Source organism: Rhodococcus sp. AH-ZY2 (assembly GCF_030916465.1).
Classification (GTDB): Bacteria; Actinomycetota; Actinomycetes; order Mycobacteriales; family Mycobacteriaceae; genus Rhodococcus; species Rhodococcus ruber.
Genome location: NZ_CP126458.1, coordinates 1,130,625 through 1,187,130 on the forward strand (window position 1 = coordinate 1,130,625; position 56,506 = coordinate 1,187,130).

Genomic DNA, 56,506 nt, shown 5'->3' on the forward strand with positions numbered 1-56,506 from the left:
CGGTGCCCGGCGGCGGCCCGCCCCGCCGCTGTGCCCCTACGTGCGCAGTTACGACGGGTACCGGCTGACGGGATTCGCCCCCGGTACCCACCTCGGTCTGCCGTCCCCGGACCTGACCGTCGTGCTCACGATCGGTGCCCCTGTCGAACTCGCGCGGGCCGCGGCACCGGGTCAGGGCCCCGGCCGGTTCGGTGCGCTCGCGAGCGGCCTGGCCACCACCGCCGTCACCATCGCCCACGACGGCAACCAGCACGGAATCCAGCTCGCGCTCACCCCGGCGGGAGCCCGGGTGTTGCTGGGGGTGCCCGCCGGTGCACTCGGCGCGTGGGTCGTCGATCTCGAGGACGTGCTCGGCGCCGCCGCCCGGGAACTCGGCGAGCGGATCGCCGCCGCTGCGGGGTGGGAAAGCCGATTCCGGGTCCTCGACGAGGTGCTCGCCCGGCGGCTCGCCGCCGAGCACGGCGAGATCGATCCACACCTGCGTCACGTGTGGCGCAGGCTGCAGGATCCCCGCACCCCCGGTGTGCGGATCGCCGACCTGGCCGACGAGATCGGTTGGAGTCGAAGGTATCTGAACGCACGATTCACCGCCGAGTTCGGGGTGGGGCCCAAGGAGGCGGCGCGGGTGGTCCGGTTCGACCGGTCCCGTCGGCTGCTGCGCCGGCCCGGACCGCACGTGCTCGCCGACGTGGCCGCCCGGTCCGGGTTCTACGATCAGGCCCACCTCGCACGGGAATGGCGCGCGATCGCCGGGGTTCCGCCGTCGCACTGGCTGCGCGACGAGCAGTTCCCAATCGTCCAAGACGGCGACCCGGCTGCCGACGAACACTGGCAACCATGACTACGACAGCACTCACCACACCCGTCTGGCCCTGCCTCTCCTACACCGATGCCCGGGCGGCGATCCGCTTCCTCGTCGACGCGTTCGGTTTCACCGAGAACGCCGTCTACGGCGACGGCGGGCGCGTCGACCACGCCGAGCTGCGCTGGCCGCACGGCGGCGGCGTCATGCTCGGCTCGGCCGGCCGGGGCGGCCCGATCGAGATACCCGCCGGCACCGGCTGCATCTACCTCGTCCTCCCCGACGCCCCCGCGGTCGACGCGCTGCACGCCCGCGCTGTGGCCGCCGGTGCCACGGTCGTCCTCGGCCTGCACGACACCGACTACGGATCGCACGACTTCACGTGCCGGGACCCGCAGGGGGTGTACTGGAGTTTCGGAACGTACGCGGGCGCGTGAGTCGGACTCAGGCCGGCACCGCCTCCTGCGCCCGCGGCGGGGGCGGCGGCGTGCCGTCCCCGAACGGCGTGCCGCCCAGCTCTTCCCGGCCGTGCGGGGTCAGCCATCCGCTCGGGTCGGGGCCCTTCGGCACGATCTGCGTCGGATTGATGTCGGTGTGCACGATGTAGTAGTGCTGCTTGATCTGCCCGAAGTCGATGGTGTCGCCGAAACCGGGCGTCTGGAACAGGTCCCGGGCGTACCCCCACAACGCCGGCATGGACGCCAGCAGATTCCGGTTGCACTTGAAATGCCCGTGGTAGACGGCGTCGAAGCGGGCCAGCGTGGTGAACAGCCGCACGTCCGCCTCGGTGATCGTCTCGCCCACCAGGTACCGACGGGAGCCGAGCCGTTCCTCGAGCCAGTCCAGCCGCGCGAACAGCCGGTCGAAGGCACGGTCGTACGCGCGCTGGGACCCGGCGAACCCGCACCGGTACACGCCGTTGTTGACGTCCTGGTAGACGAGCTCGGCGACCTCGTCGATCTCGTCGCGCAGCGGTTCCGGGTAGAGGTCGGGGGCGCCGTCGCGGTGCAGTGCCGTCCACTCCGTGGCGAAGTCCAGGGTGATCTGCGGGTAGTCGTTGGTGACCACGCGGCCGGTAGGCACGTCGACGACGGCGGGCACCGTGATCCCCCGGGAGTACTCGGGGTCCCGCGCGAAGTACGCGTCCTGCAACCGCGGGATCTGCAGCACCGGATCCACCCCGCCCGGGTCCAGATCGAACGTCCAGCTGCGCTCGTCGTGCGTGGGGCCGCACAACCCCAGCGACAGCGCGTCCTCGAGCCCCAGCAGCCGCCGCACGATGAGCGCGCGGTTCGCCCACGGGCAGGCGCGGGCCGCGATCAGCCGGTACCGGCCGGCCTCCACCGGGTACCCGTCGCGCCCGTCGGCTGTGATGCGCGTGGTGATGTAGTGCGTGTCACGGCTGTACTCGGCGCCGGGCGTGACGTACCCGTCCCCGTCGCCTCCCGAGTGCTCGTTCACTGGGCTCCCCTCACTCGTTACGTTCCTGCGGCTCGTTACGTTCCTGCGGCGGCCGGTACTGCCACCGAGATGTGGGTTCCCAGTTCGGTGTACCCCAACACCGCGGCCAGGCCACGGCCCGCGGTGTTGTCGCGCCGGGCCCGCCACTGGGGGACGAGTCCGGCGTCGAGCGCATCGTGCGTCGCCAGGGTCGCGACGGTCGCCGCCAGGCCGATCCGCCGGTGCTCCGGCACGGTCAGCGCCGTCACGTCCGCCAGGATCGACTGCACTTCGGTGTACACCGCACCCGACAGCGGCCGGTGGTCGTCGTCGAGCAGCACGAACGACGACGCCTCCCCGGTCACGTTCTCGAGCCCCGCCTCGGTCACGTTCTCGAGGCCCGCCTCGGTCACTATCTCGAGGCCCGCCTCGGTCACGTTCTCGAGGCCCGCCTCGGTCACGTTCTCGAGGCCCGCCTCGGTCGCGTCGTCGGGTGGGCAGCGCCGCAACAGCTCCGCCAGGTCGTCGACCTCGTGGGAGATCAGCGGATCGCGGACCCGTGTCGCGTCGACCCAGTCGGCGCAGTAGCTCAGCGCGTGGCTGCGCACCGCGTGCCCGCGCGTCAGGTCGAGCAGCGCCGACGCGTCCAGCTCCGCGTCGGGCACCGTCGCGACGGCGTCGACCACCCAGCCCGGGCCCACCACCGCGCTGACGTCGCCGAGTCGTAGCACCCGGACCAGGGCGGATGCGTCGTCCACCCGCGTCACCCGGCCCGGGGTGGCGAGCGCTGCGTCGTCGAGCCCGAGTTCGCGGCACCAGGCCAGCCGCACGATGTCCAGGAGATGTCCGTCCACGGCGCTACCGTAGACGCCTACGAGCGGAGGGCGTGCGGGTGGAGACCGAGACAAGTCCGTGGCCGGCGCTGTGGGCGCTGTGCCTCGGGTTCTTCATGATCCTGGTGGACAGCACCATCGTGGCGGTCGCCAACCCGGCGATCATGCGGGCGCTCGACACCGACATCAACAACGTCGTGTGGGTCACCAGCGCCTACCTGCTGGCGTACGCGGTGCCGCTGTTGGTCACCGGCCGCCTCGGGGACCGGTTCGGCCCGAAGCGGGTCTACCTGGCGGGGCTGGTGGTGTTCACCGCGGCGTCGCTGTGGTGCGGGTTGTCCGGCACCGTCGCCGCCCTCGTCGTCGCCCGGGTCTTCCAGGGCCTCGGCGCGGCGCTGATGACCCCCCAGACCATGGCGATCATCACCCGCACCTTCCCGCCGGACCGGCGGGGCACCGCCATGGGACTGTGGGGCGCGGTGGCCGGTGTGGCCACCCTCGTGGGTCCGCTGGCCGGCGGTGTCCTCGTCGACCACCTCGGCTGGGAGTGGATCTTCTTCGTCAACGTGCCGGTCGGGATCGTCGGGTTCGTCCTGGCGGCGCGCCTGGTCCCGGCGCTGCCCACCCATCCGCACCGGTTCGACCTCCTCGGCGTGCTGCTCAGCGGCGCGGGCATGTTCTGCCTCGTGTTCGGTATCCAGGAGGGCAACTCCTACGACTGGTCCACGCCCGTGTGGGTGCTGATCGCCGCCGGAGTGGCGCTGCTGGCGGTGTTCGTGTGGTACCAGTCCCGCGGGCGCGGAGAGCCGCTCGTCCCGCTCGGCTTGTTCCGCGACCGCAACTTCTCGCTGGCCAACATCGGCATCGCCGCGATGGGCTTCTCGGTCACCGCGATGGTCCTGCCGTTGATGTTCTACGCCCAGGGCGTGCGCGGCTGGACACCCACGGAGTCGGCGCTGCTGATGGCCCCGATGGCGGTCCTGACCGGCGTGCTCGCCCCGATGGTCGGCCGGCTCGTGGACCGGACCCATCCGCGCTACATCGCCGGCACCGGCTTCGCGCTGCTCGCGGTGGCGCTGGCGTGGCTGGCGGCACTGATGACACCCGACTCGCCGGTGTGGCAGCTGCTGCTGCCGATCGCCCTCATGGGTGCCGCGATGGCCGGCATCTGGTCGCCGCTGGCCGCCACCGCGACACACGGCCTGCCGCCACACCAGGCGGGGGCCGGGTCGGGTGTCTACAACACCACCCGTCAGGTCGGTGCCGTCCTGGGCAGCGCCGCGGTGGGCGCGCTCATCACCTCGCGCCTCGCCGTGCACGGGTTGACCGGGGGCGGGTCCGCCGAGTCGGCCGGGGGCGGGGCGACGGTCCTGCCGGAGCCGGTGCGCGAGCCGTTCGCCGCCGCCATGGCCGAGTCGACGCTGCTGCCTGCCGCAGTCCTGCTCGTCGGCTTCGCCGCCGCGCTGTTCTTCGCGCGGCCCGACCGGGTCGAGCCGGCGCCGCGCCCGTCCCTCGAGGAACGCAGCACACTCGCCTAGTGTGGCGCGCATGACGCAGATCACCCATCCCACCCGCCTCGAGCGCCACACCACCGCGGCCGGCGCCGAGGTCGCCGTGCTGACCGTCGCGCACGGCAAGCTGAACCTGTTCGACCGGGCCCTGTTCGACGCCGTGATCGCCGACGTCGCCGCGCTCGCGGCGGCGCCGCCACGCGCGGTGTTGATCCGCGCGGAGGGCAAGGTCGTCTCCGGCGGTGTGGACGTCCACCTGTTCGAGGGACTCGACGCCGGCCAGGGTGCGCAGCTGTGGCAGGACCTGTTCGCGCTGATCATCCATCCGCTCGAGGCCCTGCCGTGCCCCGTGGTGTTCGCCGCGCACGGGCTCACCCTCACCGCGGCGTTCGAGATCTCGCTCGCCTGCGACATCGTCCTCGCGGCACCGGGCGCGAAGTTCGGGCTGGTGGAGACCGTCGTCGGCCTGACGCCGTCGATGGGCGGGCCGCAGCGGCTGGCGGAGCGGGCCGGCTCCGGCCGTGCGCGTGAGCTGGTGATGACCGGCGACCTCTACGACGCCGAGACGCTGCGGTCGTGGGGGGTGGTCAACGCGGTCCACGACGACGTCGACGCCGCGGCACGCGCCCTGACGGACCGGCTCGCCGACGGTCCCACCCGCGCCCACGACGCCACCAAGCGCATCATCGGCGCGTGGCGGTCCGGCGGCGTCGCCCACGCCGATTCGGAGACCCCGGAGGTCTCCGGTGCGCTGTTCGGCACCGACGACCTGCAAGGCGCGGTGCGCAGCTTCCTCGTCGACGGGCCGGGGAAGGCGTCGTACACCGGAAGGTGAGCCGATCCAGCCCCCAACTGTGACCCGCGCCATATAGTGCAGGCACACGACGAGGCGGAGGTGACGATGTCGGTGGCGCTGGTCCGGGTTTCGTGTGCAGCCGGGTGGTTCCGTGACGAACGCGTCAGCCGCCGCTTGGACGGTGTCCTGCGGTACGAGGACCTCGAGCCGTGCCTGGCCGAGTTGCTCGACCGCAGCGCGCTGCGGCATTCCGCCCGCGTCGCCGCCGTGGACCGGGCCGGAAACGCCCTCACCTACGGGCAGATGTGGTCGGCGGCGGCCCGGGTGGCCGGCGGCCTGCTCGATCAGGGCGTGGGCCCGGCCGACCGCGTCGTCGTCCACTGTCCGAACGGATTCCGCTGGCTGTACGCGTTCCTGGGGGTGGTCCTCGCCGGTGGCGTGCCGGTGCTGCCGGATCCGACCTGCAGCGACCCGGAGCTCGAGTGGATCGCCGAGGACAGCGGCGCCGTCCTCACCCTCGACGGACAGCTGCCCGACGGGGTGGCGTTCCTCGACGAGGGCGCCGCGCCGGACGAGCTCGCGGTGTTGTACTACGTGCGCAAACGCGGCGGGGGACTGCACGGGGTGGAGCTCACCAACGAGAACATCCTCTCCACGATCGAGGCCGTGGTGCACGCGATGGACCTGACCGCGGAGGGGGCGCGCACGGTGCTCACCGCACCGCTGTCCACGGCAGCGGGCAGCGCCGTGCAACTGCTGCCGACCCTGGCGGCCGGCGGCACCGTCGTCGCCGCCGGGGCGCGGGGGGTGCGCGTGCCGTGGCGGCACCTGCGTGCGTCGTTCCCCGCGGCGAGATGCGTGCGCGGCTGGGGGGTGGCCGAGACCGGCGGCATCGGGTTGCTGCTGCCCACCGATCAGCGGGCCGCGCACCCGCGCAGCGTGGGGGTTCCGTTCGGCGGGATGGAGGTCGCCCTCCTCGGCCCGGCGGCCGATCGAGGCGAGGGCGAACTGCTGTGCCGCGGCCCCAGTGTCGCTCGCCGCTACTGGAACGACCCGGAGGCGACCGCCGAGACCTTCGACGACGGCTGGTTCCACACCGGCGACCAGGTGCACATCGACGCGGACGGTTTCGTCACGCCCGTCGCCGTCCGCGTGTCGTGACACGGCGGTCCGCTGTCGTCGGGTTCGGTTGCGGTATAAGCGAACGGACCGCGGAACGCGCGGTCGGCAACCGAACCCCGGTGAAAGGTGTGCGCGCATGTCCGACGAGGTCCTGCTCGAGCGTCGCGGTCGAATTCTGGTGATCACCATCAACCGTCCCGAGGCCCGCAACGCCGTGAATGCGGCCGTCAGTCACGGCCTCGCGGCCGCCGTCGACGAACTCGACGCCGACCCCGACCTGTCCGTGGGTGTGCTCACCGGTGCCGGCGGCACCTTCTGCGCCGGTATGGATCTCAAGGCCTTCGTCGCCGGGGAGAAGGTCGCGGTGCCGGGTAAGGGTCTCGGCTTCACCGAGGCGCCGCCGCGCAAACCGATCATCGCCGCCGTCGAGGGCTTCGCGCTGGCCGGCGGCACCGAACTCGTCCTCGCCACCGACCTCGTGGTCGCCGCCACGGACGCGAAGTTCGGCATCCCGGAGGTCAAGCGCGGACTCGTCGCCGCGGGCGGTGGCCTGCTGCGCCTGCCCACCCGGATTCCGTATCAGAAGGCGATGGAACTGGCGCTCACCGGCGACGCGTTCACCGCCGAGGAGGCCCACGGCTACGGTTTCGTCAACGTTCTCACCGAGCCGGGCGGTGCGCTGGCGGGCGCCCTGGCTCTCGCCGAACGGATCACGGCCAACGGCCCGCTCGCCGTGGCGGCCACCAAGGAGGTCATCGCCAAGGCCGCCGACTGGCCGGCGGACGAGGCCTTCGACCGCCAGCGCGAGATCGTCGGCCCGGTGTTCGTGTCCGAGGACGCCCGCGAGGGTGCGACGGCGTTCGCGCAGAAGCGTCCGCCGGTCTGGAAGGGCCGCTGACGACCCGCGCCGACGAAGGAGATCGATCGTGCTCGCCGAACTGCACGTCCACATCGAGGGCACCCTCGAACCGGAGCTGATCTTCGCTCTCGCCGAGCGCAACCGCGTCTCGCTCCCGTATGCCGACCTCGACGAGCTGCGCGGCCGGTACGAGTTCACCGACCTGCAGTCGTTCCTCGACCTGTACTACGCGAACATGCAGGTGCTGAGGACCGCCGAGGACTTCACCGATCTCGCGACGGCGTACCTGCGCCGGGCGGCGCAGGCCGGGGTGACGCGGGCCGAGTTCTTCTTCGACCCGCAGGCGCACACGAGCCGCGGCGTGCCGCTGGCCGAGGTGGTCGAGGGCCTCGCCGCCGCCGTCGCGGCGGGCCGGCGGGAGTTCGGCGTCGACGCGGCGATGATCGCGTCCGTCGTGCGGGACCGGCCCGTGCACGAGGCCGAGGAGGTGTTCGGGGAACTGCTGCGCCTGTCGGCTCCGATCAGCGGGCTGGGCCTGGACTCCGCGGAGGTGGGTTATCCGCCGTCGCTGTTCGAGGACGTCTTCGCCCGCGCCCGCGCCGAGGGCCTGCACGCGGTCGCCCATGCGGGGGAGGAGGGGCCGCCCGAATACGTCTGGCAGGCACTGGATCTGCTCGGGGCCGAACGCATCGACCACGGAATCCGCTCCCTCGAGGACCCGCTTCTCGTCGCGCGCCTCGTCGACGAGCAGATTCCGCTCACCGTCTGTCCTTTGTCGAATGTCCGCCTGCGCGTGGTGGATTCGATCGAGCAGCATCCGCTGCCGCGCATGCTCGAGGCGGGTTTGCTGGTGACCGTGAACTCCGACGATCCGGCGTACTTCGGCGGGTACGTCGACGACACGTTCGCGGCGCTGCGCGACCGGCTCGGGCTCACCGACGAGCAGCGGGAGACGTTGGCGCGCAATTCGATCACGGCATCGTTCGGATAGGACGTGCGGTCCGGGCGCGAGCTACGGGCCGAGCACGCGGTCCAGGTACGGGTTGGCGAACGTGCGCTGCGGGTCGACGCGGTCGCGGACGGCGAGGAAGTCGTCGAATCGCGGATACGTCGCGCGCAGGTCGGCCGCGGTGCGGCCGTGCATCTTGCCCCAGTGCGGCCGGCCGTCCACGGCGCGGGCGATCGCCTCGACCGCATCGAAGTACGGCCGGTGTTCGCGACGGTGGTACTGGTGCACCGCGAGATAGGCACTGTCGCGGCCGTGGGCCGTCGACAGCCACACGTCGTCGGCGGCGGCGAAGCGTACCTCCACCGGAAATGCGACGTGGAAGTCGCTGCGGGAGAGCCACGTATCGATCTCGGTGAGCACCTCGGTCGCGGATTCGACGGGGACGGCGTACTCCATCTCCCGGAACCGGACCCGGCGCGGGGAGGCGAAGACGCGGTAGCTGCGATCGACGAACTCCCGGGGGGACAGGGTCCGCGCGGCGAACCCGTTGAGCTTGGGGACGAGGGCCGGCGCGCGGGTTGCGAGGCGCTGGACGACCTCGAACATGCCGTTGGCGAGCACCTCGTCGTCGAGGAAGCCGCGCAGCCGTCCCACCGGGGCGCCCGGTGCGTCGTCGGGCAGCCGGGTGTTGCGCTTGGTGAGTACCCGGTCGGTGTGCGGAAACCAGTAGAACTCGAAGTGGTCGACGCCGAGCCGGTCGCGCTCGAGCACGGCCAGGGTGTCGTCGAGCGTCCCGGGTGCTTCCGCCGCATGCAGTGCGAACGCGGGCACACACTCCAGGGTGATCGTGGCGAGGATGCCGACGGCGCCGAGGCCGAGCCGGGCGGCCTCGAAGAGTTCCGGCTCGGCCTCGGGGGAGCAGCGCACGACCGAGCCGTCCGCAAGGACGAGGGTGGCCGCGCGCGCGACGGTGGCCAGGCCCCCGAACCGGGCGCCGGTGCCGTGGGTGCCGGTGGACATCGCGCCGGCGAGCGACTGCACGTCGATGTCCCCGAGGTTCGGCACCGCCAGACCGTGCTCCCACAGGAGCCGGTTGAGATCCCGCAGCCGGGTGCCGGCCCGCACCGTGACGAACGCACCCGCAGGGGTGGGACGGACCTCCTCGATGCCGGTGAACCGGTCGAGGGAGACGAGCACGCCGTCGGTGACGGCGACGCCGGTGAAGGAGTGGCCGGCCCCGACCGCCTTGACGCGCAGCCCGCGTCCGGATGCGTGTGCGACGACGGCGACGATCTCCTCCAGGGTTTCCGGGGTCTCGTACGCGTGCGGCGTCGCGGATTCGGTGTGGGCCCAGTTGTGCCAGGTGGCGACGGGGCGGTCGGTGGCCATGCGCCAATCATCGACTTGGACGACCGTCCAGGTCAATAGGTGCCGACGGATCCGGGCCGGGTTCTACGATCGGAGGCATGCTGAACCGGTTGCCGGCGGACCAACGTCGAGCCCAACTCGTCGAATCCGCTCTCGCGCTGGCAGAGGGCGGGGGTCTCGGGGCCGTCACCGTGCGGGCGGTCGCCGAGCATGCCGGCGTCTCTCTCGGGGTGGTGCACTACTGCTTCGAGAGCAAGGAGGCCCTCGTCGCCGCGATGGGGGAGGCGCTGGTGCTCCAGCTCAGCCAGGCGCTGCGCACCGCCTTCACCCTCCCGCAGGACGGACCCGACCCGCAGGGTCTGCGCGGTTTGCGGCAGCTGCTCTACGTGGGGATCAACGCGATGTGGCCGACGATCGAGAAGACGCCCGACCGGCAGCTGCTCACCTACGAGATCACGGCGTACTCGCTGCGTCACCGCGACGCCGGCGAACCCCTCGGCGGCAACATCGCCACCGATCAGTACCGCATCATGGACGTCGAGGCACGGACGTTCCTCGAGGAGTGCGCCGCCCGCACCGGCACCGAGTGGATCGAGCCCGTCTCGACCGTCGCCCGGCTCGCGCTGGCCATGCTCGACGGACTTGTCCTGCGATGGCTGGTCGATCGGGACGGCGACGCCATCGTCACCGAACTCGACGACATCGCCGCGATCGTCGCCGGACGGGCCGTGGAAACGACCTGAACCTGGACACAGGTCCAACTCGGTGCTTGACTGGCCGCGACCCCCGACCTGCCGTGGATTGGACCCCGCCGTGACCCACCCCCTCGACCGGCTCCACGACGCGACGGCCGACCTGGACCCCCCGCTCGCGGCCGTCGATCTCCCCACGCTCCGGAGCAACGCCGCCGACCTCGTCCGCCGCGCCGGGGGTACCCCCGTGCGAGTGGCGAGCAAGTCCGTCCGGTGCCGCGCCGTCCTCGAGGAGGTGCTCGGCACCGGCCTCACCGCCAGGGCCGGATTCCGTGGGATCATGGCGTACTCGCTGCGCGAAGCGCTCTGGCTGGTCGAGCGCGGCGCCCGCGACGTGCTTCTCGGCTATCCGACCGTCGACCGAGCCGCGCTCGCCGAACTGGCCGGCCGGCCGCAGGCGCTCGACGCCGTCACCCTCATGGTCGACTCCGCCGCCCAGCTCGGCATCGTCCGCGACGCCCTCGGCACCGCCCGCGTGCGTCCCCGCGTGTGCCTCGACGTGGACGCGTCACTGCGGCTCGGGCCGGTGCATCTCGGTGTGCGGCGCTCGCCGCTGCGCACCCCCGACGAGGTGGCGCAGCTTGCGCGCTGCGCGACGACCGCCGGTTTCGCCGTCGTCGGCGTGATGTTCTACGAGGCGCAGATCGCCGGTCTGCCCGACACCTCGCCGGCGGTCCGGTGGGTCAAACGCCGCTCGGCCGCCGAGCTGTCCACCCGGCGCGGCGCCGTCGCCGGGGCCGTCCGTGCTGTCGTCGGCGACCTCGAGATCGTCAACAGCGGCGGCACCGGCTCGCTCGAGGTCAGCTCCGCCGACCCGGTCGTCACCGAGGTCACCGCCGGCTCCGGTCTGTACGTGCCCACGCTGTTCGATCGCTACCGGGCCTTCACCCCGCGCCCTGCGCTGTATTTCGCACTGCCCACGGTGCGCAGGCCCGGCCCCACCGTCGCCACCCTCTTCGGGGGCGGCTACATCGCCTCCGGCCCGGCGGGTCCCTCGCGGGTGCCGCGTCCGGTCCGTCCCGCCGGCCTGCGGCTGCTGCGCGCCGAGGGAGCCGGTGAGGTGCAGACCCCCGTCACCGGCCGTGCCGCAGCGGATCTGCCCGTCGGCGGGCGCGTATGGTTGCGGCACGCCAAGGCGGGGGAGCTGTGCGAGCGGTTCGCGGAACTGCACCTCGTCGACGCCGACGGCACCCGCACCACCGTCCCCACCTACCGCGGCGAGGGGCGCTGCTGGTGACCTACGGCCCCTTGTCGCACAGCGCCCGCCAGTCCTGCTCCGTGCGATCGGCGTAGGCGGCCGACCACCGCGCGACCGCCTCGTCGAAGACCGTCCCGCGGCCGAGGTACCCGGCGACGAACGCGCCGACCGGGCTCTGGCTGTGGGCACGGGCGAGCAGCGCCCCGCACAACCGGCCGTACCGCTCCGACTGTGCGGCACTCAACCGATCCCACTGCACCGATCCCTTCATGTCACGGAACTGCCGGACGTAGAAGTCCCGTCGCACGCCGTCCGGACCGGGCACGCCGGTGATCCAGCCGAGGAGCGGATCCGAGTGGGCCTGCAGGATTCGCTGCGCACCCACGACCCGGGCGCCCTGGCCGTGCGTGATGAGTTCGGACGCGACGCGGTGGGGAGTCTCGCGGATCCCGCCGTGCGTCTCCAGCACCGACTGTCCGGCCTCCTTGACCTGGAGGAACAGCGGCTCGTCGGCCGGCCCGAGCAGCAGGACGACGAAGCACCGGGTGCCCACACTGCCCACTCCCACGATCCGCATCGCGAAATCCACGACGCGGTACTGGGAGAGCAGCAGCAGGACGTCCGCCCGCACCGTCGCCCGGTAGGACGCGACGATCCCGTCGATGGCTTCGAGCGACCCGATGTCGAGGTGCCGGACGATCGGGGGTTGGTCGACGATGCGCGGTGCGCCGTCGGCCGTGGTAACCGTCAGCTTCCTCAGGACCTGTTCGGAGGTGCGGCCCCGTGCCTTCTGCACGACGGCGCGTATCGCCTCCGGATTCCGCGACGCCTGCTCGATCTCGTCCGCGTCGACCTGGAAGTAGAACCGCTCGGTGGCCGTCAGGTCGGACAGGAAGCGGATCGTCTCGCGGTACGAGCGCACCGTCGTGAGGGTCGCGTCCCGGCACTGCTGCTCGGTGCGCCCGGTCTGACGGCCGGCCAACCACACCGACGCGGCCAGCCGTTTGACGTCCCATTCCCACGGCGCCGGATACGCTTCGTCGAAGTCGTTGAGGTCGAACAGGACTCGGCGCTCCGGCGAGGCGTACAGGCCGAAATTCGCCAGATGTGCATCGCCCGACGCCACCACGTGGGGCCCCGTCACCGGCTCGGTGGACAGGTCCCCCGCCATCGCGGCGGCGCTGCCGCGGTAGTAGGCGAACGGCGACTCCGTCATCCGTTCGTACCGGATCGGCACCAGTTCCGGCAGTCGGGTGCGGTTCTGCTGTTCGAAGATCGCGACCGGATCCCGTTCGGGACAACGAATTTCGCCGTGCGCACTGCGGGGCATGCGGGTGCGGGCGGCGCGCCCCTCGGCTCGGCTGCGCTCGACGGCGGTGGTCGGTGTCATCCCGCGATTGTGCACCGGCGCACAATGGCCGCATGCCCTTTTTCGACGGCAGCACCGGCCGCGTCCACTACCGGCACTGGTCCGTCGACGGCGCGACGGCCGCCGTCGTCTTCGCCCACGGGATGCGTCAGCACACCGGTCACTACCATCGCTTCGCCGCGGGTCTGGCGCCGCACGGCATCGCGGTGTGGGGCCTCGATCTCGCCGGGCACGGCCTGTCCGAGGGCAACCCCGGTGAACCGGGCGCCGTCGACGACCTGGCGGCCGACCTGCTGTGCGTCGCCGAGCTGGCCGAGCGCGCGGAGCCGGGGATGCCGTTGGTGGTGATGGGGCACTCGCTCGGCGCGGGAACCGCCCTCACGGTGCTGCGCACCGACGCCGGCCGATTCCGCGGCGCCGTGCTGTGCGGGACGCCTCGATCGGCGGCCGTGCCCGCGACGGCCGAGATCCTCGCGCAGGCGCGCATACCGCTGCTCGCGGTGCACGGCGTCGACGACCGGCTGGCCCCGATCGAGCCCGTCCGGGCCTGGTCCCGGACGATCCCGGCGTTGGAGCTGCGCGAGTACCCGGACGCAGGCCACGACCTGCTGCACGAGCCGGTGCACCGCACGGTGACCCGCGACGTCGCCGAGTTCGTCCTGGCCGTGACCGACGTGCCGGCCCACCGACGCGAGTGAGCGAATGCATCCCTCGCCGCGGAGGTGGAGGATGCATTCGCTCAGCCGGGGCATGGCCCTACGAGTAGATGGCCCTACGAGTAGATGGCCTCGATCGCCGTGCCGTGCGCCTCGTGGATGACGTTGCGCTTGAGCTTGAGCGTCGGGGTCAGCTCGCCGGTCTCGATGGTGAAGTCCACCTCGAGGATCCGGTACTTCTTGATCTGCTCGGGGTTGGAGACCTTCTTGTTGCCCTCGGCGACCGCGGCGTCGATCTCCGCGATCAGGTCGGGATGCCCGAGCAGCTCGGAGACCGGAGCGTCGGCGGCGATGCCGTGGCGTTCCTTCCAGCCGGGCAGGGCCTCGGGATCGAGGGTGATCAGCGCGCCGATGAACGGCTTCGCGTCGCCGACGACGATGACCTGGCTGATCAGCGGGTGTGCCCGGAGCGCGTCCTCGAGCACGGCCGGGGCGACGTTCTTGCCGCCGGCGGTGACGATGAGCTCCTTCTTGCGGCCGGTGATGTGGACGAACCCGTCCTCGTCGATCCTGCCGATGTCACCGGTGTGGAACCAGCCGTCGACGATCGCTTCGGCGGTGGCCTTCTCGTTCTTCCAGTAGCCGCCGAACACCGCGGGGCCCTTGAGCAGCAGCTCGCCGTCCTCGGCGATGCGTGCGGCGTGCCCGTTGACCGGCCGGCCGACGCTGCCCACCCGCTGGTGCTCGGGGGTGTTGAGGGTGACGCCACCCGTGGTCTCGGTCAGGCCGTAGCCCTCGTAGATGGGAATGCCGACGCCGCGGAAGAAGTGGCCCAGGCGCGCGCCGAGGGCGGCGCCGCCGGAGACCGCCTGCTCGCACTCGCCGCCGAGGGCCGCGCGCAGCTTGCTGTACACCAGCTTGTCGAAGACGAAGTGCTTGATCTTCAGGCCGAGGCCGGCCCCGCCCTTGTCCAGCGCCTCGCTGTACGCGATGGCGGTGTCGGAGGCCTTCTCGAAGATCTTGCCCTTGCCGCCGTCGTACGCCTTCTGCTTGGCCGAGTTGTAGACCTTCTCGAACACGCGCGGGACCGACAGGATGAAGTTCGGCTTGAACTCGCCGAGCTGGTCGAGCAGCGTGGTCAGGTCGGAGGTGTGCGCGACGGTCACGCCGTGCTCGAAGGCGCCGAACGAGATCTCGCGGGCGAACACGTGGGCGAGGGGCAGGAACAGCAGGGTCCGCTTGCCGCTCACCATGGAGTTCGGGAGGGCGAGCTTGACGGCGGCGGCCTCGGCCCACAGGTTGCTGTGGGTCAGCTGCACGCCCTTGGGGCGGCCGGTGGTGCCCGAGGTGTAGATCAGTGTGGCGGGGGACTCGGCCCGCACCTGGTGGCGCCGCTCCTCGAGCTGTGCGTCGGTGATCGCCGCACCCCGGGCGATCAGCTCGTCGACGGCGCTCTTGGCGCCCGGTGCGCCCTCGATCTGCAGGACCTCGCGCAGGGCCGGCGCGGCCTCGGCCACCGTCGCAACCGTTCGGGCGTGGCCGTCGTTCTCGACGACGAGCAGCGAGGTCCCCGAATCCTCGAGGATCCACTGGGCCTGGTCGGCCGAGGAGGTCTCGTAGATGGCGACGGTGCAGCCACCGGCCGCCCAGATCGCGTAGTCGATCAGGACCCACTCGTAGCGCGTGCTCGACAGGATCGCGACCCGGTCACCGAGCTCGATCCCGGACGCCATCAGGCCCTTGGCCACCCCGCGGACCTGGGCGGCGAACTCGGCGGCGGTGACGCTGACCCACCGGCCGTCGATCCGGCGCTCGAACGGCACCCAGGTCGGCGACTCCTTTTCGTGCCGGAAGACGGCCTCCGCCATCGATGCGTCCTCGGGGATCGAGAACGACTGTGGCACGGCAAACTCTTTCACGGTGACCCCTCCATCAATTTTCCACTTGTGGATGTGCATTGCATCACACGAGGCTGGAAAATGCAGCAGCGGGGGTGCCCGATTTGTAGCCTTTTCGCGCTGACCTGTAGATATAACTGTGAATTCTGGACACGGATACCGGTCGGCGCGGCAGGTGCTCAGGCGGATTCGAGCAGGCGGGCGGCCTCGTCGTCGGAGAGCTGATGGAAGTCGTCGTACGCGGCCCCGACGCTGCCCAGGTCGGCAGGCGTGAACGGGCACACCACCTCGTCGGCCACCGCTCGGACGCGTCGCGCCGCCTCCGGGGAGGCCACGGGAACCGCCAGCACCACCCGCTCGGCCCCGGACTCCCGCGCGGCCAGGCAGGCGACGGCGGCGGTCGCGCCGGTGGCCATGCCGTCGTCGACGAGGACGACCGTGCGTCCCGACAGCGACGTGCGCTCCTTGCCGCCGCGCAGCAGCCGGGCGCGACGGTCGAGTTCGGTGCGTTCGCGGGCCTCGATCCGTTCGATCGAGTCCTCGGCCACCCGGCCGATACGGATGACGTCCTCGTTGAGCACGCGGAAGCCGCCCTCGGCGATGGCGCCCATCGCCAGTTCCGGTTGCCACGGCACCCCCAGTTTGCGCACGACGAGTACGTCGAGCGGGGCGTCGAGCGCGTGTGCCACCTCCCGTGCGACGGGGATCCCGCCGCGGGGGAGCGCCAGGATCACAGGGTTCGCGTCGCGCAGGTGGGCAACCGAGCGGGCCAGCCGCCGCCCGGCCTCCGGACGGCCGGAATAACGCATGCGTCGAGTATGCGCCCGGCCGACGGGTGGCCGGGCGGGTTTGCCGCGGCCCGCGGGGGTCGGTCAGGCGACGCCGGACAGGGCCCGGGCCGGGCGCAGGGCGTCGAGGAGCGGCTGCCAGACGGCGGGGTCGCCCCCGGCCCGCTGCCACTCGTCGGCGAGGGTCGTGTCGTCCGTGCCGGCGAGGTCGTCCACCGAGTCGACGCCGTGCCGGTGCAGGACATCGGCGGCCAGTTCGACGGTGTCGGCGGCGATGGGCGCGTCCTCGGGGCTGTAGCGACGACGGTAGTGCCCGACCTTGCCGGCCCACTGGGCGCTGCCGCCGGTCTCCTCGAAGGTACGCAGAAGCGCGCGGATCCCGTCGTGGCCGGCGTCCGCGCCCTGCGCCGCCCGGTAGGCCCGGTAGCGATCGGTGACGATCCCAGGGTCTATCCCTCGGGTGCGGTGCACTGCGTCGAGCAGGCGCAGGGCCAGGTTGTCGGCTGCGTCGGGCATCGGGGCCTCCCGGTGGTGACATCGCGCGATGAAGCGGTTCCACAGGTGTATCGCCGATGACCGGCAGTGTGTTGCATCACAGCGTTCTTCGGCGTGTCTTCCCCCCGATCACAGGGGGAAGACACGCCGGCAGCGCTATCCGAGCTGCTATCCGAGCTCGCCGTGCAGGTAGGCGGCGTAGGCTGGCAGGTCGAGCTGCCCGTGCCCCGACAGCCCGATCACGATCACCTCGGGTTCGGTCACGGTCCGCGCGTACTCGGCGGCCGCCGCGATCGCGTGGGCCGACTCGGGGGCCGGCACGATGCCCTCGGTGCGGGCGAACTCGACCGCCGCCGCGAAGGCGTCGGTCTGCGCCACGGCTGTGCCCTGCACGTATCCCAGTTCGACGGTGTGACTCAGCAGTGGCGCCATGCCGTGATAGCGCAGCCCACCGGCGTGGATGGGATCGGGAATGAAATCCTGACCGAGGGTGTGCATCTTGAGCAGCGGGGTCAGGCCCACGATGTCGCCGTGGTCGTAGCGGTACTCGCCGCGCGTGATGGACGGGCACGCGGCGGGCTCGGCCGCCACCACCCGGGTGGTGGCACGGCCGTGCAGCACCTCGCGCAGGAACGGGAACGACAGGCCCGCGAGGTTGGAGCCGCCGCCGGCGCACCCGAACACGACGTCGGCCTGCTCCTCGCCGGCGGCACGCAGTTGCTCCACGGCCTCGAGGCCGATCACGGTCTGGTGCAGCACGACGTGGTTGAGCACGCTGCCGAGCGCATACCGGGCGGCGGGATCGCCGGCGGCGACCTCGACAGCCTCGGACACGGCGATGCCCAGCGAGCCGGGGGTGTCCGGCTGCTCGTCGAGGACCTTGCGGCCGGACGCGGTGAGGTCCGACGGGCTCGAGTGCACGGTGCCGCCGTACACCTCGATGAGGTGCCTGCGGTACGGCTTGGACTCGTACGAGGCGCGCACCTGCCACACCTCGAGGTCGATGCCGAACTTGGCGCATGCGAACGACAGGGCGCTGCCCCACTGGCCGGCGCCGGTCTCGGTGGTGAGCTTCTTCACGCCGTCGACGGAGTTGTAGTACGCCTGCGCGAGAGCCGAATTCGTCTTGTGGCTGCCCACCGGGCTCACGCCCTCGTACTTGACGTAGATGCGGGCGGCGGTGCCGAGCGCCCGCTCGAAGGACCGGGCCCGCAGCAGCGGCGTGGTGCGGTAGGTCGCGTACGCCTCCCGGACGGGCTCGGGGATCGCGATGTCGGTCTCGGTGGAGAGCTCCTGCTCGATCAGCCCCGCGGCGAACAGCGGTTCGAGATCGGCGGCCGTGACCGGCTCCCTCGTGCCGGGATGCAGGTGCGGCGGCGGGGCGTCGGGCAGATCTCCCGCGATGTTGTACCAGTGGGTGGGAATGCTGACGGGCTCCGACACCGGACGGTCCTTTCGTCTTACGAGAGTGGAACGGGTTCAGTGTGCCTTCCGTCGCATGCGGGCTGCCGCGCCAGGTCCGTCGGCATCGACAGAAATATGTAGACCGGTCTATTGTTTAGGGGTGACCACCAAGGGCGCGCGCACGAAGGCGCGCATGATCGACACCACGCTGGATCTGATCCAGTCCCGCGGCTACCACGGCACCGGGCTGGGCCGCATCACCGATGCCTCCGGGGCGCCGCGCGGCTCGGTGTACTTCCACTTCCCCGGCGGCAAGGACGAACTCGTCGTGGCGGCCCTGGACCGGGTGGGCGCGGAGTTCACCGGCCTGCTCGAGGAGCTGCTGGCCGAGGGGCGGACCGCCGCCGAGATCGTCGCCGCGGTGTTCGACGACCTCGCGGCCCGGCTCGAGGGGTCCGGGTTCGCGGCCGGCTGCGCCGTGGTCGCCGTCGCCGTCGACGCCGCCGCCGACAACCCTGTGCTGCAGCAGAGCTGCGCCCGCGTCTACGAATCGTGGCGCGTGATCCTCGAGCGCGTGCTCGCCCGCGACGGGGTACCCGATGCCGCCCGGCTCGCCGGGGTGATCGTCAGCCTCGTCGAGGGCGCCACCACCGTCGCCCGTGCCCGGCACGACGTGGCCCCCCTCGCGGACGCCCGCGCGGTCGCACTCGACCTCGTCGGAGCCGGACGATGAGCGCCGCGGTGGTCTTCGGGGCGACGGGGTTCCTCGGCCGCGGACTGCTGCGGGACCTGCTCACCGGCCCCGACGGGGACGTCCTCGTCGTCGCCGCGGTGCGTTCGGCGGAGTCCGGGGCACGCCTGCGCGACCGGCTCGCCGCCGACGGGGTGCCGCTCGACCGGCTCTCGGTCCACGTGTTCGACCCGGACGCCGCCGAGCTCGCCCTCGATCCCGCGCCGGCGGACGTGCGTGACGTCTACAACCTGGCCGCCGCGTTCGCCTTCGGGATGACCGCGCACGCGGCGCGGGAGGTGAACGTCGTTCTGGCGGCGAAGATCACCCGATTCGCGGCGGTGGCGGACGCGCGCCGGCTCGTGCACGTCAGCGGCTACCGGGTCGCGGCGTACCCGGCCGTGCCGGCGCCGTGGCCCCGGCGGCACCGGCGGCGCACCTACCGCAGGTTCGGCGCGTACGAGGCGTCGAAGATCGAAGCCGACGCGGTGGTGCGTGCACTCGCCGCCGAACTCGGGGTTCCCCTCACGGTCGTCAATCCCGGGACGGTGATCGGCGACTCCCGCACCGGGGCGGCCGATCAGTACCTCGGTCTCGCGGAGCTGGTCGTGCAACTCGCCCGCGGGCAGCTGCGCGCCGTGCCCGGCTCCCGGCGCACCGTGCTGCCCGTCGTCACCGTCGACCATCTGGCCCGGTTCCTGGCGCTGGTGCCGCGCGATCCGGAGACGGTGGGGCAGGCCTACTGGGTCCTCGACGAGGCCACCCCTCCGCTGCCCGAACTCGTCGCCCTGCTCGCCGACGAACTCGGCGTCCCCGCACCACGCCGGCGGATACCCGTGGCGGTGCTGCGGGCGCTGCCGTCCCGCGTGACCGGTGCGGAGAAGGAGACCCTGAGCTTTCTCAGCGCCGACACCTACCCGACGGCGTCCACCGCCGCCCTCGCCCGCCGGCACGGACTCGAGTACCCGCCGGTGCGGCCGGCGCTGCGGCTGTGGGCCCGCCATCTGGCGGCGACGGCGCCGGGTTCGGCGGGCGGATAGGGTGGTCGGGGACCCCCGTCCGGGCGCTGTGGAGGGGTCATGGCCGTCCATCCGATAAACTGCAGGTCAAATGAGTGATACTGTGCAAGACCCCGAAGCCGACACCGCCACCCCCACGTTCGCCGATCTCGACATCGACGCCCGTGTGCTGCAGGCGCTTTCGGATGTGGGCTACGAGAACCCGTCGCCGATCCAGGCGGCCACCATCCCGCCGCTGCTGGAGGGGCGCGACGTCGTCGGTCTCGCGCAGACCGGTACCGGCAAGACCGCCGCGTTCGCGGTGCCGATCCTGTCGCGGATCGACACCGCGGTGAAACGGCCCCAGGCGCTGATCCTGGCGCCCACCCGCGAGCTCGCCCTGCAGGTCGCCGAGGCTTTCGGCAAGTATTCGGCGCACATCCCGGGTCTGCACGTGCTGCCCATCTACGGCGGCCAGAGCTACGGCGTGCAGCTGTCCGGGCTGCGCCGGGGCGCGCAGGTCATCGTGGGCACGCCCGGACGTGTGATCGATCACCTCGCCAAGGGCACCCTCGACATCTCCGAGCTCGAGTTCCTCGTGCTCGACGAGGCCGACGAGATGCTCACCATGGGCTTCCAAGAGGACGTCGAGCGGATCCTCGCCGACACCCCCGAGAGCAAGCAGGTCGCGCTGTTCTCGGCGACCATGCCGGGCGCCATCCGCCGGTTGTCCAAGCAGTATCTGCACGACCCGGTCGAGATCACGGTCAAGTCGAAGACGACGACGTCGGCGAACATCTCCCAGCGCTGGGTGCTCGTGTCGCACCAGCGCAAGCTCGACGCCCTGACCCGGATTCTCGAGGTCGAGCAGTTCGAGGCGATGATCATCTTCGTCCGGACGAAGCAGGCCACCGAGGACCTCGCGGAGCGGCTGCGGGCCCGGGGCTTCTCGGCCGCCGCGATCAACGGCGACATCGTCCAGGCCCAGCGCGAACGCACCATCGGGCAGCTCAAGAGCGGCGCGCTGGACATCCTCGTCGCGACGGACGTCGCGGCCCGCGGCCTGGACGTCGACCGCATCAGCCACGTCGTGAACTACGACATCCCGCACGACACCGAGTCCTACGTGCACCGCATCGGCCGCACCGGCCGGGCCGGCCGCAGCGGTGACGCGCTCCTGTTCGTCGCCCCCCGCGAGCGGCACCTGCTCAAGGCGATCGAGCGGGCCACCCGGCAGCCGCTCACCGAGATCCAGCTGCCGTCGGTGGAGGATGTCAACGCCCAGCGCGTCGAGAAGTTCAACGACTCCATCACCGAGGCGCTCACCTCCGACCATCTGGCGTTGTTCCGGCGATTCGTCGAGGACTACGAGCGCGAGCACGACGTGCCTCTCGCCGACATCGCGGCGGCGCTCGCGGTGCTCTCCCGCGACGGGGAGTCGTTCCTCATGGAGGCCGAACCCGAGCCCGTGGCACCGCCGCGGCGCGAACGCGAGCCGCGGGAGCGGCCGCCGCGCCGGTTCGACGACGACGGTGCGTCCCGTGTCGGGCGGGACGGACAGGAACTGGTCACCTACCGCATCGCCGTGGGCAAGCGCCACCGCGTGGTGCCCGGCGCGATCGTCGGCGCCATCGCCAACGAGGGCGGCCTGCGCCGCAGCGACTTCGGGCACATCAGCATCCGCCCGGATCACAGCCTCGTCGAGCTGCCGAAGGACCTGTCGCCGGAGACGCTCGAGGCGTTGCGGGGCACCCGCATCTCGGGTGTGCTGATCCAGCTGCAGCCCGACAGCGGGGCCCCGTCGGGCCGCCCGTCGTCCTACCGTCCGCGCGACGACCGCGGGGAGCGCCGCCAGGGTGAGCGCAGGGAGTACGGCGGCAAGAAGGACTGGGGCGATCGCGGCGGCCGCGGCAAGGACTTCGGCGGGCGCGGCGACAAGCCGCACCGTGGCTTCCGGGAACGCTCGGGCGAGCGCGGGCAGTCCGGTGGACACGGCACCGGCGGCTATCGCGGGCGCGACTGAGGGCACCGGTGGTGATCGCGGGCGCGCCTGAGCGCGCCCGCGAGACTCACATCTTCCCGTACCGCGCCAGGACGAAGCAGTACACGCCGTACGCGGCGATGCCGAGACCGGCCGCGACGAGCAGGATCTGACCGAACGGGGCGGTGCCCAGCGTCTTGAGGGCACCGTCCAGTCCCGTCGCCTTGGACGGGTCGGCGGTGAACGTCGCGACGAGGACCAGGACGCCGGCACCGGCGATCGCCAGGCCCTTCGCGACGTACCCGACGACACCGAGCGGCTCGGCGTACCGGGGCAGCCGCCCGCGGTGCAGGTCGTCGAGGAACTTCTTCGCCGCGCCCTTGTAGACGTGGTAGGCGCCGATGCCGATGATCACCAGACCGGCCGCGACGAGCAGGACCTTGCCGCCGCCGGACTGCATCAACCGGGCGCTCAATCCGGCGTTCTGCTCACTGCTCGACTTGCCGCTGCCCCGCGCGAACTGGAACGCGGTCAGCGCCAGCGCCAGGTAGGCCACAGCGACCCCGAGGGTCTTGACCCGGTCCAGGGCCGAGGGCTTCTCGAGGTCCGAGCGTTTGCCCACCGCGGCTTCGACCAGGCGCCACACCGCCAGGGCGGTGAGCGTCACGGCCAGGACCCACAGGACGATCCTGCCGCCGGGCTGGGCGGCGAGCTGGCGGAGCGCGCCGGACTGATCGGCGCTGGCCGGATCGCCGAATGCAACCTGGATCACGACGTACGCGATCAGCAGGTGCACCACCCCGCTCGCGGCCTGTCCGGCCCGCGCCACCTTCTCGAACATCGGGTGCTGAGCGGCGCCCGCAGCGCCCGTGCTGGTCTGTTGTCCGGTCACGCGACAGGCCTCCAGGATCTCGCGGCGACGGCGCCGGGGCGCCCGGGCAGTGGTGCCTACGGGCAGCCTATCGCGGCTGCGGGGCGCCGTCCGGGTTCGCCGGTGCCGGCTACCGGACCCGGCCCGCCAGGACGTCGGCGGTGGCCCCGTCGACGGATTCGCGGATGATGTCGGCGTGGCCGGCGTGCCGGGCCCATTCCTCGATCTGGTGCAGGACCAGGAAGCGGACACTCAGCGGCACGCCCTGGTCCAGCCAGCGGGCGATGCTCTCCGGCAGGTCCACCACCCGGCCGAGGTCCGGCTCCGCCCGCAGCACGTCGGCGAAGCGAGCTGCGACGGTGTCGAGCCGGGCGAGCTGACCCGCGACGGTCTCGTCGTCGCGCACCTCCCACCCGGCCGTCCAGGCCGCGACGGGGTCGGGGTCGCGGGACTCGGTTCCGGAGATGCGGTCGGCGGCCGCGACCTCGCCGTCGATCACATGGTTCAGCAGTGAGGCCAGGCTCATCGCCGAGGCGCTGGGTGCACTGCGGGCCTGGTCCTCGGTCAGGCCGGACAGCGCATTGCGGAACGCGGTGCGCTGAGTGTCGAGCAGGAGGAGCAGCAGGTCGGTCTCGTTCGTCGTCATGTGCCCAGTGTCGGGGCCATTGCGGACATCTTCGGTCCTGAATCGGCGAACTGGGTGCGGTACAGCTCGCCGTAGCGGCCGTCGGCGGCAAGCAGTTCGGCGTGGGTGCCGCGCTCGACGATGCGGCCGTCCTCGACCACGAGGATGAGGTCCGCCGCGCGGACCGTGGACAACCGGTGCGCGATCACCACCGCCGTCCGGCCGGCCAGCGCCTCCGTGAGCGCCTCCTGCACGGCGGCCTCCGAGGTCGAGTCCAGGTGCGCGGTGGCCTCGTCGAGGATCACCACCCGCGGATGGGCGAGCAGCAGGCGCGCGATGGTCAGCCGCTGGCGTTCACCCCCGGAGAGCCGGTACCCGCGTTCGCCGACGACGGTGTCCAGGCCGTCGGGAAGGGAGCGGATCAGCTCGGTGAGCCGGGCCCGGTGCAGTACGTCCCACAACTCGTCCTCGGTCGCCTCCGGGCGAGCCAGGAGCAGGTTCGCCCGCACGGTGTCGTGGAACAGGTGCCCGTCCTGGGTCACCATGCCGACGGCGCCGCGGATCGAGGCGGTCGTCAGCCGGCGCACGTCGACGTCGCCGAGCAGCACGGATCCGGCGTCGGTGTCGTAGAGCCGCGGCACCAGCTGCGCGATGGTGGACTTGCCGGCGCCGGAGGAACCCACCAGGGCCACCATCTGCCCGGGCGCGGCCCGGAAGCTCACGTCGTGCAGGACCGGTGCGCCGCCGCGGGTGTCGAGGGTGGCCACCTCCTCCAGCGAGGCCAGCGAGACCTTGTCGGCGGAGGGGTACGCGAAGTCCACGTGCCGGAACTCGACGGCGACCGGACCGTCGGGGACGGGGCGGGCGTCGGGCGCCTCCTCGATCAGCGGCCGCAGGTCGAGCACCTCGAAGACCCGCTCGAAGCTCACCATCGCGCTCATCACGTCGACGCGGGCGCTCGCGAGCGCGGTCAGCGGCGAGTACAGCCGCGTGAGCAGCATCGCCATCGCCACGACGGCGCCCGGCTCGAGTTGTCCGCGCAGCGCGTAGAAGCCGCCGAGGCCGTAGACCAGGGCCAGCGCGAGGGCGGACACGAGCGTCAGAGCGGTGACGAACACCGACTGCAGCATCGCCGTCTTCACCCCGATGTCGCGCACCCGGCGGGCCCGGACGGCGAACTCCGACGATTCCTGCGACGGGCGTCCGAACAGCTTCACCAGCGTCGCCCCGGGCGCGGAGAACCGCTCCGTCATCTGGGTGCTCATCATCGAATTGTGGTTGGCTGCTTCACGATTCAGTCGGGCGAGTCGTACGCCCATGTGCCGGGCGGGCACCACGAAGATCGGCAGCAGCAGCAGCGCGAGCAGCGTGATCTGCCACGAGATGCCGATCATCACCACCAGCGTGATCGCGAGGGTGACGAGGTTGCCGACCACCCCGGAGAGGGTGTCGCTGAAGGCCCGCTGGGCACCGATCACGTCGCTGTTGAGCCGGCTGACGAGGGCGCCGGTGCGGGTGCGGGTGAAGAACGCGACGGGCATGCGCTGCACATGGTCGAACACGGTGGTGCGCAGGTCGAGGATCAGGTCCTCGCCGATACTCGCGGACAGCCAGCGGTTCAGGATCCCCAGGCCGGCCTCGACGAGCGCGATCGCGGCGATCAGCACCGCCAGCCACGTGATCACCGAGAGGTCGGCGCGGTCGACGATCGCATCGATCACTCGGCCGGCCAACACGGGGGTGGCCACTCCGAGCGCGGCGATCACGACGCTCAGCAGCAGGTACATGCCGATGTTGCGGCGGTGGGGGCGGGCGAACTCGGCGATCCGGCGCAGGCTGGCGCGCGAGAACGGGCGCCGGTCGCTCTGCGCGTGCATCGCGTTGTACATCGCGTTCCACGCGGTCACTTCCATGCTCATGTGGGGAGCCTCCTGAAGTCGGTCGCCCGACCGTAGAACCTCGAGTGGACTCGAGGTCAAGGGTAGGTCGCGCGGGGCCACGCGACCGTGTCGTCACCACCGGATCCGTCGGCGCGGTCGCGTCCCGCCGGGGGAATTCTGCCCGGCCACTCCGACAGGAAGGCTCGTCGTCGTCGCGGCCGCGGACGTAGGGTCGGGAGCATGGCACCGAAGATCGCAACCGCAGACCGCGTGGACCGTGACCGGTTGCTCGAGTTCGTCCGCCCGCGTCACCGCGGCACGCTGGTCACCACCCGGTCCGACGGCCGGCTGCAGATGTCCCCGGTCACGTGCGGGCTCGACGACGCCGGCCGCATCGTGATCGCGACCTACCCGGAACGCGCCAAGGTCGTGAACATCCGCCGCCGCCCGGCCGTGTCGATCATGATCCACTCCGACGACTGGAACGGCCCGTACGTCCAGATCGACGGCACCGCCGAGGTGATCCACCTGCCGGATTCGGTCGAGCCGCTGGTCGAGTACTTCCGCGCCGTCGCCGGGGAGCACCCCGACTGGGACGAGTACCGGGAGGCCATGCGCACGCAGGGCAAGTCCCTGATCCGCATCACCGTCGACGACTGGGGTCCCGTGGCGACGGGCGGCTTCCCGCCCGGCCGGGTCTGAACCGCGGGATCAGCGCGCGACGTCTACGACCAGCCGGGTCGGGTTCGTCAGCGTGTACACGTCGAACGGGGTGTTCGGCTCCGCGACGCCGATGAACGACTGGGTCACGCCCTCGAACACCCCGGAGCCGTTGACCTCGACGACCGAGCCGCCCGGCTGCGCGAGCACCGGGTTCGGGCCGGAGTAGGGCTCGACACCGCTGTCGAACGGGTACGCGGACCCGTCGATGAGCACCTGCAGGATCGCGCCGCCCGCGACGGTCACGTCGTTGCCGCTGCCGTCCTGCACCGCCCGGTCGACGTAGCCGACGCGCCATCCCGGGGTGCCGGTCCCGCCCATCTCGTACACGACCCGGTCGAAGTTCTCGTGCCGGCCGGTGCGGATCTCGGTGACGGTCAGCTTCGCGTCCGCCGAGGCGGGTGACGTCTTGTCCGCCGCGTCGGTGGGGGCGGGCTCCTCACGCGACGAGTCCGTCGACCCCGACGAGGACCCGGACGGGACGGACGAGGTGGCGGTGCTCGCCGACGCGGACGGCGCAGGGCTGTCGGCGTCCGAGCAGCCCGCGAGGACCAGGGCGAGGGCGACGACGGCGATCCGGGCGTGCTTCATGGGGAAGATGTTACGGCTGTGACGGAGCGGTTTCCGGGAAGCAGGCCTCACTCCAGGAGTTCGCGCAGGTAGGCGATGTCCTCGGCAATTCCCTCCGCCGGGGTTTCGAGGACGACCGGGGCGTCCGCCGCCCGGCACACGGCCACCAACAGGTCGGGATCGATCGTGCCGGAGGTGATGCCGGCGTGGCGGTCCCGGCCGGAACCGAAGCCGTCGCGGGAATTGTTCAGGTGGACCAGGTCGATCCTGCCGGTCGCGGCCCGTACCCGTTCGACCACGTCGACGAGGTCCTCGCCGCCCGCCCACGCGTGGCAGGTGTCCAGGCAGAAACCCACGTCGTAGTCGCCGACGGCGTCCCACAACCGCGCGATCGCGGCCACGTGCCGCGCCATCGCGAAGTCGCCACCCGCGGTGTTCTCGATCAGGACGGGTACCGCGAACCCGCCCCTGTCCTCCTGCCGCTCGAACAGCTTGCGCCAGTTCTCCACGCCCGCCGCGACCTCCTCCCCGGACCGGACGTGACCGCCGTGCACGACCAGACCGAAGGCGCCGAGTCGGGCGGCCGCCTCCGCGTGCTCGGCCACGGCCTTGCGCGACGGCATCCGCAGCCGGTTGTTCGTGCTGGCGACGTTGATCACGTAGGGGGCGTGCACCACCACCGCGACGTCGGACGCACGGATCTGCTCCTGCCGGGGGTGCGTGCCCGGTCTCGTCCACCCCTGGGGATCGCCGAGGAACAGTTGCACCAGGTCTGCGCCGTATCGTTCGCCGCAGCCGATCGGATCGTCGTCCTGCCGGACGTGTGCTCCTATCCGCATGATCTCGACGGTAGCGCCCGGCGGTGCCTCGCCGGCGCCTCGCCGCGCGTCACCCTGAGATCCGGCCGCGAGGAATCCGGGACGTCCCCGATGGTGCCCCGTCGGAAAAGTCAGGAAGATGGTGGGCATGCCAGCCCACACCGCCACCGCCGCGCGCGCTATCGACCTGATCAAGATCTACGGAACCGGTGAGACCGCTGTCCACGCCCTCGACGGCGTGAACGCGGAGTTCGCGGCGGGGGAGTTCACCGCCATCATGGGCCCCTCGGGTTCGGGGAAGTCGACACTCATGCACTGCCTCGCCGGCCTCGACACCGCCACGTCCGGTGCAGTGGTCCTCGGTGACACCGATCTGACGGACCTGTCCGACAAGCAGATGACCCAGTTGCGCCGCGACCGGATCGGCTTCGTCTTCCAGGCGTTCAACCTGGTGCCCACGCTCACCGCCCTCGAGAACATCACGCTGCCCGTCGACATCGCCGGACGCAAGGTCGACCGGGAATGGCTGGACACCGTCGTGACCCGTCTCGGGCTCGGCGACCGGCTCGATCACCGGCCGGGGGAGCTGTCCGGCGGTCAGCAGCAGCGGGTGGCCTGCGCTCGCGCGCTCGCCGGCCGGCCCGACATCATCTTCGGTGACGAGCCCACCGGTAACCTCGACTCCCGCTCCTCGGGTGAGGTGATGTCGATCCTGCGGGCCGCGGTCGACGAGTTCGGGCAGACCGTCGTGATCGTCACCCACGACCCCCGGGCGGCCAGCTACGCGGACCGCGTGGTGTTCCTCGCGGACGGGCGCATCGTCGACGAGATGCGCGATCCGACCGCAGAGTCGGTCCTCGACCGGATGAAGCAGTTCGACGCCGTCGCCGTTCCCACGGCGAAGTAGGGCGAGCCGACCATGAGCGCGAATCCCGTCCGCAGGGTTGCCCTGCGCAACCTCGCCGCCCACAAGGTGCGGCTGCTGCTGACCGTTCTGTCCGTGGTGCTCGGCACGGCGTTCGTCACCGGCTCCTTCGTCTTCACCGACACGCTGCAGCGCACGTTCGACGGCCTCTTCGCCGACGCCGCCCAGGGCGTCGACGTCCGCGTCAGCAGCGAACAGCAGGGCTCGAGCGGCGTCCCCGACTCCGACGTCGCGGTCGTCTCCGCGGTCCCCGGTGTGCGGACCGTGGTGCCGGCGTTCGGGGGGCCGGTCATCGTCCTCGACTCCGAGGGGGCGGCCATCCAGACCGGCGGTGCCCCCAGCGAGGGGACCGCCTACCTGCCGCCCGACCAGCAGCTCGGTGATCCGACCGAGTTCGTTGCCGGGCAGCCGCCCACCGCCGACGGCCAGATCGCGCTCAACTCGAGCGCCGCCGAACGTGCCGGTCTGTCCGTCGGTGACTCGACGAAGGTCCTCGCCGCGTCGGCCGGGATCCTTCCGGTCACGGTCAGCGGCATCTACGACGTCGAGACCGACACCGGCGGATACGTCGGGGCGATGTTCACCGAGAACCAGGCCCGTGCCCTGTTCACCGACGGCACCCACGTGCAGTACATCGACGTCGCCGGGGACGGGGTCCCCGCCGACGAGCTGCGGGACCGGATCGCCGTCGCCGTGCCCGACCAGAAGGTCCAGACCGGCGCCGAGGTGAGCGAGGAGATCAAGTCCGAGATCGAGGAGGCGCTGAGCTTCCTGAACTACTTCCTGCTCGCGTTCGGCGCGATCGCGCTGCTGGTGGGCACCTTCATCATCTACAACACCTTCTCGATGATCGTCGCGCAGCGCCTGCGGGAGCTCGCGCTGCTCCGGGCGATCGGCGCGAGCCGCGGCCAGGTGGGCCGGTCGGTGACCCTCGAGGCGCTGGTCGTCGGGGTCGTGGGCAGTGCCCTCGGCATCGTCGGCGGCGTGGCCCTCGCCTACGGGCTGCGCGCCGCGCTCAACGCGTTCGACGTCGGCCTGCCCTCGGGTCCCCTGCAGCTCGCGCCGCGCACCGTGCTCGTGGCCCTGCTCATCGGCATCGTCGTCACCGTCGTCAGCGCCTACGCCCCGGCCCGTCGGGCGAGCAAGGTCCCGCCGGTCGCGGCCATGCGGGAGGAGTCGACCGCGACCGTCGAGTCGCTGCGCCTGCGCACCGTCGTCGGGGCGGTCGCCGCCGTGGTCGGTGCCGCTGTCGTCGTCGTCGGCGCCCAGGGCACCGGCGGGGGCGCGGCCTCCACCGTCGGCATCGGGGCGTTCGCCCTGATCATCGCGGTCCTGCTCGCGGCGCCCGCGCTGTCGCGGCCCTTCGTCGCGGGGCTCGGCGCGGTCGTCGCCCGCCCGTTCGGAGCCGTGGGCCGGCTCGCCCGCACCAATGCGGTGCGCAATCCCCGCCGCACCGCCGCGACCGCGTTCGCCCTGACCCTGGGCCTGATGCTGGTGTCCGTGATCGGGGTGTTCGGCGCGTCCGCCAAGGCGAGCGTCAATTCGCTCGTCGACACCGGCGTCAAGTCCGACTTCATGCTCACCGGACCGCAGATGATCGGCGTGCCCGTGGGGGCGGCTGCGGCGGCCGCCCGCGCCGAGGGCGTGGAGGAGACCGTCGCGATGCACGGTGTCCCGGCGCGCATCGGCGACGAGGACACGTTCGGCGTCGCGCTGTCCGGGCCCGTCGCCGACGTGCTCGAGGTCGACGTCGTCGAGGGACGCGAGGACGTCGCCGGTACCGACCTGCTCGTGTCGCAGACCACGGCCACGGAGAAGGGCTGGCGGGTCGGCGATGCGGTCACCCTCACCAGCCGCGACGGTGAGGACGTCGCCACGACGGTGAGCGGCATCTTCGCCGACAACCAGTTGCTCGGCTCGTGGGTCGTCTCCGAGGAGGTCTACCAGCAGTTCACCGCACCGGCATCCCGCGCGGACTTCGTGGTGTTCGTCAACACCGCGGCCGGCAGCGACCCGGAGACGATCCGCACGGCCCTCGAGGACGCCACCAAGCAGTTCGTCGTGGTCCAGGTGCTCGACCGGGAACAGTTCAAGGGTCAGCAGGCCGCCCAGATCGACACCCTGCTCGCCGTGCTCTACGGGCTCCTCGCGCTGGCGGTGGTCATCGCGGTCCTGGGCATCGTCAACACTCTCGCGCTGTCGGTCGTGGAACGCCGCCGGGAGATCGGCATGCTCCGCGCGGTGGGCATGCAGCGGGTCCAGGTCCGCCGCACCATCTACCTCGAGTCGATGCTCATCGCGGTGTTCGGGGCGGTCGTCGGTCTGGTGCTGGGTCTGGCGTTCGGCTGGGGCTTCGTCCGGACCCTGGCCGATCAGGGCCTCGACCAAATCGCCGTCCCGTGGGGACAGGTGCTCGGCATGCTCGTCGGCTCGGCCGTCGTCGGGGTGCTCGCCGCCCTGTGGCCGGGTGTGCGCGCCGCGCGCACCCCGCCGCTCGAGGCGATCTCCGACATCTGACGCCGCAGTCCTCGTCGTCCGCCCCCGGTGCCACGCACCGGGGGCGGACGGCGTCCGGCCGCCCGTGCCGGTCGCGAGTTGTCCACACCCGGAACGTTTCTCCACAGTTCGCCCGCCGCAGGGTCGCATCGCGCCGCGGCGGGCGCGCGGCCGGTTAGGCTGCCGCGCCAGGGGGGTGGATCGATGGATCTTCGGCAGTTGCAGCAGTGGGACCCGGATGCACTGGACGGTCTCGGCACGGTGCTGGACCGGCACGCGGGGGAACTCGAGCGGATCGGGACACAGATCACCGGACGGTTCGGCGGACAGTGGTCGGGCATCGCCCACGCCGCCGCCGAGCGGCGGATCGGTGACGTCGCCGAGCAGATCGCGCGGCGGTCCGACGCGTATCGCGAGGTGAGCCGCTGCGCGACATCGTGCGCACCGCGGCTGCGGGCGCTGCGCGCGGAACTCGACGACGCCACCCGCTGGGCCCGGGACCGGGCCTTGACGGTGCGGGACGACGGAACCGTCACGGCCGGCCCGGGACCGGACGCGGACTCGCACCGGCACGAGGCCGAGGCCCGCATCCGGGCGGTCCTCGACCGGGCCGAGGCGCTCGATCGGTGGGCCGCGGCCGATCTCGCCGGGACGGTGCACGAACCGGCGTCCCGTCCGCTCGGTTTCGGTGCCGTGCGCGCTGCACCCGCACCCACCGCCGTGGTGCCGCCAGCCGGGACGGCCGCGGCCGAGGTGGCGGCATGGTGGGCCGGACTCGACGACGGCGAGCGCACGTGGCTCGCCGCCTCGGCGCCCGAGCGGATCGGCAACCTCGACGGGGTGCCCGCCGCGGTGCGGGACCTGGCCAACCGCGCGCAGCTGGCGGCCGAACGGCACCGGCTCGAGGCGGTCGCCGCCCGCTTGCAGGCCCAGCTCGACGCCGCTCCGTTCGGCGGACTGACGAGCAACGCCGACGCCGGGCTCGCCCAGACCCGCAACAAGATCGCCGCGCTCGACGCCGTCGAGGTGGCGCTGTCCCGGCCGGCACGGCAGTTGCTGACTCTCGACCTCTCGGGCCGCGAAGCGATGGCCGCCGTGGCGGTCGGAGATGTCGACACCGCCGACCACGTCACCGTCTTCACCCCGGGCGCCGGGTCCACCGTGCAGGGCCATCTCGCCGGATACGACAGCCGGATGGCGGCGCTGAAGGACGAGACCGAGCGCCAACTGCAGGCGGCGGGCCGCGGCGCCGAGTCGGTCGCCGCCGTGACCTGGCTGAACTATCAGGTGCCGCAATGGGGCTGGGGCCTCGCCCGCACCGAGTCGAGCCCGGTCTCCGACCTCGCCGCGGTCCGCGCCGCCCCGCGGCTCGCCGGATTCCTCGACGGCCTGCGCGCCGAGCGGGATCCGCACGTGACCGCAGTCGGTCACTCCTACGGCGCTCTCGCCACCGGGCTGGCGCTGCAGCAGGGCGTCGGTGTGGATGCCGCCGTGTTCCTCGGCGCCCCGGGCATCGGCACCGACGACGTCGCCGAACTGGGGGTGCCACCGGGCGCGGCGTACCTCGTCGAGGCCGACCGCGACCCGGTCGGGGACCTCGGCACGTTCGACGGCGATCCGAGTTTCCTCGACGGGGTGACCCAGCTGTCGAGCGACGCCGGGCCGGACGCGTCCGGCCGGCCGCGTCTCGGCTCGACCGGGCACAGCGAGTACCTGAACGACGGCACGATGAGCCTGTACAACGTCGCCGCGGTCGCCGGCGGGCTCACGGATCGAGTGGTGCGATGAGGGGGGTGCGGCTCGGTGTGCCGATGCTGGCGCTGGTGGTCGCCGGGTGCGCGGGTGGACCGTTCCCCGTCGCCGTGCCCGAGCCGGTGGCCGCGGACCGCGCCGGTGCCGTCGAGTACTACACCCGGGTCCGGCACGACGCGACCGCCGCCCTGTCACGCGCATTCCCGGAGATGCAGTTCCGGCAGTCGACCCGGGGGACGACGGGTTACTGCGAACTGCCCGACGGCTCGGCGGGCACCACGGTGTTCCTCCCCGCGCTGCTCTCCGATCGGCCCGTGCCGGCCGGGCAGCTGGAGCGGGCGGCACGGGTGTTCGAGGAATCGTTGGCGGGCAGCGGATTCCACGGCTCCCGGTCCATACCGGTCGGGACGGGGCTCGAGATCCGGATGTTTGCCGCGGACGGTTCCGTCATCGCGTTCGGCAGCAATCTCGCCGCGACGGTGGGGCTGACGGTGGGGTGTTACCCCGAGCCGCCGTAGTCCGGGCTCGTCCGGCACCGCCCGCGCGGTTGCTCGACCGCGGCGTGTCCCTTCTCGCTCGCGGTGTCCCCACCTCGCCGTGCGTTAGGCTCGAGCCTCGTCCCGTCGGCGAAAGGGCAGTGATGCGTGCGGTGCTCGGCGTCGCGATCGATGCCGGTGAGGTCTGTGCGGTGCTCGTGGACGCCGACGTTCCGGTCCTCGGCCCGTTCGACACGCAACGCTGGCCCGTGGGGGACCGTGCCGAAGCTGAGGCGGTGAGCCGGGCGTTCACGGCGATGACCGAGCGTGCCGCGCGGGCGGAGGTGCACTTCACCCGAGCCGGACTGGTGGCACCCGCGACGGTCGTCCCGGACTCCGGGACGACCGAGGTGCGGACCGTGGGGATCGACGAAGCCCGGCTGGCCTTCCTCGCTGCGGCCCCGGAGCTCGACGGTGTGCGGACGGTGGTCCTGATCGGCCCCGACGATGCGACCGTGCGCGTGTCGGTCGCCGACATCCGCTCGGGTGCGGTGCTCGCGTCGGTTGCCGTGGCGGAGGACGACTTCGGTCAGATCGCGCTCGCACTACCGGAGGCCGCCGGCGAGGCCGGGGCGCTCGCCGGTGTCGCACCGGAGGCGCTGGTGTTCCCGGACCTGCGCCCCGGCGACGTCGCCGCCGCCCGTGCGCTCGCGGCGGCGCTCGGCGTGCCGTTCGTGACGCCGCACGGCGGGCCGTGGCACCGGGCCACCGGAGCCGCGCTCGTGGCCGCACGCACCGAACCGCTACCGGCGCCCTCGTCGCCGTCGTCACGGCGGGTCGCGCTGCTGGCGGCGGTCGTCGTCGCGCTGGCCGTCCTGCTCGGCGGCGGGCTGGCCGTCGCCATCGGTGGGGCCGGCCCGTCCGAACCGCCGCGTCCGGCCGACGCCGCCCGGTTCGTGCCCGCCCCCTCGGCCGGCCCCGGCCCGGACACCGGGGCGCCGACCGCGGTCCCGTGCCCGGGGCGCGACACTCCGCAGGTCCGGCCCGCGGGCTGGTCGATGCGGGCGTCCGACCCGGATCCCGGCCCCCACCCCGACTCGACGTCGCCGTCCGTCACCGCACCGCCGTCCGTCACCGCACCGCCGTGCGAATGACGTTCCTTCCCGGTCGCGACCGAGTCAGCCGAGGCGTGCGAGCCGGGCACCGGCCGCGCGCAGGGCGTCGAGATCGGTGGCGATCATGATCTCCGCGAACCGGTCCCGGTAGTCACCGAGGTCGTCGCCCACGGATCCCACCACCGCCACGACCGGCGCCGCGTGCACCCGGGCGAGGATCGCCGAGACGATCTTTCCCGAGCGGGACTGCCCGTCGAGGCGTCCTTCGCCGACGACGACGAGGTCGGCGCCGGCGAGTGCGGTGTCGAACCCGAGCGCGTCGAGCACGAAGTCGGCTCCCGAGCGCAGATCCGCGCCGAACTGCGCCCACATGCCGCCGGCGAAACCCCCGGCCGCGCCGGTCCCGTCCACCTCCCGCGGATCACGCGGCAACGTCACGGCCGCGTCCTCGAGGCGGCGGGTGAGCCGTTCCACGGTTGTCGCGTCCGCGCCCTTCTGCGGGCCGAACACCCGCGCGGCGTCGGTGTAGCGGGTGGTCACGTCCGTCAGTACCGTGACGGTGGCGGTACCCAGGCCGCCGGCGTCCATGACGGCGGCGATCGCACCGAGCCCACCGTCGGTCGTGGCCGATCCTCCCGCCGCGACGACGACGTGCGTGGCGCCGCGCCGCACGGCCTCGGCCATCGCCAGCCCGGTGCCGTAGGTGTCCGCCGTCATCGGATCGCGGAAGCCCTTGTGCGGTGTGGTGATTCCGCTGAAGGTGGCGAGCTCGACGACCGCGGTGCCGTCCTCGCCGAGCCCGAACGAACCCGCACACGGGGCGCGCCACGGATTGACGGAGTCGATCTCGATCAGCTCGAGACCGAGCGGGCCGGTGAGCACCGCGAGGGTGCCGTCGCCGCCGTCGGCGACCGGCATCCGGATCGTCTCGAGCCCGGCCGATTCCGCGCCCGCCGCCACGGCGTCGGCCACCTCGGCGGCGCGGTACGTGCCCTTGAAACTGTCCGGGGCGATCAGCACCTTCACCGCCGCACCACCCATTCGAACGCCGCGGCCTCGGATCGGGCACCCTGCGCGGCGCGGGCGCGGTTCGGCTCGCCCAGCTCGGTGACGACGGACTCGCCCAGCCGGACCAGGTCGGCGAACACCGGCGGGGTCAGCCACGCGGGCCGGGTGGCGAAGAGCAGGTCCTCGCTCGCGGTGTTGCCGCTCGCGCCGGGTGCGAAGGGGCAACCACCGAGTCCGCCGAGCGAGCCGTCCACCACCGCGGCGCCCGCCTCGATCGCGGCGAGGCTGTTGGCGACGCCCAGGCCCCAGGTGTCGTGGCCGTGGAAGACGATGCGGCGGGCGGGGGAGTCCGCACGTACCCGGGACACCAGCGCCGTGACCTGCGCGGGCACGGCCTGACCGAGGGTATCGGCGAGGACGATGTCGGCGGCGCCGTCGGCGCGCGGGTCGCACGCGATCTCGAGCACCCGGTCGGGGTCGACGGGCCCGTCGAACGGGCACGTGAATGCAGTGGCGAGGCAGAGCTGGATGGTGCCGCCGGCGGCGCGGGTGTGTTCCACCGCGGCGGGCATCGCGGCGAGGCTCGCGTCGGTGTCCCGTCCGATGTTGGCGCGGTTGTGGGCGTCCGACACCGACAGGCAGTACTGGAAGTGCCGGGCGCCGGCGGCGGCCGCCTTCTCCACGTGCCGCGGCGTGGCCACCCAGATGTAGCAGCGGTCGAGTTCCTCGGGGGTGAGCATCCCGATCAGCTCGACCGTGCCGGCCATCGGCGGGACCAGGTCGGGCCGGGCCATCGAGCCGATCTCGAGCTGCGGCACGCCGGCGGCCAGCAGGGCGCGGACGATCTGCGCCTTCCGCTCGGTGGGCAGCACCTTGCCGGTCAGTTGCAGCCCGTCGCGCAGGGTCACGTCGCGCAGCTGCGGTGCCCCGGCACTCACGACACCACCGCTCATCACACCACCGCGCACCACACCGCCACTCACGACACCACCTCCAGGAGCTCGTCGATCTCGGCCTCGGTCCGGCCGAGCAGACCCCCGAGCACCTCGCGGGTGTGTTCGCCCAGATCCGGTCCGACGTGGCGGATGGGCAGCGACCGGCCGCCGAGCACGGGGACGATGCCCGGGAACCCGACCTGCTTCGGCTCGTCCTCGCCGACGTCGACGGCGAAGTGCTGGATCATGTTCCGCGCCCGGTACTGCTCGTCGTCGACGATGTCGGCCGCCGTGTAGATCGGCCCGCTCGGCACCCCCGCGGCGTCGAGGATCCCGAGCACCTCGTCGCGCGGCCGACGCCGCGTCCAGTCGGCGATCGCGGCGTCGAGTTCCTCCCGGCGGGCCCAGCGACCGGCGTTGGTGGCGAGGTCGGGATCGTCGGCGAGGTCGGGTCGCTCGATGGTGCGCATGTAGCGCTGGAAGATGGCGTCCGCGTTCCCGGCGATGATCACGGAGGTGCCGTCCGAGCAGGGATAGGCGTTGGAGGGGGCGATGCCCTCCATGCGGCCGCCCACCCGTTCCCGCCGGACCCCGTAGGCGAGGTAGTCGGGAATCAGCGACTCCATCATCGACAGCATCGACTCGTTCAGGGCGACGTCGACGACCCGGTTCGCCGGCGGCAGCGACCCGATCAGCTGCCGCTGCAGCAGCGCCGTTACCGAGCCGAAGGCCGCGTACAGCCCGGCGATGGAGTCGCCGATCGACACCCCCACCCGCACCGGCGGCCGGTCCGGGTCCCCGACGAGTTCCCGGAACCCGCCCACGGCCTCGGCCACGGCCGCGAATCCGGGACGCTCCGCGAGCGGGCCGGTCTGGCCGAACGCGGAGATCCGGGTGATCACCAGGTCCGGTTTGATCTGCGCGAGCACCTCGGGGCCCATTCCCCACCTCTCCAGGGTGCCGGGCCGGAAGTTCTCGAGCAGCACGTCGCAGTGACGCACCAGATCGAGGATCACGGCCCGGCCCGCCTCGGTGCGCAGGTCCACCACGATGGACTTCTTGTTGCGGTTCACCGTGCGGTACAGCATCGACGTGTCCCCGGCGTACAGGCGCCAGTTGCGCAGTTCGTCGCCGGTGCGGGGCCGTTCGACCTTGATGACCTCCGCGCCGAAGTCGGCGAGCAGCCGGCCCGCGGTGGGCGCGGCGATGTAGTTGCCGAGTTCGAGGACGCGGATGCCTTCGAGAGGGCGCAGGATCTCCTCCGAGTTCATGGGCAACAGTGTGCCCTGTGCTGCGCCGCAGCTTTTTTTTTTTTTTTTTTTTTTTTTTTTTTTTTTTTTTTTTTTTTTTTTTTTTTTTTTTTTTTTTTTTTTTTTTTTTTTTTTTTTTTTTTTTTTCGCAGCGGTGTGCCCTGTGCTGCGCCGCAGCGGTGTGCCCTGTGCTGCGCCGCAGCGGTGTGCCCTGTGCTGCGCCGCAGCGGTGTGCCCTGTGCTGCGCCGCAGCGGTGTGCCCTGTGCTGCGCCGCAGCGGTGTGCCCTGTGCTGCGCCGCAGCGGGTGCGATGCGTTCCCCGTGGTGGACACGCCGCGACCCTCCCGCGCTCGTGTGACCTGGCGCACTATTCTTCCTCTCGGGCAGGGGGCCTCGGGAAGGTGCTTGGGTCATGGTGGTCGCGAAAGTCGTTCTGTGGTGTGCGCTGCTGGTGGGGCTGGTCGGCGCCGGGGTCGCCGTCAACGCGCTGCATGTGCACGGCGCCGTCGGGTCACTGATCGTGGCGTCCGTCGCGGGTCTGGTGCTGCTGCGGCTCCGGCCCGCGGCCCAGCTCGAGGTCGAACCGGAGCGCGTCACACCCTGACCGCCCGCACGCTGGGCTTGCGAGGGCAGGCCGAAGCAGCGGACGCGCGTCGGCAGACGCACCCTCTCCTCCTTGAGCCTGTCATGGCAGGCACAACCCTGGACAACCGCGCGCAGTGGGGGCACACTCGCATCAATGCCTGCCGTCGCAAGCACAGAGAGGAGAGGCCGTGGCCACGCCCCGTCGTCGCGCCCGCACGGGACGCGGCGGTCTCGGTGACCACTTCGTCGACCGTCGGCACCGGCTCGGCCTCACCCAGGCCGAACTGGCCGACCTCGCCGGTGTGTCGCGTTCGAGCGTGCAGTCGCTCGAGTCCGGCCGCGCCACCGTGCAACTCGATCTCGTCGTGGCCATCGCCGACGCGCTGGGCTGCGACCTGACCCTCACCACGCGCGGCGACCGGGCCGGGTGAGCCGGGTGGTCGAACGCCTCGTCGCCGTCGACAGCGCCGACGTGTACAAGGGCGACCGGCTGGCCGGGCACCTCGCCCGGGACGGCCACGATGTCGTGTTCCGGTACGCGCAGGACTACCTCGACGATCCGGCCGCCCCCGCCCTCGCGTGGACGGTGCCGAAGACCGCGGAGGAGGTCCGCGCCGGCGGCGGCAGCGTGCCCCCGTTCTTCGCCGGCCTGCTGCCCGAAGGCATCCGGCTCCGCGGCGCCGTCGCCGCCACCAAGACCTCCGAAGACGACCACCTCACCATTCTCATGGCGGTCGGCGCGGACACCATCGGCGATGTGCGGGTGCTCCCCGCCGGCGCCCGGCCCCCGACGTCGACGCTCCTGCTGGACCCGGAGGCCGTCCGGCGTGAGGACCTGCACGAGCTGTTCGACCGGATCTCCGGCCACGAGTCCGTCGTCCTCGACCCGACCTCCCTGCCGGGAGTGCAGGCGAAGGTGTCGGCCCAGATGTACTCCGCCCCCGTCGCGACGGTGCAGGGCCCCGCCATCCTCAAACTCGCACCGCCCCGCGGCTACCCCCGCCTGGTCGAGAACGAGCACTTCTTCATGGGTCTCGCGACCGCCTGCGGCCTCGCCGTCGCCGGACACCAGCTGGTCTACGACCGCAGGGGCAACGCGGGACTGCTCGTCGCCCGCTTCGACCGATGGATCGGTCCCGGCCACACCGTCCACCGCACCGCGCAGGAGGACGCCTGCCAGGTCCTCGGTGTCTACCCGGCGGCCAAGTACCGGCTGAAGACCGAACGCGTCGTCGAGGCGCTGGCCGCCGCGTGCGAGCGCGGCGGCGGATCGGCCCGCGTCGCGACCCTCGAACTGCTGCGGCTGGTGGCGTACTCGTACGCCGTCGGCAACGGCGACCTGCACGGGAAGAACTTCTCCATCCGCCTCACCGAGGCCGGGCTGTGGGCCGTCACCCCGGCCTACGACCTCCTGTGCACCCAGCCCTACCTCGGTTGGCGCGACCCGATGGCCCTCGACCTGTACGGCAAGGGCAACAAGCTCACCCGCCGCCACTTCGTCGAGTCCGGCGGCCGGCTCGGGGTGCCCGAACGCGCCGTCACCCGGATGCTCGACGGGATCCGGCGCGGGATCGCCGGGGGCCTCGACCGTCTCCCCGAGATCGGGTTCGGTGAGCGGGACACGGCCCGGCTGCGGGACATGCTGGTCCGGCGCGCCGACGAACTCGGCTGATCCGGTCGTCGTGCATCGGCCGGACCGCCGGCCGGTAGAGTCCCCGGCGGGCGTCCCGCACGAGACCGCGGTCGCCAGTCGCGCATCGAAGAGGAGCACCGGGTCGTGTCGCTGTGGTCGACTGCACTGTCCCCCGGGATGCTCAGCGAGTACGTCTGGATCGACCTGATGCCGTGGCTCGACCGGTACGGCTCGGCCCGCAACGCGCAACTGGCCGCCCTCGCACCCGACGAGCGCTGGTGGGAACGCCGGTCCCCGGCGGAGACCGCCGCCTCCGCCGACGTCGTGGCGATCTGTGGGGAACTGGCCCGCATCTACGTCACCGAGCATCCCGATCTGGTGTTCTCCGCGGGCATCGCCGACACCGTCGACGTCCCCGTCGCCGCGCTCGGTCTCGGCACCCGGGCCGCCGCCACCGTCGCGCGGCTGCCCCGCGCCGCGACCACCGCCGGTCTGCTCGGCTACACGCCCGCCGCGTTGTTCTCCGTGCGCGGCGCGGGCCCGGAGACCGTGCACCAGATCGTGCAGGCCGTCCTCGTCCTCGCCATCCTGCGGGATCCGGCGTCGCTGCGAGTGGCGACCGACGCCCCCACGCTCCCGCCCGCGTTGTCGCTGCTGCTCGACGACCTCGTCGCGCTCGCACGGTGGCGCGCGCTGCGCGCCGACCCGGACCGGCCGCTGGTGCGGGTCGAACTCGAGGACGGCACCCCCGAGGAGATCCAGCAGGTCGCCGCGCGCATCGCCGCCCTGACCGCCCGCGACCTGCCGGTGCCCGCGCCGCAGCGGGCCCTCGACGAGCTCGCCGCGTACGTCGCCGGGCTGTCCGCACCCGAGCGTGACGCGATCCGCCGCCGGGTGCTCGGCGACGAGCCACCGGACCCGGACGCTCCGTCGACCTTCGCGTTCGGCACCGCCGTCGGCGATCTGCTCGCGGCGCTGCGCGTCGATGTCCGCCCCGTCGCCGCCCTCGAGCGGATCCTGGGGTTGCGACCGGAGCTGGCCCAGCCCGTCCCGGGACTCGACGTGCCGCTGTGGCGGGCGCTCGCGCGCCTCGACGATCGCTTCGAGGTGGCCGACGGGTGGGTCGCGGTCCCGGGCCTCCCCGAAGCCGAGCGCCACACCCACGCGCTGCTCGCCGAGTTCGAATCCCCGAACGGGGTCGTCGAACCCGCAGCCGTCGCCGTCGTGTGGAACCTGCCCGCCGCGGAATTCGCCGCGTGGCTGCACCGGTGCGGCGTCCCGATGTTCGAGGGCCGTGCTCTGACCCGGCAGTCCGCGTTCGCCGATCACGCCGCCGCGGTGCTCGAGGTGATCGGGGATCCGCTCACGGCCGCGGAGCTCGTCGACCGCATGGGCACCCCCGCCGGTCCCGCCGCCGTGATCGACGCGATGGGCGCCGACGAGCGGTTCTCGCTCGCCGAGAACGGCCGGTGGTCGCTCACCGAATGGGAGACCGACGAGGCGGGCGCGGTGCGCGGCCGCATCGCCCGGATCGTCGACGCCGACGGCGGCTCCGCCGACCTCGACCGTGTCGTCGACCGTCTGGTCGAACGCTTCGGGGTGTCGCCGACCAGCGCCCGGATCTTCGCCGGCAGCGGCGACTTCGAGATCGTCGACGGCCGGGTGCGCCGGCGCCGTCGCACCCACGTGAGCGTCAAGCCCCCGCACCGCACCCGCCGGCTCTACCGCCTCGGCGACGTGTGGCGGCTGCGGGTCACCGCCACGCGGGACCACCTGCGCGGCGCCGATTTCCCGGTGCCGTCCGCGGTCGCGGGCGTCATCGGCTGCGCCCCGGGACGCGAGGTCGCCCTGTCGTCCCGGCTGGGCACCCAGGTCGTGCGCTGGACGGGTGCGTCCCCGCATCTCGGCAGCGTGCGACGGTTCCTCGAGGATCTCGGAGTGGACGAGGGCAACGAGATGTTCCTCGAGTTCCACCCCGGCGGACGGTTCGACGTGCTCCCGCTGCGCACCGTCGCCGACAACGCCGAACCGCTGCGCAAGGCACTCGCCCTCATCGGCCACTCGGCCCCGGAGATCGTGCCGGAGGAGGGCGTCGCGCCGGCCTTCGCGGCCGCCGTCGGTCTGGGCGACGAGACCCGCCCGCGCCGGGTGCTCAGTGCCTACCGGGCCCGGCACGAGGCCGAAGTGACCGCATTGCTCGAGCAGGCGTGGGTGCGCGTGCCAAGCTGAGCGCATGCCGATCCGCAGACCCGAGCGCCCACTGCTGGCGAACGACGCCGAACGCCTCGTCTGGGAGGCACTCGTCCGGCAGCTCGGCGACGGGGATCTCGTCGCGGCGGGCCTGCGGGTCACCGACCACCTCAAGGACCACGAGATCGACTTCGTCGTCGCGCTCGAGGGCCACGGCATCGTGTGCCTCGAGGTCAAGGGTGGTCAGGTGTGGCACGACGGCTTCCAGTGGGTGCAGGCCCGGCAGGGCAAGGACCGGTCGATCGATCCGGTCCGGCAGGTGCTCCAGTCCTGCTACGCGTTGCGGCGCTACGTCGAGGCCGATCCTCGCTGGACGCAGGGCCGGCTGCGCTGGGACCACTTCGTCGTCCTGCCCCACACCGAGATCCGCGCCGACTTCGCCCTGCCCGAGTGTCCGCGGTGGAAGGTGATCGATCGCAACGACCTCGGCAGCATCGCCGAACGACTGCGGGCGGTGCTCGACAAGCAGGAGCTCGACCGGCCGGCCCTCACCGCCGACGGCGTCGACCGGTTCGCCGAGGTCCTCGCGGGCCGGGGCCTGCCGCAGCGCGACGTGGTCTCGCGCGCCGTCGCCAACGAGGACGCCGCGGACCGGCTCACCGAGCAGCAGGCCGTCATCCTCGACGCGACCCGCCTGCTGACCCGTGTCGAGGTGCGCGGCGGCGCCGGCACGGGGAAGACGTTCCTCGCGCTCGAGCAGGCCCGGCGCCTCGCCGAGCAGCACCAGCGCGTCGCGTTGATCTGCTATTCGCACGGTCTCGCGTCCTACCTGCAGCGGATCACCGCGACGTGGAACCGGAAGAAGCGGCCCGCCTACGTCGGCGAGTTCCACGCCCTCGGCCGGCTGTGGGGTGCGGCCGAAGGCCCCGACGAGGCGCTGCGGACCGCCGACACCGTGCGCTTCTGGGAACACGACCTGCCCGCCCAGATGACGGAACTGGCCCGGTCCCTGCCGGAGGGACAGCGCTTCGACGCGGTCGTCGTCGACGAGGCGCAGGACTTCGCCGACGCCTGGTGGGATCCGATCATGGCCGCCCTGCGCGACGAGGAGACCAGCGGGATCTACGTGTTCACCGACGAAGCGCAGCGGGTGTTCGACCGGGAGGGCCGGCCCCCGGTGCCACTGGTCCCGCTGGTGCTCGACCACAACCTGCGCAACACCCGGCAGATCGCCGGGACCTTCGGTCCGCTCGTCGGGCAGCGCATGCGGCTGCTCGGCGGTGAGGGACCCGACGTGCAGTTCGTCGCGTGCCGCGGCGACGAGGCGCTCGCCGTGGCCGACGACCGGATCGACGCCCTGCTCGACGAGGGCTGGCGGCCCGGCGACGTCGCGCTGCTCGCGACGGGCAGCCGGCACCCGGAGCAGGTGGCGCGGCAGGCCGAGGGCAACGCGGCGTACTGGGACAGCTTCTGGGACACCGAACAGGTCTTCTACGGGCACGTCCTCGGCTTCAAGGGACTCGAGCGCCGGGCGGTGGTGCTCGCGGTGAACGAGACACAGCCGCAGGAGCGTTCCCGCGAGCGGCTGTACGTCGGGCTGTCCCGGGCCCGCGACCAGCTGGTGGTGTGCGGGGACCCGGACTTCGTCCGGCAGGTCGGCGGGCCGGAACTGGCGGCCCGGCTGGGGCTCGGCCGATGAGTCTGCTGCGGGACTGGACCGTGTCGGCGACGGCGGGGGAGTTCGCCGGATTCCTCGTTCCCGCCGTCGTCGGTGCCGTGCTGTTCGACAGTGCCGCGGCATTACCGGCGCTGATGGCCGCCGGTGTCGTCGAGGGGTCGGTGCTGGGCTGGTCGCAGGCGCGGGTGCTGCGACGCCGGCTGCCGGCGATGTCGGTGCGGCGCTGGGTGCTGGGCACGGGCGTCGCCGCGGCGTGCGCCTACCTGCTCGGGATGTCGCCCTCGACGTTCCACGAGACGTGGTCCGCATGGCCGATGGCGCTCCCGATCGCGCTCGGAGTCGTCTTCGGCGTGGCGTTGCTGGCGTCCATCGGATTCGCGCAGTGGCTCGAGCTGCGCCGGCACGTCGCCCGTGCCGGGCGCTGGATCGTGTGGACCGCAGCCGCGTGGCTGGCCGGCCTCACCGTGTTCCTCCTGGTGTGCACCCCGCTGTGGCAACCCGGTCAGCCGTGGTGGCTCGTCGCGGCGATCGGGGTGCTCGGCGGCCTGCTGATGGCGTTCGTGACCGCCCTCGTCACCGGCTACGGCATCCGCCACCTGCTCGCCGCGAAGGATCCTGCTGCGTCCGTCGCGCGCACGTAGCACCATGGAGCCATGACCGACGACGTGCACCTCGAGGAACCGGGTCCCGCCGACGACGCCGTCGCCCGCGCCCTGCGGGCCGCGATCGTCTCGGTGGAGGCCGCCGTCGCGCGGGTGCACGAGCTCTCCGCGGAGATCCTCGAGCTGGTCGGTGCCCCCGACGGTGGGGACGCCGTCGACCATCACAACGCGCTGACCCGGGTGGCGGGGATCCTGGACGGCACCGGCCGGCTGCGCGCTGCAGACTGGGAATCGGTGCGCGGGCTCGGCGACGTCCTCGCCGATCGAGCCGAGCGGCTCCACGCCCACGCCGGACGGCTGCTCGACGGGCTCGCCGTCGACGCACCCGCGCAGGACCGGGTGGCCTGCCTGCAGCAGGCCGTGGCGACCGACCGGCTCGGGGAGACGCTGCAGCTGCTCGTGCTCGTCGAGGACTCGCTGAACCTGTGGCAGCGGCTGCGGCTCGAGCAGGTGCGTACCACCGAACCGGACCGGCTCGAGCACGAACGCGCGACGATCGGCACGTCGCTGGCCGGGCGCGTCGAGCGGGACGTCGCGCTGCTGCTGCGCGCCCGCGCGCGGCTCGCGAGCTACGCGGGCCTCACGCCGTTCGAACTGGTGCGGTGGCTGTCGTCCGCCCGGGTGAAGCGGGACATCGCCCGGTTCCGCACGGACCTGGACGACGTCGCCGCGGCGTTCGGCAGCGCCGCGCAGCGTGCTCTCGAGGCCGAGGACCCGGCGGTGGCCGAGAACCTGGTGGAGCTGGGCAAGCCGGTCCGGGCCGCGGGCGGTGCCCTCGGCGAGAGTGCCCGCACGCTGGGCGACAGTGCCCGCACGCTGGGCGACAGCGCCCGCACCCTGGGCGGCCGGGCGGTCGGGGCGGGCACCACCGGGGTCGGCAAGCTGGGCCGGGGGCTGCACCGGGTCGCCGAGCCCCGCCGGCGGCCGGACGGCGACGTGCCGCTGACGACCGCTCCCGACGCCTGACGGCCCCGGGGCGGACCGCCCATATGATCGATTCATGAGCAGCGATCGGGCGCCGGCCTTCACGATGCGGCAACTGGTCGCCTTCGTCGCCGTCGCCGAGACCGGCACGATCAGCGCGGCGGCCGAACGGTTGCTGGTCTCGCAGTCGGCCGTGTCGCTGGCGGTCACCGAACTCGAGAAGGCCCTCTCGACGCAGCTGTGCGTGCGCCGCCGCGCCCACGGCGTGCAGCTCACGCCGGCCGGGGAGTCGCTCCTGGCCCGGGCGCGGACGCTCCTGCAGCAGGCGAGCGAGATCGAGGACGAGATGCTCGGTTCGGGCGGCGAGCTCGCCGGCCGTCTCGCCATCGGGTGCTACACGACGGTCGGGCCGACGATCCTGCCGCCGATGCTGTCCGAGTTCACCGACCTGCATCCGCGGGTGTCACTCGAGTTCCGGGAGGCGATGGCCGACGAGCTGGCCGAGCGCCTCGAAGGCGGGGCGCTGGACGCGGTGATCACCTACGACCTCGAGCTGCCGCCGACCTGGCGTACCGCCACGCTGATGACGAGACGCCCGGCCCTGGTCGTCGCGGCGGGCCATCGGCTGGCGGCGACGCCCGGCCCGGTGGAGCTGGCGGCGGTGCGGGACGAACCGATGGTGCTGCTCGACGCGGCCCCGGCATCGACCCACGCGCTGCAGGTGTGCGCACGGGCCGGGTTCACGCCCCGGATCGAGTACCGGTCGGCGAACTACGAGACCGTGCGGGCGTACGTCGGCCGGGGCCTGGGCTGGACGATCATGCTGCACCAGCCGCAGGTCAACCGCACCTACGGGGGCCTGAAGATCGTGTTGCTGCCGATCGACGTACCGGCGCTCGATCCGGTGCGGCTGGTCATCGCGTGGCGCCCGGACGTGATCCTGAGCCGTGTGGTGCGCGAGTTCATCTCCTTCGCCACGGTCCGGGTGCCACAGTTGTAGGCGGTGTCTCCTTTGGGCTGCCAGGGCCGCCCGAAAGACACACCACACATTTACTCATAATCATCAACACATTCTTGTTCTTTTCTGGGGTTGTGACTGCGGACATACTGGGTTCCGACGCGCTGATCGGCAGCGCGCGGCCCGGGTGTTCTTCCCGGCGCCGACGACAAGCGCTGATTCACAACCACTTCGAGGAGATCGATCATGTCTGCCACGGACGCCCTGCACCCGCCGGTTCTCTTCGCGCCGGAATACGAGGAGTTCGCCCAGTGGGTCCGAGAGTTCGCGGCACCGCACGCCGAGAGCTACCTCGAACGCGCCCACCGCGAGGAGTTCCCGTGGGATCTCGCCGAGAAGATGGCCGCGCAGGGCCTTCTCGGGCTCGGCGTCTCCGAGGAGAACGGCGGCCAGGGCCGCATCGGCGAGGTGCTCACCAAGACCCACCTCGGCATCGCCCACGAGGAACTGGCCTACTCGAACTTCTATCTCACCCAGCTCGCCTACACGAACAACCTCACCGGCCCGCTGCTCGAGCGCTTCCTCGCCCCCGAGGTCGCGAAGGACTGGGTGCGCGGCATCGTCGAGGGCCGCCACGTCGTCGCCCTCGGCCTGACCGAGCCGGGCAGCGGCTCGGACGCGATGGCCATGCGCGCCAAGGCAGAGAAGGTCGACGGCGGCTGGAAGCTCAACGGCGAGAAGACGTCCATCACCTTCGCTCCGCACGCCAAGGCGATGATCACGTTCGTCAAGGCCCGCGGCGCCACCCCGGAGGAATCCGGCGTCACCGCCTTCCTCGTGCCCCTCGACGCCGAGGGTGTGAGCATGCAGAAGTTCCCGGACGCCGGCTGGAAGCCGCTCGGCCGGGCCGGGGTGTTCCTCGACGACGTGTTCGTCCCGGACGAGTACGTCATCGGTGGTGTCGGCAACGGATTCCGGCTCGTCATGAGCGAATTCGACTACACCCGCTCGGTCATCGGCCTGATGTCGACCGGCGTCGCCCGCAAGGCCCTCGACATCACCATCGACTACGTCAAGTCCCGCAAGGCATTCGGTAGGCCGGTCTCCTCGTTCCAGGGGGTGTCCTTCCCGATCGCCGAGAACGCCACCAAGCTCGAGGCGGCCCGCTGGCTCACCTACCGCGCCCTCTCCCTCGCCGACGCCGGCAAGCCCTTCACCAAGGAGGCCGCGATGACCAAGCTCTACGCCACCGAGGTCTCGCTGCAGACCATCCGGGACTGCATCGTCGCCCACGGCCACAGCGGCTTCGCCGAGGAACTGCCGCTGCAGGCCATGCTGCGCGACGTCTCCGGCCTCGAGATCGGCGAGGGCACCCCGCAGATCCAGAAGGTCGTCATCGGCCGCGCGCTGCTCGGGCGGGAGGCCACCGCATGAACACCACTGCCCGCCGCGCCCTCGACGGGGTGCGGGTCGTCGACCTCACCCAGGCCCTCGCCGGGCCGTTCTGCACGTCGCTGCTCGCCGACCAGGGCGCCGACGTGATCAAGGTGGAACCGCCGCGCGGCGACTTCCTCCGCTACGCCGGCCCGTTCGCCTCCGACGACGAACCCCGCGACTACGGCGGGGTGTTCCAGTCGGCCAATCGCAACAAGCGGTCGCTCGTGCTGGACCTGAAGAAGCCCGAGGCCCGCGACGTACTGCTGCGCCTGATCGACGACGCCGACATCGTCGTCGAGAACTTCACCGCCGGCGTCATGGACCGCTTCGGTCTCGACTACGACACCCTCGCGGCCCGCAATCCCCGCCTGGTCTACGCCTCGATCCGCGGCTTCGGCGACAAGACGGGCGGGCACAGCCCCTACCGGGACTGGCCGGCCTTCGACATCGTCGCGCAGGCCATGGGCGGTCTGATGTCCATCACCGGGACCGACGCCGCGCACCCCGTCCGGGTGGGATCCGGTGTGGGAGATACCGTTCCGGGATTGTTCGCCGCGTTCGGCATCCTCGCCGCGCTGCGGGACGCCGAGCGCACCGGGCAGGGCCAGTACGTCGACGTCGCCATGGCCGACGCCGTGCTCGCGATCTCCGAGGTCGTGGTCAACACCTACGGCCACACCGGTCAGGTCCCCGGGCCGCTCGGCAACCAGCTGCAGGGATTCGCGCCGTTCGACACGGTGCAGGCGAAGGACGGCGTCGTCGCGCTCGGCGCCCCGCACAATCCGCAGTGGGCCAAGCTCGCCGCCGTCATGGGTCAGCCGGAACTCGTCGACGACCCCCGGTTCGCCACGGACCACGACCGGTGGCTCAACCGCGACGCCGTCTACGAGGTGGTCAACGCCTGGACCCGCACCCACACCGTCGCCGAACTCGTCGAGTTGCTCGGCGGCAAGGTGCCGCTCGGCCCGATCCTCGACGCCGCGGACATCTTCGCGGACCCCCACTTCCGGGCCCGCGACATGCTGCCGACCGTCACGCACCCGCACGACGGCCGTGCGGTCACCGTCCCCGGCATCCCTGCCAAGCTCTCCCACACCCCGGGCACGATCGAGCGCCGCGCTCCGCTCGTCGGCGAGCACACCGTCGAGATCCTCCGCGAGGCCGGCCTCGACACCGCAGAACTCACGGCTCTGGCCGACGCCGGCGCCACCGTCATTCCTTCGTCCGCTCAGGAGCACGTCGCATGATCATCACCAAGGTCGAACTGATCCCGGTCTCCACCCCGCTCGTCAAGCCGTTCATCATGCCGGGAACCCGGATCACCCACATCCATTCCGTCGTGCTGAAGCTGCACACCGACGAGGGAATCGTCGGCTACGGCGACAGCGGCGACACCTCCACCTGGTACCGCGGCGAGACCCAGGAGTCGATGACGGCGATGATCGCCAACCACATCGCCCCGGCTTTCCTGATCGGCCAGGATCCGCTCAACATCGAGAAGATCGTCGGGCAGATGGACACGTTCGTCCGCGACAACAACCAGGCCAAGGCGCTCGTCGACTTCGCGCTGCACGACCTCAAGGGCAAGGCGCTGGGCGTACCGGTGTACCAGCTGCTCGGCGGCAAGAACGCCGAGGCTTCCGTGCAGGGCTGGGTCGCGTCCGCCGGACCGGTCGACCAGGTGGTCGCCGAGGCCGTCCAGGCCCACGAGAACGGCTTCTGCCTGATCAAGCTCAAGTCCGACGGCAACTCCGACCACGACGTGGACAACGTCCGCGAGGTCCGGGCCGCACTCGGTGACTCGGCGCGGATCGTGGTCGACGCCAACGGCTTCTGGAACTACGACCAGGCCCTGAAGACGATGCGCCGGCTCGACCGGTACGGCATGGAGTGCATCGAGCAGCCCGTCCCGCACTGGGACATCGAGGGCATGGCGCGCCTGCGCACCCGCATCGACACGCCGATCTTCGCCGACGAGTCCGCGCAGGAGCTGCACAACATCCGGGAGATCATCGAACGTCGCGCGGCCGACGGGTTGTTCATCAAGATGCAGAAGGCCGGCGGCCTGCTCAAGGCGCAGCGCTGGCTGACGATGGCCCGCCTCGCCGACATGGCCGTCATGAGCGGGTGCATGATCGGCTCCGGTCTCGAGGCCAGCCCCTCGGCGCACCTGATGATCGCCAACAACTGGGCCTCGCAGTTCACCCACGAGAATCTCGGTCCGCTGATCATCAACAACCAGTGGGAGAACGCCGAGCAGACGATCACGCAGGACATCGCCCTGAACGTCCCGGTCTTCTCCGACGGCAAGCTCTACCCGAACGAGGGGCCGGGCTTCGGGATCGAACTCAACGAGGAGTTCATCGCCGCCCACATCACCGAGGGCAAGCAGACCGTCACCGTCGGCGAACTCGTCGGAGTCTAGACGGTAACGAACCCCTGGCCGGCGGCCGTGTCGTGTGCCGCCGGCCGCACCCTCACCTGCAGGAGTAGATCACGATGACCGAATCTCGGCAGGGCCCGCTGGCCGGACTGAAGGTCGTGGAACTGGCGGGACTCGGTCCCGCGCCGTTCGCCGCGATGTTCCTCGCCGACCAGGGCGCCGACGTCGTGCGCGTCGAACGCACCGGCGCCGGGTTCACCATGCCCATCGACCCGCGGCTGGACACCCTCCAGCGCGGCAAACGGATGATCGCCGCCGACCTGAAGGACCCCGACGGGCTCGCCACCGTGCTCGCGCTGGCCGAGAAGGCCGACGTGCTGATCGAGGGCTACCGGCCCGGCGTCACCGAGCGCCTGGGTCTGGGCCCCGAGGACTGCTGGGCGCGCAACCCGAAACTGGTCTACGGCCGGATGACCGGCTGGGGGCAGGACGGGCCCCTCGCGCAGCGTGCCGGGCACGACCCCACCTATCAGGCCCTGGTCGGATCGCTGCACGCGATCGGCCGGGCCGGGGGACCGCCACAGCTGCCCCTCAGTCTGGTCGGCGATTTCGGCGGCGGCGCAATGTATCTCGTGTCCGGCATTCTCGCCGCCCTGTGGGAGGTGCAGCGCTCCGGGCGCGGTCAGGTCGTCGATGCCGCGATCGTCGACGGCGTCGCACACCTGATGGCCAACCCGTACTCGATGCTCGCCGGCGGCGCATGGAACGACGAGCGCGGCACCAATCTCATCGACTCCGGGGCACCGTTCGTCGACGTGTACGAGACCTCCGACGGGCGGCACGTCGCGGTCGCGGCCCTCGAACCGCCGTTCTACGCGCGGCTTCTCGCGGGCCTCGGCCTCGACGCGGACGGTGCGCTGCCGGGGCAGTGGGACCGCCGGCGCTGGCCGGAGCTGCGCGCGCGGATCGCCGGCGTGTTCGCCACCCGCCCCCGCGACGAGTGGGCGGCGATCTTCCGGGACACCGATGCGTGTGTCGCGCCGATCCTCTCGATGACCGAGGCGCCCGCGGACGCACACCTCACCGCCCGGGGCACCTTCCTGTACCGGGACGGTCACCCCGAACCTGCGCCCGCGCCCCGCTTCTCGCGTACACCGGCGGGGCGGCCCACGGCCCCGCCCGTACCCGGGCAGGACGATCCGGATGAGATCCTGCGCACCTGGGGCGTTCTCGGCCCGGCCGTGCCGAGTTCCTGACCTGCCTACTCGGCCGATCCGCGGGCGGCGACCGGCTCCGGTGCCGCCCGCGGTCCCGCATGTCGCCGTTGTTGAGCAGACCTGGGGAATATCACCGGCTAATTCTGCTTTTCACGTCAATGTGACGTGACCCATACTTCAGGGGCCGAACGGAGAGCTCGCTCCACCGAGCGAGCGCCCAGCCCGCACCGTGCGGCCCGCACTGTCCGGCCGTCTCGGCCGTCCCTTCACCCGCAATCGCGCCCGCCGCGTCCCGCGTCGCCCGCCGGCCGGTCCGGCACCCGTACACAAGGAGTTCGTGATGGCCCTTCTCGACGAATCCATCTGGCAGGGAAAAATCTTCACCGGGGACTGGACCCCCGGCGGGGGCGGTGAGATCAAGGTCGTCGAACCGGCGACCGGCGCGACGCTCGGCAGCGCCGGCCTCGCCGACGAGGGGGACCTCGAGCGCGCGGTCGACCGTGCCGTCGCGGCCCAGCGCGACTGGGCGGCCCGCCCGCACACCGAGCGTGCCGCGGTCATGCGCCGGGCCGGCGTCCTGTGGCAGCAGCACGCCGACGAGATCGAGCGCTGGATCATGCGCGAGTCCGGCTCCCTGCGTCCCAAGGCGCAGCTCGAGACGCACGTCGCGGCGCAGGAGTGCTACGAGGGTGCGGCCCTGCCCTCCCATGCGCTCGGCGAGATCCTGCCCAGCGAGGCACCGCGTCTGAGCATGTCGAAGCGGGTCCCCGTCGGGGTCGTCGGTGTCATCGCGCCGTTCAACTTCCCGTTGATCCTCGCGATCCGTTCCGTCGCGCCGGCGCTGGCCCTCGGCAACGCCGTGATCCTCAAGCCCGACCCGCGTACCGCGGTCTGCGGCGGCGTGGCGCTCGCCCGCATCTTCGAGCAGGCGGGCCTGCCGGCCGGGGTGCTGTCCGTGCTGCCCGCCGGCGCCGACGTCGGCGCCGCGCTCGTCGACGACCCGCGGGTGCCGGTGATCTCCTTCACCGGTTCCACCCCGGCCGGCCGGGCCGTCGGTGCCGCCGCCTCCCGCAACCTCAAGAAGGTCCACCTCGAACTCGGCGGCAACTCCGCGATCGTCGTGCTCGACGACGCCGACCTCGCCGCCACCGTCTCGGCCGGTGCCGCCGGATCCTTCCTGCACCAGGGCCAGGTGTGCATGACCACCGGCCGGCACATCGTGCACGAGTCCGTCTACGACGAGTACGTCGCCCAGCTCGCCGCCAAGGCCGAGGCACTGCCCGTCGGCGACCCCGTCACCGAGCAGGTCGCGCTCGGGCCGATCATCGACCAGGGTCAGCTCGAGAAGATTCATGCCCTGGTCACCGCGTCGGTCGATGCCGGCGCCCGGCTCGTCGCCGGCGGCACCTACGAGGGCCTGTTCTACCGGCCCACCGTCCTCGCCGACGTCCCGGCCGGTGCGCCCGCCTACGCCCAAGAGGTGTTCGGGCCCGTCGCTCCGGTCGTGAAGTTCTCGACCCTCGACGAGGCGGTGGCGCTGGCCACCGACACCGACTACGGGCTCTCGCTCGGCATCTTCACCCGCGACGTCGGCAAGGGTCTCGCGCTCGCGGACCGGATCCCCACCGGCATCGCCCACATCAACGACCAGACCGTCGGCGACGAGGCCAACATCCCGTTCGGCGGTCTCGGCGCCTCCGGCAACGGCGCCCGCTTCGGCGGTGCCGCCAACAGCATCGAAGCGTTCACCGAGTCGCGCTGGATCACCGTCAGCCGCGACGTGCCCGCTTACCCCTTCTGAGCGGCACCGCCGACCGGATCTAGCATCGTCCTCGCAAAGTAAGGACCCACCATGACCCTCGCTGACCCAGAACGCACGGCCGTCGCCGCACCGGCGGAGCGGAACAAGGACATCCGTCGCGTCGTCTTCTCGAGCTACCTCGGGAGCACCGTCGAGTTCTACGACTTCATCCTCTACGCGACCGCCTCCGCGCTCGTGTTCGGTCCGGTGTTCTTCGCGAACCTGAGCCCCGGCCTCGCGCTGATCGCCTCGTATGCGACGTTCGCCATCGGCTACCTGTCCCGTCCGCTCGGCGGCATCGTCTTCGGCCACTTCGGCGACCGCGTCGGCCGCAAGAAGATGCTCATGCTGTCGATGACGATCATGGGCGTCGCCTCGTTCCTCATCGGCCTCGTCCCGGCGATCCCCACCTGGGGCGCGGTGATGCTGATCCTGCTGCGCGCCGTGCAGGGCATCGCGATCGGCGGCGAGTGGGGCGGGGCGGCCCTGATGTCGCTCGAACACGTCAAGGGCCGCAACCGCGGTTTCGCGGCGGCGTTCACCAACGCCGGCGGACCCACCGGCGCCGTGCTCGGCACGGTCGCCCTCTCGCTCGCCGCCCAGCTGCCGGAGGACGACTTCCTCTCGTGGGGCTGGCGCATCCCGTTCCTGTTCTCCGCGGTCCTGCTCGCTGTCGGCCTGTTCGTCCGGGCCCGGATCGCCGAAAGCCCGGTCTTCGAGGAGGCCCTGCGCGCCGCCGAGGAGAAGAAGTCCCACACCAAGGAACCCATCCCGCTGCTGACGATCGTGCGGGCCCCCCGCACCCTGATCCTCGCGGGACTGGTGTGCACCGCGCCCTTCGTGATCCAGGCATTGTTCTCGACGTTCGTGATCAGCTACGCCGCCGAGAACGGCGTGTCGCGCTCGGCCGGCCTCAACGCCTTCGCGATCTGCCAGTTCGTCGCGATCTTCGGCATCCTCGGCGCCGCCCGGCTGTCGGACACCTACGGGCGCAAGCCCGTCATGATGACCGGCTTCGTCGGCATGGTCGTCCTGGCGTGGCCGCTGTTCCAGCTCGCCTCGTCCGGCAACTTCCTGCTGGTCGTGCTGGCCTTCGTGATCGCCTGCTCGGTCCTGCAGTCGCTGACGTTCGGTCCCATGCCGGCGTTCCTCGCCGAGCAGTTCGGCACCCGCGCCCGCTACACCGGCGCGTCGCTCGGCTAACAGATCGGCAGCCTGCTCGGCGCCGGCTTCACCCCGGTCATCGTCGCCGCGCTGTACGCCGGTTCCGGCTCCATCGGCAGCGTGATCGTCTATCTGGTCGCCGGGTGCGCCCTCAGCGCCGTGGTCCTGGCCCTGTTCGTCAAGGAGAGCAAGGACGTCGACCTGAGCGCCTGATCCGCGTCACCCGGGGCCGGGCACCGCACCGGTGCCCGGCCCCGCCGCGCGTAGTCGAGGTCGGGATGTCGCGCTGCTGGTGCTGCGCGCCCGCCGGACCGGCGCGGACCCGGGGAGCGGGAGGTTGCCGCGACCACCGGGCGGTCGCTGCGCCATCCGTCGAGTGGCACCGGCGACAACCTCCCGCTGGGGACGAAAGGCTCCCGCTCGATACCGTTGCCTGCATGACCCGGCCCGACGCGGTTCCCACCTTCACCATGCGTCAGCTGGCGGCGTTCGTCGCCGTCGCCGAGACGGGAACGATCAGCGGCGCCGCCGAGCGGCTGCACCTGTCGCAGTCCGCGCTGTCCGCGGCACTCACCGACCTCGAGAAGTCGCTCCAGACGCAGCTGGCCGTGCGACGGCGGGCGCGGGGCGTGCAGCTGACGGCGATGGGGGAGGCGGTGCTCGCCCGCGCCCGCGTGCTGCTGCACCAGGCGGGCGAACTGCAGGCGGACGCGGTGGGCGCGGGCGGCGGTGTGGCCGGACCCGTCGCCATCGGGTGCTATCCCGCCCTCGGACCGACGGTGCTGCCCGCGCTGCTCGCCGGATTCACCCAGCGCTTCCCGCGGGCGCGGGTCGAGTTCCGGGAGGACACCCAGAACCGGTTGCGCACCCAGCTCGACAACGGCGAACTCGACCTCGCGATCGTCTACGACCTCGAACTGTCCGCGGAATGGCGCAAGGCGACCCTGATGACGCGCGAGCCGACGGTGCTGCTCGGCTCCGACCACCGTCTCGCCGGCGGGGACGGTCCGGTGCGGCTGGCCGATCTGCGTGACGACCCGATGGTGCTGCTCGACGCGCCGCCCAGCAGCAACCACGCGATGGAGGTGTGCCGGGGCGCGGGGTTCGCGCCGCGCGTCGCCTACCGCACCTCCAACTACGAGACGGCGCGAGCCTTCGTCGGCCGTGGACTCGGGTGGACCCTGCTGCTGCAGCGGCCCCCGCTCGACGTGACGTACGAGAATCTTCCGCTCGTCGTCCGGCCGCTCGTCGACCCGGTTCCGGATTCGGTCGACGTGGTCGTCGCGTGGCATCAGGACTCGATGCTCAGCCGGGTGACACGAGCCTTCATTCACTTCGCGTCCACCGGCGGGGCACCGTCCGCGAGGTCCTGACCTGCGACGACCCGGAGTACCACGGATTTTCCGGGGAACCAGCGCGAATAGTTGAGCTTTTCAACGGCTTGTGATGGGGGTCATGCTTGCCGGGTCCGCCGTGACGCGGGCCGCATCGTGAAAGGCAAGCATCCATGACGATCACCGCACCGGCACCCTCGCCGGAGGTACTGCAGCGCAAGGCCCGCAAGGCCGCGCTCGGCAGCTTCGTCGGCACCGCGATCGAGTGGTACGACTTCTTCATCTACGGCACCGCCGCGGCCCTCGTGCTCGGGCCGCAGTTCTTCCCCGGAACCTCCGAACTGGCCGGCACCCTCGCCGCCTTCGCGACCCTCGCCGTCGGCTTCGTGGCCCGGCCCATCGGCGGCATCGTCATGGGTCACTTCGGCGATCGCGTCGGCCGCAAGTCGATGCTCGTCACCTCGCTGCTGCTGATGGGCTTCGCGACCGTCGCGATCGGCCTGCTGCCCAACTACGCCGCCATCGGCGTCGCCGCCCCGATCCTGCTGGTGGCCCTGCGCTTCGTCCAGGGCCTCGGCGTCGGCGGCGAATGGGGCGGCGCGGTCCTCGTCGCCACCGAGAACGCCCCGCGCGGCAAGCGCGGCCTCTACGGCGCCGCCCCCCAGATCGGCGTCCCCGCGGGCGTCCTCCTCGCCAATCTCGTCTTCCTGCCGCTGACGGCCGTCCTCGACGACGCCGCCTTCGCGGCCTGGGGCTGGCGCGTGCCGTTCCTGCTCAGCGCCGTCCTCGTCGTCGTCGCCCTGTGGATCCGGCTCGGGCTCGAGGAGAGCGCCGACTTCGAGGCCAGCCGCGACGCGGCCGGTGAGGTCAAGCTCCCGCTCGCCGAGGTCCTCGTCAAGCACTGGAAGACCGTGCTGCTCGCCGGCGGCACCTTCGTCGCCACCAACGGCATCGCCTACGCCTACATGGTCTACGTCCTCAAGTACGGCGAAGCGGAGCTGGGCTTCGGCAAGTCGACGATGCTGTTCCTGCTCATCGCCTCGTGCCCGTTCTGGATGGCCGGCATGGCGATCAGCGCCTACAAGTCCGACATCATCGGCCGGCGCCGGGTCTACATCATCAGCTCGAGCGCCCTCGTGATCGTCGCGGC

The 56,506-nt window shown here is 71.9% G+C and carries 51 protein-coding genes and 1 pseudogene (2 of these 52 only partly in view); 35 read left to right on the forward strand and 17 right to left on the reverse strand.

Annotated elements, in window-relative coordinates:
- Together QNA09_RS06315 and QNA09_RS06320 are read left to right on the forward strand one after the other, a co-directional pair.
- Window positions 1-841, forward strand: the 3' portion of a protein-coding gene (locus QNA09_RS06315) for a helix-turn-helix domain-containing protein (RefSeq protein WP_010592411.1). Its footprint begins 17 nt before the window's first position; 841 of the gene's 858 nt are visible here — the last part of the coding sequence; the start codon falls outside the window, past its left edge; it ends in the stop codon at window positions 839-841.
- Window positions 838-1,239 (forward strand): VOC family protein, encoded by a 402-nt coding sequence (locus tag QNA09_RS06320; protein ID WP_029539873.1) that lies wholly within the window; start codon window positions 838-840, stop codon window positions 1,237-1,239. The genes QNA09_RS06315 and QNA09_RS06320 overlap by 4 nt, the downstream gene beginning before the upstream one ends.
- A 7-nt stretch (window positions 1,240-1,246) precedes the next feature.
- Here QNA09_RS06320 and QNA09_RS06325 read toward each other — a convergent pair whose 3' ends face one another.
- Both QNA09_RS06325 and QNA09_RS06330 read right to left on the reverse strand, forming a co-directional pair.
- Window positions 1,247-2,263 carry a glutathione S-transferase family protein gene (locus QNA09_RS06325; RefSeq protein WP_017681733.1) on the reverse strand — a complete coding sequence of 339 codons (1,017 nt, stop codon included), beginning with the start codon at window positions 2,261-2,263 and terminating at the stop codon, window positions 1,247-1,249.
- Between the two features lie 35 nt (window positions 2,264-2,298).
- Window positions 2,299-3,096 (reverse strand): GNAT family N-acetyltransferase, encoded by a 798-nt coding sequence (locus QNA09_RS06330; RefSeq protein ID WP_248957489.1) that lies wholly within the window; start codon window positions 3,094-3,096, stop codon window positions 2,299-2,301.
- A 95-nt stretch (window positions 3,097-3,191) separates the two neighbouring features.
- Here QNA09_RS06330 and QNA09_RS06335 point away from each other — a divergent pair, with 95 nt between their 5' ends.
- From QNA09_RS06335 to QNA09_RS06355, 5 genes are all read left to right on the forward strand, one after another.
- Window positions 3,192-4,613: a DHA2 family efflux MFS transporter permease subunit gene (locus QNA09_RS06335; protein ID WP_374121873.1), complete on the forward strand. Its 1,422-nt coding sequence runs from the start codon at window positions 3,192-3,194 to the stop codon at window positions 4,611-4,613.
- A gap of 10 nt (window positions 4,614-4,623) precedes the next feature.
- Window positions 4,624-5,421 carry an enoyl-CoA hydratase/isomerase family protein gene (locus QNA09_RS06340; RefSeq protein ID WP_248957491.1) on the forward strand — a complete coding sequence of 266 codons (798 nt, stop codon included), beginning with the start codon at window positions 4,624-4,626 and terminating at the stop codon, window positions 5,419-5,421.
- A 66-nt stretch (window positions 5,422-5,487) separates the two neighbouring features.
- Window positions 5,488-6,543, forward strand: coding sequence for a class I adenylate-forming enzyme family protein (locus tag QNA09_RS06345; protein ID WP_040782040.1), 1,056 nt, complete (start codon window positions 5,488-5,490; stop codon window positions 6,541-6,543).
- 97 nt (window positions 6,544-6,640) lie between these two features.
- Complete coding sequence (locus QNA09_RS06350; protein ID WP_248957492.1) at window positions 6,641-7,402, forward strand: crotonase/enoyl-CoA hydratase family protein; 762 nt, start codon at window positions 6,641-6,643, stop codon at window positions 7,400-7,402.
- Between the two features lie 28 nt (window positions 7,403-7,430).
- Window positions 7,431-8,354 carry an adenosine deaminase gene (locus QNA09_RS06355; protein WP_010592402.1) on the forward strand — a complete coding sequence of 308 codons (924 nt, stop codon included), beginning with the start codon at window positions 7,431-7,433 and terminating at the stop codon, window positions 8,352-8,354.
- Between the two features lie 21 nt (window positions 8,355-8,375).
- Here the strand turns inward: QNA09_RS06355 and QNA09_RS06360 are convergent, their stop codons facing one another.
- On the reverse strand, window positions 8,376-9,701 hold the full coding sequence (locus tag QNA09_RS06360; protein ID WP_010592401.1) for a D-arabinono-1,4-lactone oxidase: 1,326 nt from the start codon (window positions 9,699-9,701) through the stop codon (window positions 8,376-8,378).
- Between the two features lie 77 nt (window positions 9,702-9,778).
- Between QNA09_RS06360 and QNA09_RS06365 the strand changes: the two genes are divergently transcribed.
- Window positions 9,779-10,423: a TetR/AcrR family transcriptional regulator gene (locus QNA09_RS06365; protein ID WP_010592400.1), complete on the forward strand. Its 645-nt coding sequence runs from the start codon at window positions 9,779-9,781 to the stop codon at window positions 10,421-10,423.
- Between the two features lie 70 nt (window positions 10,424-10,493).
- Window positions 10,494-11,669 (forward strand): amino acid deaminase/aldolase, encoded by a 1,176-nt coding sequence (locus QNA09_RS06370; RefSeq protein ID WP_010592399.1) that lies wholly within the window; start codon window positions 10,494-10,496, stop codon window positions 11,667-11,669.
- Window position 11,670: 1 nt separating this feature from the next.
- On the opposite strand, the gene QNA09_RS06375 is transcribed toward QNA09_RS06370, so the two are convergent.
- Entirely contained in the window at window positions 11,671-13,020 is a 1,350-nt protein-coding gene (locus tag QNA09_RS06375; RefSeq protein WP_043823046.1) for a DUF2252 domain-containing protein, read from the reverse strand.
- A 32-nt stretch (window positions 13,021-13,052) separates the two neighbouring features.
- Here QNA09_RS06375 and QNA09_RS06380 point away from each other — a divergent pair, with 32 nt between their 5' ends.
- Window positions 13,053-13,697 carry an alpha/beta hydrolase gene (locus QNA09_RS06380; protein ID WP_010592397.1) on the forward strand — a complete coding sequence of 215 codons (645 nt, stop codon included), beginning with the start codon at window positions 13,053-13,055 and terminating at the stop codon, window positions 13,695-13,697.
- A gap of 74 nt (window positions 13,698-13,771) precedes the next feature.
- Here the strand turns inward: QNA09_RS06380 and QNA09_RS06385 are convergent, their stop codons facing one another.
- The 4 genes from QNA09_RS06385 to QNA09_RS06400 all read right to left on the reverse strand — a co-directional run bounded on the left by QNA09_RS06385 (window position 13,772) and on the right by QNA09_RS06400 (window position 18,279).
- Window positions 13,772-15,574 (reverse strand): long-chain fatty acid--CoA ligase, encoded by a 1,803-nt coding sequence (locus QNA09_RS06385; protein ID WP_010592396.1) that lies wholly within the window; start codon window positions 15,572-15,574, stop codon window positions 13,772-13,774.
- A 158-nt stretch (window positions 15,575-15,732) separates the two neighbouring features.
- Window positions 15,733-16,362 (reverse strand): phosphoribosyltransferase, encoded by a 630-nt coding sequence (locus QNA09_RS06390; protein WP_040275610.1) that lies wholly within the window; start codon window positions 16,360-16,362, stop codon window positions 15,733-15,735.
- Window positions 16,363-16,425: 63 nt separating this feature from the next.
- Window positions 16,426-16,857, reverse strand: a complete 432-nt coding sequence (locus QNA09_RS06395; RefSeq protein WP_040275613.1) for a hypothetical protein — start codon at window positions 16,855-16,857, stop codon at window positions 16,426-16,428.
- Between the two features lie 147 nt (window positions 16,858-17,004).
- The gene (locus QNA09_RS06400; RefSeq protein WP_010592393.1) at window positions 17,005-18,279 is read right to left on the reverse strand and encodes a TrpB-like pyridoxal phosphate-dependent enzyme; all 1,275 of its coding nucleotides are present in this window, start codon (window positions 18,277-18,279) and stop codon (window positions 17,005-17,007) included.
- Window positions 18,280-18,400: 121 nt separating this feature from the next.
- Between QNA09_RS06400 and QNA09_RS06405 the strand changes: the two genes are divergently transcribed.
- The 3 genes from QNA09_RS06405 (at window position 18,401) to QNA09_RS06415 (ending at window position 21,991) form a co-directional block, all read left to right on the forward strand.
- Complete coding sequence (locus QNA09_RS06405) at window positions 18,401-18,973, forward strand: TetR/AcrR family transcriptional regulator (RefSeq protein ID WP_029539871.1); 573 nt, start codon at window positions 18,401-18,403, stop codon at window positions 18,971-18,973.
- A complete protein-coding gene (locus QNA09_RS06410; RefSeq protein ID WP_248957493.1) occupies window positions 18,970-20,010 on the forward strand; it encodes an SDR family oxidoreductase in 1,041 nt (346 codons plus the stop codon). The genes QNA09_RS06405 and QNA09_RS06410 overlap by 4 nt, the downstream gene beginning before the upstream one ends.
- 70 nt (window positions 20,011-20,080) lie before the next feature.
- Window positions 20,081-21,991, forward strand: a complete 1,911-nt coding sequence (locus QNA09_RS06415) for a DEAD/DEAH box helicase (protein WP_082752451.1) — start codon at window positions 20,081-20,083, stop codon at window positions 21,989-21,991.
- A 46-nt stretch (window positions 21,992-22,037) separates the two neighbouring features.
- Here QNA09_RS06415 and QNA09_RS06420 read toward each other — a convergent pair whose 3' ends face one another.
- The 3 genes from QNA09_RS06420 to QNA09_RS06430 form a co-directional block, all read right to left on the reverse strand.
- Complete coding sequence (locus QNA09_RS06420; protein WP_010592389.1) at window positions 22,038-22,841, reverse strand: DUF1206 domain-containing protein; 804 nt, start codon at window positions 22,839-22,841, stop codon at window positions 22,038-22,040.
- A 109-nt stretch (window positions 22,842-22,950) separates the two neighbouring features.
- Window positions 22,951-23,466: a DUF664 domain-containing protein gene (locus QNA09_RS06425; protein WP_203011557.1), complete on the reverse strand. Its 516-nt coding sequence runs from the start codon at window positions 23,464-23,466 to the stop codon at window positions 22,951-22,953.
- Window positions 23,463-25,364, reverse strand: a complete 1,902-nt coding sequence (locus QNA09_RS06430) for an ABC transporter ATP-binding protein (RefSeq protein WP_040275625.1) — start codon at window positions 25,362-25,364, stop codon at window positions 23,463-23,465. The genes QNA09_RS06425 and QNA09_RS06430 overlap by 4 nt, the downstream gene beginning before the upstream one ends.
- 201 nt (window positions 25,365-25,565) lie before the next feature.
- Here QNA09_RS06430 and QNA09_RS06435 point away from each other — a divergent pair, with 201 nt between their 5' ends.
- Entirely contained in the window at window positions 25,566-26,027 is a 462-nt protein-coding gene (locus QNA09_RS06435; protein ID WP_010592385.1) for a PPOX class F420-dependent oxidoreductase, read from the forward strand.
- A gap of 9 nt (window positions 26,028-26,036) precedes the next feature.
- Here the strand turns inward: QNA09_RS06435 and QNA09_RS06440 are convergent, their stop codons facing one another.
- Both QNA09_RS06440 and QNA09_RS06445 read right to left on the reverse strand, forming a co-directional pair.
- Window positions 26,037-26,636, reverse strand: a complete 600-nt coding sequence (locus QNA09_RS06440) for a hypothetical protein (protein ID WP_010592384.1) — start codon at window positions 26,634-26,636, stop codon at window positions 26,037-26,039.
- Between the two features lie 47 nt (window positions 26,637-26,683).
- Window positions 26,684-27,454 (reverse strand): deoxyribonuclease IV, encoded by a 771-nt coding sequence (locus tag QNA09_RS06445; protein WP_248957494.1) that lies wholly within the window; start codon window positions 27,452-27,454, stop codon window positions 26,684-26,686.
- A 127-nt stretch (window positions 27,455-27,581) separates the two neighbouring features.
- On the opposite strand from QNA09_RS06445, the gene QNA09_RS06450 reads away from it, so the two are divergent.
- The 5 genes from QNA09_RS06450 to QNA09_RS06470 all read left to right on the forward strand — a co-directional run bounded on the left by QNA09_RS06450 (window position 27,582) and on the right by QNA09_RS06470 (window position 34,236).
- Window positions 27,582-28,340, forward strand: a complete 759-nt coding sequence (locus QNA09_RS06450; protein WP_003936171.1) for an ABC transporter ATP-binding protein — start codon at window positions 27,582-27,584, stop codon at window positions 28,338-28,340.
- Window positions 28,341-28,352: 12 nt separating this feature from the next.
- On the forward strand, window positions 28,353-30,875 hold the full coding sequence (locus tag QNA09_RS06455) for an ABC transporter permease (RefSeq protein ID WP_248957495.1): 2,523 nt from the start codon (window positions 28,353-28,355) through the stop codon (window positions 30,873-30,875).
- A 183-nt stretch (window positions 30,876-31,058) separates the two neighbouring features.
- Window positions 31,059-32,642, forward strand: coding sequence for an alpha/beta hydrolase (locus QNA09_RS06460; RefSeq protein ID WP_017681747.1), 1,584 nt, complete (start codon window positions 31,059-31,061; stop codon window positions 32,640-32,642).
- Window positions 32,639-33,124: a hypothetical protein gene (locus tag QNA09_RS06465; protein ID WP_026138004.1), complete on the forward strand. Its 486-nt coding sequence runs from the start codon at window positions 32,639-32,641 to the stop codon at window positions 33,122-33,124. Before QNA09_RS06460 ends, QNA09_RS06465 begins: the two co-directional genes overlap by 4 nt.
- 122 nt (window positions 33,125-33,246) lie before the next feature.
- Window positions 33,247-34,236 carry a hypothetical protein gene (locus QNA09_RS06470; RefSeq protein WP_010592377.1) on the forward strand — a complete coding sequence of 330 codons (990 nt, stop codon included), beginning with the start codon at window positions 33,247-33,249 and terminating at the stop codon, window positions 34,234-34,236.
- Window positions 34,237-34,260: 24 nt separating this feature from the next.
- On the opposite strand, the gene QNA09_RS06475 is transcribed toward QNA09_RS06470, so the two are convergent.
- From QNA09_RS06475 to QNA09_RS06490, 4 genes are read right to left on the reverse strand one after another with little or no spacing between them, the layout of a single operon-like run.
- Complete coding sequence (locus tag QNA09_RS06475) at window positions 34,261-35,238, reverse strand: glycerate kinase (RefSeq protein ID WP_010592376.1); 978 nt, start codon at window positions 35,236-35,238, stop codon at window positions 34,261-34,263.
- Window positions 35,220-36,158: a hydroxymethylglutaryl-CoA lyase gene (locus tag QNA09_RS06480; RefSeq protein ID WP_051059617.1), complete on the reverse strand. Its 939-nt coding sequence runs from the start codon at window positions 36,156-36,158 to the stop codon at window positions 35,220-35,222. Before QNA09_RS06480 ends, QNA09_RS06475 begins: the two co-directional genes overlap by 19 nt.
- 26 nt (window positions 36,159-36,184) lie before the next feature.
- Complete coding sequence (locus tag QNA09_RS06485; RefSeq protein WP_017682394.1) at window positions 36,185-37,411, reverse strand: CaiB/BaiF CoA-transferase family protein; 1,227 nt, start codon at window positions 37,409-37,411, stop codon at window positions 36,185-36,187.
- On the reverse strand, window positions 37,408-37,722 hold the full coding sequence (locus QNA09_RS06490) for a hypothetical protein (RefSeq protein WP_308072328.1): 315 nt from the start codon (window positions 37,720-37,722) through the stop codon (window positions 37,408-37,410). The genes QNA09_RS06485 and QNA09_RS06490 overlap by 4 nt, the downstream gene beginning before the upstream one ends.
- Before the next feature lie 80 nt (window positions 37,723-37,802).
- Between QNA09_RS06490 and QNA09_RS06495 the strand changes: the two genes are divergently transcribed.
- The 16 genes and pseudogenes from QNA09_RS06495 to QNA09_RS06570 all read left to right on the forward strand — a co-directional run.
- Window positions 37,803-37,994 carry a hypothetical protein gene (locus QNA09_RS06495; RefSeq protein WP_010592373.1) on the forward strand — a complete coding sequence of 64 codons (192 nt, stop codon included), beginning with the start codon at window positions 37,803-37,805 and terminating at the stop codon, window positions 37,992-37,994.
- A 169-nt stretch (window positions 37,995-38,163) separates the two neighbouring features.
- On the forward strand, window positions 38,164-38,406 hold the full coding sequence (locus QNA09_RS06500; RefSeq protein ID WP_119699569.1) for a helix-turn-helix transcriptional regulator: 243 nt from the start codon (window positions 38,164-38,166) through the stop codon (window positions 38,404-38,406).
- 5 nt (window positions 38,407-38,411) lie between these two features.
- Window positions 38,412-39,647, forward strand: coding sequence for a type II toxin-antitoxin system HipA family toxin (locus QNA09_RS06505; RefSeq protein WP_010592371.1), 1,236 nt, complete (start codon window positions 38,412-38,414; stop codon window positions 39,645-39,647).
- A 105-nt stretch (window positions 39,648-39,752) separates the two neighbouring features.
- A complete protein-coding gene (locus QNA09_RS06510) occupies window positions 39,753-41,837 on the forward strand; it encodes a hypothetical protein (RefSeq protein ID WP_017681885.1) in 2,085 nt (694 codons plus the stop codon).
- A gap of 4 nt (window positions 41,838-41,841) precedes the next feature.
- Window positions 41,842-43,497, forward strand: a complete 1,656-nt coding sequence (locus QNA09_RS06515) for an NERD domain-containing protein (RefSeq protein ID WP_017681884.1) — start codon at window positions 41,842-41,844, stop codon at window positions 43,495-43,497.
- Window positions 43,494-44,117 carry a hypothetical protein gene (locus QNA09_RS06520; RefSeq protein WP_010592368.1) on the forward strand — a complete coding sequence of 208 codons (624 nt, stop codon included), beginning with the start codon at window positions 43,494-43,496 and terminating at the stop codon, window positions 44,115-44,117. Before QNA09_RS06515 ends, QNA09_RS06520 begins: the two co-directional genes overlap by 4 nt.
- 12 nt (window positions 44,118-44,129) lie before the next feature.
- Entirely contained in the window at window positions 44,130-45,104 is a 975-nt protein-coding gene (locus QNA09_RS06525; protein WP_010592367.1) for a hypothetical protein, read from the forward strand.
- A gap of 34 nt (window positions 45,105-45,138) precedes the next feature.
- On the forward strand, window positions 45,139-46,062 hold the full coding sequence (locus QNA09_RS06530; RefSeq protein WP_010592366.1) for a LysR substrate-binding domain-containing protein: 924 nt from the start codon (window positions 45,139-45,141) through the stop codon (window positions 46,060-46,062).
- A 204-nt stretch (window positions 46,063-46,266) separates the two neighbouring features.
- Window positions 46,267-47,454 (forward strand): acyl-CoA dehydrogenase family protein, encoded by a 1,188-nt coding sequence (locus tag QNA09_RS06535; protein ID WP_017681883.1) that lies wholly within the window; start codon window positions 46,267-46,269, stop codon window positions 47,452-47,454.
- On the forward strand, window positions 47,451-48,704 hold the full coding sequence (locus tag QNA09_RS06540; RefSeq protein WP_010592364.1) for a CaiB/BaiF CoA-transferase family protein: 1,254 nt from the start codon (window positions 47,451-47,453) through the stop codon (window positions 48,702-48,704). Before QNA09_RS06535 ends, QNA09_RS06540 begins: the two co-directional genes overlap by 4 nt.
- The gene (locus QNA09_RS06545; protein WP_017681882.1) at window positions 48,701-49,882 is read left to right on the forward strand and encodes a mandelate racemase/muconate lactonizing enzyme family protein; all 1,182 of its coding nucleotides are present in this window, start codon (window positions 48,701-48,703) and stop codon (window positions 49,880-49,882) included. Before QNA09_RS06540 ends, QNA09_RS06545 begins: the two co-directional genes overlap by 4 nt.
- A 74-nt stretch (window positions 49,883-49,956) precedes the next feature.
- Window positions 49,957-51,096: a CaiB/BaiF CoA-transferase family protein gene (locus tag QNA09_RS06550; protein WP_248957496.1), complete on the forward strand. Its 1,140-nt coding sequence runs from the start codon at window positions 49,957-49,959 to the stop codon at window positions 51,094-51,096.
- 301 nt (window positions 51,097-51,397) lie between these two features.
- Window positions 51,398-52,858: a benzaldehyde dehydrogenase gene (locus tag QNA09_RS06555; RefSeq protein WP_010592361.1), complete on the forward strand. Its 1,461-nt coding sequence runs from the start codon at window positions 51,398-51,400 to the stop codon at window positions 52,856-52,858.
- Window positions 52,859-52,909: 51 nt separating this feature from the next.
- Window positions 52,910-54,235 (forward strand): annotated as a pseudogene (locus QNA09_RS06560) (MFS transporter).
- 224 nt (window positions 54,236-54,459) lie between these two features.
- Complete coding sequence (locus QNA09_RS06565) at window positions 54,460-55,395, forward strand: LysR family transcriptional regulator (protein WP_040275651.1); 936 nt, start codon at window positions 54,460-54,462, stop codon at window positions 55,393-55,395.
- A 134-nt stretch (window positions 55,396-55,529) separates the two neighbouring features.
- A protein-coding gene (locus QNA09_RS06570; protein ID WP_017681877.1) for an MFS transporter crosses the window boundary here: on the forward strand, window positions 55,530-56,506 show its 5' portion. 364 nt of this gene lie beyond the right edge of the window; the window shows 977 of its 1,341 coding nt (coding positions 1-977); the start codon lies at window positions 55,530-55,532; its stop codon lies beyond the right edge, outside the window.

Bases quoted from the DNA above. Each gene is read 5' to 3' on its own strand.
- QNA09_RS06335 (WP_374121873.1), top strand. From the start codon at position 3,192: ATGATCCTGGTGGACAGCACCATCGTGGCGGTCGCCAACCCGGCGATC.
- QNA09_RS06540 (WP_010592364.1), top strand. From the start codon at position 47,451: ATGAACACCACTGCCCGCCGCGCCCTCGACGGGGTGCGGGTCGTCGAC.
- QNA09_RS06480 (WP_051059617.1), bottom strand. From the start codon at position 36,158: ATGAGCGGTGGTGTCGTGAGTGCCGGGGCACCGCAGCTGCGCGACGTG.
- QNA09_RS06565 (WP_040275651.1), top strand. From the start codon at position 54,460: ATGACCCGGCCCGACGCGGTTCCCACCTTCACCATGCGTCAGCTGGCG.
- QNA09_RS06440 (WP_010592384.1), bottom strand. From the start codon at position 26,636: ATGAAGCACGCCCGGATCGCCGTCGTCGCCCTCGCCCTGGTCCTCGCG.
- QNA09_RS06555 (WP_010592361.1), top strand. From the start codon at position 51,398: ATGGCCCTTCTCGACGAATCCATCTGGCAGGGAAAAATCTTCACCGGG.
- QNA09_RS06520 (WP_010592368.1), top strand. From the start codon at position 43,494: ATGAGTCTGCTGCGGGACTGGACCGTGTCGGCGACGGCGGGGGAGTTC.
- QNA09_RS06525 (WP_010592367.1), top strand. From the start codon at position 44,130: ATGACCGACGACGTGCACCTCGAGGAACCGGGTCCCGCCGACGACGCC.
- QNA09_RS06395 (WP_040275613.1), bottom strand. From the start codon at position 16,857: ATGCCCGACGCAGCCGACAACCTGGCCCTGCGCCTGCTCGACGCAGTG.
- QNA09_RS06345 (WP_040782040.1), top strand. From the start codon at position 5,488: ATGTCGGTGGCGCTGGTCCGGGTTTCGTGTGCAGCCGGGTGGTTCCGT.
- QNA09_RS06375 (WP_043823046.1), bottom strand. From the start codon at position 13,020: ATGACACCGACCACCGCCGTCGAGCGCAGCCGAGCCGAGGGGCGCGCC.
- QNA09_RS06515 (WP_017681884.1), top strand. From the start codon at position 41,842: ATGCCGATCCGCAGACCCGAGCGCCCACTGCTGGCGAACGACGCCGAA.
- QNA09_RS06380 (WP_010592397.1), top strand. From the start codon at position 13,053: ATGCCCTTTTTCGACGGCAGCACCGGCCGCGTCCACTACCGGCACTGG.
- QNA09_RS06320 (WP_029539873.1), top strand. From the start codon at position 838: ATGACTACGACAGCACTCACCACACCCGTCTGGCCCTGCCTCTCCTAC.
- QNA09_RS06365 (WP_010592400.1), top strand. From the start codon at position 9,779: ATGCTGAACCGGTTGCCGGCGGACCAACGTCGAGCCCAACTCGTCGAA.
- QNA09_RS06350 (WP_248957492.1), top strand. From the start codon at position 6,641: ATGTCCGACGAGGTCCTGCTCGAGCGTCGCGGTCGAATTCTGGTGATC.
- QNA09_RS06430 (WP_040275625.1), bottom strand. From the start codon at position 25,364: ATGAGCATGGAAGTGACCGCGTGGAACGCGATGTACAACGCGATGCAC.
- QNA09_RS06530 (WP_010592366.1), top strand. From the start codon at position 45,139: ATGAGCAGCGATCGGGCGCCGGCCTTCACGATGCGGCAACTGGTCGCC.
- QNA09_RS06470 (WP_010592377.1), top strand. From the start codon at position 33,247: ATGCGTGCGGTGCTCGGCGTCGCGATCGATGCCGGTGAGGTCTGTGCG.
- QNA09_RS06460 (WP_017681747.1), top strand. From the start codon at position 31,059: ATGGATCTTCGGCAGTTGCAGCAGTGGGACCCGGATGCACTGGACGGT.
- QNA09_RS06445 (WP_248957494.1), bottom strand. From the start codon at position 27,454: ATGCGGATAGGAGCACACGTCCGGCAGGACGACGATCCGATCGGCTGC.
- QNA09_RS06495 (WP_010592373.1), top strand. From the start codon at position 37,803: ATGGTGGTCGCGAAAGTCGTTCTGTGGTGTGCGCTGCTGGTGGGGCTG.
- QNA09_RS06475 (WP_010592376.1), bottom strand. From the start codon at position 35,238: ATGGGTGGTGCGGCGGTGAAGGTGCTGATCGCCCCGGACAGTTTCAAG.
- QNA09_RS06390 (WP_040275610.1), bottom strand. From the start codon at position 16,362: ATGCGTTATTCCGGCCGTCCGGAGGCCGGGCGGCGGCTGGCCCGCTCG.
- QNA09_RS06485 (WP_017682394.1), bottom strand. From the start codon at position 37,411: ATGAACTCGGAGGAGATCCTGCGCCCTCTCGAAGGCATCCGCGTCCTC.
- QNA09_RS06435 (WP_010592385.1), top strand. From the start codon at position 25,566: ATGGCACCGAAGATCGCAACCGCAGACCGCGTGGACCGTGACCGGTTG.
- QNA09_RS06465 (WP_026138004.1), top strand. From the start codon at position 32,639: ATGAGGGGGGTGCGGCTCGGTGTGCCGATGCTGGCGCTGGTGGTCGCC.
- QNA09_RS06535 (WP_017681883.1), top strand. From the start codon at position 46,267: ATGTCTGCCACGGACGCCCTGCACCCGCCGGTTCTCTTCGCGCCGGAA.
- QNA09_RS06550 (WP_248957496.1), top strand. From the start codon at position 49,957: ATGACCGAATCTCGGCAGGGCCCGCTGGCCGGACTGAAGGTCGTGGAA.
- QNA09_RS06340 (WP_248957491.1), top strand. From the start codon at position 4,624: ATGACGCAGATCACCCATCCCACCCGCCTCGAGCGCCACACCACCGCG.
- QNA09_RS06425 (WP_203011557.1), bottom strand. From the start codon at position 23,466: ATGACGACGAACGAGACCGACCTGCTGCTCCTCCTGCTCGACACTCAG.
- QNA09_RS06410 (WP_248957493.1), top strand. From the start codon at position 18,970: ATGAGCGCCGCGGTGGTCTTCGGGGCGACGGGGTTCCTCGGCCGCGGA.
- QNA09_RS06455 (WP_248957495.1), top strand. From the start codon at position 28,353: ATGAGCGCGAATCCCGTCCGCAGGGTTGCCCTGCGCAACCTCGCCGCC.
- QNA09_RS06545 (WP_017681882.1), top strand. From the start codon at position 48,701: ATGATCATCACCAAGGTCGAACTGATCCCGGTCTCCACCCCGCTCGTC.
- QNA09_RS06360 (WP_010592401.1), bottom strand. From the start codon at position 9,701: ATGGCCACCGACCGCCCCGTCGCCACCTGGCACAACTGGGCCCACACC.
- QNA09_RS06415 (WP_082752451.1), top strand. From the start codon at position 20,081: ATGAGTGATACTGTGCAAGACCCCGAAGCCGACACCGCCACCCCCACG.
- QNA09_RS06450 (WP_003936171.1), top strand. From the start codon at position 27,582: ATGCCAGCCCACACCGCCACCGCCGCGCGCGCTATCGACCTGATCAAG.